The sequence below is a fragment of the Streptomyces sp. G45 genome, from assembly GCF_049542095.1.
Taxonomy (GTDB): Bacteria; Actinomycetota; Actinomycetes; order Streptomycetales; family Streptomycetaceae; genus Streptomyces.
Genome location: NZ_JBMUZU010000004.1, coordinates 1 through 51,353 on the forward strand (window position 1 = coordinate 1; position 51,353 = coordinate 51,353).

Below are 51,353 nucleotides of genomic sequence, written 5' to 3' on the forward strand. Positions count from 1 at the left end.
GAAGTCGATCGAGGCGCTGCGGGACTGGCGGGACCGGAACCCAGGGATGGTGCCTCCACGGCCTTTCATGGAGCCGAGCGATGAGGAGGTGCTCAAGGAGTACGTCCGCCTGGCCCGTGGGGTGACCACAGTCGGTGATGTGTGGCGGGGTGGGCTGGAGCGCGGAATCGCCGCAGCCGCTGAACTTCGCTCCAAGTATGCAAACTAGAAACCGGCTGGTCAGCGGCTTACATGAGTTGCGGGACCGGCCGTGTACGGCTACCTTCCCTTACAGGAGAGGCGGCGCGGGAGCGCCGTGACCAACCCTCGTGGAGGCGACGCATCGTGACGGAGCAGAAGCTGACGCAGGACCAGAAGCCAGCCAAGAAGGCGCCGAAGGACTACGGGCCGATCCAGTTCCCCGACCGGATCGGGTTCGCGCTGTGGCGGTTCGAGCGGGCGCTGAAGAAGGGGCTGATCCCTCCGGCCGACGTCGGCGGCTGCCGCTGGTCCGCGGCCGTCGTCGACGAGGTGGCCGCGCGGGCGGAGGAGATCCGGGCAGCCACCGGCACCCTGCCGGACATGGGTGCCGGCCGCGCCGCTGACGTCCTCAGCGAGCGGTTCGGCATCGAGGTCCACTCCGAGGTTCTGATCGAGCTGGACCGCGTCGGCCTGATCGAAAGCGTCGGCGAGTACAAGGGATACGACCTCTACGACGGCCAGGCCTTGGAGCACTTCAACGACCGCGCAGCTCTGGAGAGGGCGCAGCGAGACGGGAAACTCCTGACCCGCACTGATGCTGCCGCCCACTTGGGCATCCGGGCCTCGGACATCGAGCATCTGATCAACGCGAAGTGGCTGGAGCCCACCATCTGGGTGCGCAACAGTCGGCATCCGCGCCGGGCCGCGCCCACCGTGCCGCTCTTCCGCGTCGGCGACCTGGACCTGCTGGCCGTCCATCCGGCCATCGACTGGGACGAGGTCAAGGCCACGCCGAAAGGCCGGCCTTCTCCGCTCGCCAAGCTCACTCCGAGGGCGCCTGTCGACGCCGACGCGGTGGCGCGCTGACCCTCTCCCCGCGTCGTACGTCCGACGAACGGCCAGGAGCCTCACAGGCGAACTGTGAGGATCCTGGCCGTTCTGGCGTACGGGCTGGGTCAGTTGAGGACTGCAGCGGCGGCGTGGGCGGTCTGCTGGGGTGTCCAGGGCAGAGGTAGCCCGTCGCCTGCCTCGCGCGGCACCAGGTGCACGTGCAGATGGAAGACGGTCTGTGTCGCGAGGGCGCCGACGCTGGTGATGACGTTGAGGTCGCAGCCGAGTTCGGCGCCCAGCTCGGCGGCGCGGGCCATCGTCAGCGCGGTGATGGCCGGGTCGACGACGGCGTTGTCGACGTGGCGGCGTGGGATGACCAGGGTGTGCCCGGCGTTGACGCCGCCGCGGGGCTTGATGGCGAGCGCGTCGTTCCACTCGCGTACGACGGTGGCGGGCTCGGTGCCCGCGACGATCCGGCAGAACACGCACTTCTCGCCGATGGTCGGGTCGCGGTGGACGAGCGGGCGGGCGATGTGGCGGTGGACGACCGTGACGTCAGCTCCGCGGCCGCGCAGCCAGTTGGCGAGTTCTTCGGCCACGGCGACGGCGCGGTGGCGTCCGTACCAGCAGTGCACATCGAGGTGGACCGGCTCGTCGCGGCGCTTGGCCAGGGCGAGCGCGTCCCGGCCGGTGTCGCCGATGAGCTGGCCGGCGCCCGGGGTGGACAGCACGTGGTTGCGGACGTCCGGGTGGAGGCCGGTGTGCGGGACCAGGTCCTGGGTGATGGCGGTCGCGGCCGGGTCCCACAGTGTGCCGGAGACATCGAGCTTGAGCACCGGGCCGTCGTGGCGGGGCGGGTCGTTCCAGCGGGCGCCGTACGAGGTGATGACGACCTGGGGCGTTGCGGGCATGTGGACCTCCGGGAAGATCGCGGGCCCCGCCGTGGTGCGGGGCCCGCGGGGTGTGGTGTGCTGGGCGGAGTGTCCGGGGCTGATAGCTGCAGTCCCGGACACGTTCACTTCTGGGCGTCGGTGGCGAGGTGGTGGTGCTCCACCTCGGCCGGGATGCCGCGGGCGTTGAGGATCTCCGCCACGGCGTCGCCTACGACCACGGAGCGGGTGCGGCCGTCGTGGTCGCCGATCAGGACGCGCACGGTGAAGTTCTTCTTCGCGTTGAAGTCGAGCAGCGCTTTGGCCTGGCCTACGGTCTGCTCGAGCTTGGTGAAGGCCATGCGGGAGGCCATCACGTGCTCGATGACGTCCGCGTCCTTCCCGCCCCGGCCCTTGAGGTGGTCCTGCAGGTTGGGGTCGTCGAAGTCGACGCCGCGCAGGTCGACCAGGAGGCAGCCGATCGCGGTTTCGGGGACGCCGTGGTCGAAGCCGAACGTGTGGATGTGGATCCAGGGGAACTCGCTGTCGCTGTAGTCGCGCATGGTGCAGCTCTCCTTGTTCGTCGGGTGGTGCGGTGCTTTCACGATCCCTGCCGCCGCCGCGCGGCGACAGGGAGTTCGCGGTGTTGCCCGTTTCCTCTTTGCCGGGGGGCCGGTCTAGCTCTCCTCGAACCGGGCGGTGGCGCAGCCGGAGCACAGTGGCATCAGCTCGTGGTCGTCGCGGTCCGGGTCCAGGGCCTCGGTGAACGGGTCGGGCATGACCTTCACGTCGTCCTTGGCCTGACCGCACTCCTTGCAGACCAGGAGCGGAGTGAGCTTCTCCAGGGCGCGGTGGATGCGGTCGCCGGTGCTGTCCTGGGCGTAGGCCTGTGCCTCGTCCAGGAGCTCGACGGCGGACTCGCTGTCGGCGTGTCCGACCTCGGTGAGCGAGACGGTGATGGTGCCGATGACGTCGGCGACGGCCGCCAGGACGCCAGCCTCCGGCGCGCTCTGGTCGTACAGGGCGCGCAGCGCGGCGATGTGCGGGGCGACGTCCTCGGTGCGGGTCGCGGTGTCGCGGATCCGGTCCAGGCCGACGCGGACGATGGCGACGGCCGCGGCGAGCTCCTGGTCCAGGGTCATCTTCGGCGTGCTGCTCATGAGGTGGGTGTCCTTCCGGGGCTCGGTGTGTCAGACGGAGGCGATGATCAGGGCGGCGAAGAAGAGGAACAGGGCGTGAAATGCCTGGTCAAGGGCATAGGCGCCGGTGCCGATGTGCGCGGCGGGCTTGCCTTCGGCGGTGGTCGGGTGGTGCGGGTGTGCGCCGGTGCCGAGGTTGTAGAACTCGGTCTTGTTCGTGACCTTGGCGAGCCAGGCGAGCGTGGAGCGCCGGTCCGCCCACCAATGTGAGGCCGCGTCCAGAGCGAGGCCGATGGTCAGGCCGACGGCGGTGAGGTGCAGGTCCAGGACGAGCACGGCCAGGACCAGGAGCACGGCCTTGGTGAGGGTCAGGCCGATGACGTGCCGGGTGTCGGCGAGCCGTCCGACCCAGCCGGGCTTGCCCTTGGCGGCGCTCTGCGCACTGCTTTGCACCCAGTGGTCCCCGACGGTGTGGGCGACCCAGAGCGTGGCGAAGACGGCGGCGAACGTGGCGATCGTTTCGGTGTGCGAGACCATGAGGGTTCTCCTCTTCTCGTATGCGGGAGGTGGGAGGGGCCGGGGCGGCCGCTGTCCGGCAAGAGAGCCGGCCGCCCCAGAGCCCGGTCAGCCGAGGGGGATGATGTCCTCGCCGGAGGTCAGCAGCTCGCCCTCGTCGTCCCAGTTGATGACCCACTGACCGAGCGCGGTCTTCACCGCGGTGCCCTGCCGCTCGGGGTTGAGGCGGTGCTTGACGCGGTCGCCGGCGGTGAGGTTGCGGACCGCCTTCTCGTTGAGCTTGTCCTGCAGGTCGCGGGAGCTGAGGCGGTCGGCGATGAGCTTCTTGACCTCCGCGGGCGGGCCGGAGTGCATGCCGGTCTCGTCCACGTAGTCGCCGTGCTCCGCGTACTGCTTGGCGACCGAGGTGTAGCGGGACTTGGCGGTGGAGCGGGGCGCGTCCAGCGCGGCGGCCAGGGTGCCCCAGGAGGCCTTGTACTGGTCGCGCAGGAGCAGCAGGAGGAGCTCCAGGCGCCGGTCGGTGTGCTCCGCGAGCCAGTTCAGCCCGAGGGCCATGTGGTACGCGTCGTCGGCGTCGGTCGGGTTGCCGCCCTCGCCGGGCTTGGGGAACGTGCGCAGGAACGACTCGAGGTAGCCCTTGGCGACCCAGCCGTACAGGAAGCCCATCGGGTCGTCCTGCTCCTTGTTCCAGCGGATCGTGAGCTCCATCTGGCCGTCCTCGGTGGTGCTGAGCTTGTGCTCCACGGGTCTCCCCTTCCGATGTGCTGTACGTATCTCGTACACCAAGAACTGTACGAGATACGTACAGCAGTGGCTAGGGTCATCTTCGGCCAACTCCGGTCGGCATCCGGCCAGTTCGCTACCGGCCTGGACGGTTCCTGGCCGCACGGGCCTGCTCCCAGCCCACCTCCTGGGCCTGCTGCGCCGCCTCACGCTGCCCCCGGGATTCCGCGGACTTAGCGGCGCTCCGACGGGCTCGAGCGGCTTCCGCACGCAGCCGCTCCTTCTCCACCTGAGCCAACTCGAGCGGGCAGCGCGAGACGCTTGCGCTGACGTGACGTGATGGCGATGCTCGGAGCGAGGCGTCCGCCCAGCAGCCACCGCAGCAGACACGGCCGTATCCCGAGCAGCCCCGCCGCCGTCGAAATGCGCCCCGCGTGATGCTGGACAACGGCCTCAGCCTGCTCCGCAAGCGTCACCGGAAGGCCACGCTCGCACTCTCCTTGCAGCTCCTCATCGAGGAAGGCGTGGGACCAGCACACCACCGGGTTCTTCTTCATCTTCACCATGTCCGGCAGAGTCCCGGACACCCCCTGTGGACAGAGGCCAAGCACGCAGGCCTACGAGCACGGGAGCAGCCGGACCTCCTCCCGCGTCAACACCGCGCGGTCTTCGGCCGTTGTCCACAGGACGGGTGTGGAACGGTCTGCACATGACCCAGGGCACCAAGGGCACGCCGAAGCCCCGCACCACCAGCAAGCCGCTGAAGAAGACCGACCTGCCGATCCGCGTCCCGATGATCCACGGGGAGACGACCGCCTCGTACCTCGCGCGCACCGCGGCCGCCAACGGCATCGAGGCCGGCCGACTTCTCAAGGCGCTCCACCAGGGCCGACTGCCCGGCGGCACCTTCGCGGCCGTCCGCCCGCACCTCCAGGAGGCCCGGCTCAGCCCGAAGGCCGTCGCCCGCCTCGCGGCGCTCGTGGAACGCGACGAAGACCAGCTGCGCCGCGCGCTGCCCGGCCTGCACCCCGACCATCTGCTGAGCACCGCCGGAGCCCAGGTCCACATCACCAGCTGGCCGGACGCGGTTGGCGAGGGTCCGCTCAAGGCCTGTCCGCTGTGCCTGGAGGACGGCGCCTGGCTGGTCGCGGACGGCCACCGTTGGCGGCCGTGCACCTGCGGCCGCCGCTGGCAGTGCGGCGACGACCACGGCTACCTCATCGACACCACGCCGCTGCCAGAGATCGGCCGCGCGCTGCGCGACCACCGGGCCTTCGACCACAAACTCGGCCCGGCCGGGGACGCCCTGGTCGCCGACGCCCACCAGGTCACCCTGTGGTGGTGGGTCAGCCGCCAGGTCGCCCACGAGCAGTGGCGCGAGCGCGAGGACGCGCTCGGCTTCACCCGGCACCGCCGCAGAGCTGCGCCCGCTGTCGTCTACCCCGAGGCCGTCCGCCTGGCCGCCGCGATGAACGACTGGGAGACCCGCCGCACCACCAGCTCCAAGGTCTCCGCCCGCGACTGGCTTGCCACCGTCGCCGACCGCTTCAAGACGCCGGGCATCGTCGACGGCCGCGAAGGCGAGCCGCTCACCTACTGGCTGGGTCTCCACGCCCCGAAGGCCGGCCACCGCGCGCCGCGCGGCACGAAGAAACCGGAGCGCCGCTGGAGCCTCCTGCCCGACCTTCACCACCGCCCCGCCGAAGCCGGACCCCTGCGCTCCAACTCATGTCTGCGCTGGGTGTACGGACTGCCGCTCACCTCCGTCACCGAGCTCTGCCCGCACTGCGCCGGACACGCCCCGACCTGCCGCTGGGTGCCCTCCTCTGACTGCCCCGAGCGACCGACTGGCGATCAACACCCATAGAGAACCTGCCGAACGAACGGCGACATCGGTGACAACGGCGACAGCGCAGGTCAGCGGCCCGAATCAGACGATCAACGCGACTGGCGGCCCAAAGAACGGTGACAGTGCAGGTCAGGGACTCGCCCAAGGCCTGCGCTGCGTCCTGCCCGGAGCCGTCATATGCCCGCTGACCTGCACTGTCACCGTGTCACCGATCATGGAGACGAAACGGGGAAGCTCCGGCTCACCACTTGGAGCGGTGCGGGAGCTTCCGTGCTGCCCGGATCAGATCCTCGGTCTGGGGGTGTTCAGGAATGTGGGCATCCGACAGAGCGAGGATCACGGCCGGGGTGTTGCCGTAGTAGTGCGCACCCCAGCCGGTCGCCAATGTCAGTTCCAGGCCATGCTTGGCGGCCCGCGCGTGCGCTTCGCCGAGCCGGTCCAGTGGGACCTCGTACGGGTACCAGACCCACGCGATCATCCGGTCCTCGCGCCACCACGCATCGCTGTGGTCCACTCCGGCGTCCAGGGCTGTCGGCATGTCCTCGGCAAGGTCGCACTCGTCCCACTCGCCCTCGAAGTCCCGCTCGGACTTGCCGAAGTTCGGGTGGCACTTTGGCAGTTTCCCCGCGGTTTCCGGCGGGCCAGGTTGTCCTGGTGGATCAGGTGACACGGCTCTCGGTAGGTACGGCCGTGATACCGGCTCGTGGTGATCCCATGCTCATTGCGCAGGATCGCCACCATCGCGTCCCTGATGTCGTCGTACGACTCCCGGTCCACCTCAACGCCCTTGCTGTTCACCCAGGCCATGCCAACTCCTTCCGCACATCTGTGTTTGGGACGGTACGCCGAAGGGCGCCCGCTCAAGGTGGAGTCGGGCGCCCTTCGGCGTGATCCGGCCGTGCTACCGCTCGCCGTCCTGATCCTCTGCGCGCAGCGCGTCGATCTCCGCGCCGTAGCAAGCCGCCTCGATCTCCGCGACCTGCCGGGCCAGTTCCAGCGCCTCGCTCCGCCCGTGGGCGTACGCCACCTTCCGCCCGACGTCGCTGACGTACTTCCAGCCCTCGCCCGCCACCCAGGCCCGCAGCCCCGTCAGCGCCCCGTCGGTCACCGCCCACCGGTCGACGTCGATGCGCTCGCGGCACACCACGACCTCCGCGTAGCCGCCGGCCCCGTGGTCCGGGACCGGCACCCGGAACTCCGAGACCAGCGCCATCTGCTGGCGCAGCAGCTCCAGCTCGTCCACGCCGCTCATCACTGATGCCAGCCGATGAGACGGAACTCGGCTCCCTGCTCCTCCAGGAGCTCCTTGGACTGTGCCTGCTCGCTGACCTGGACCAGGCGCAGGATGTCGTCGCCGTCGTACTCGCCCCAGAGGAATCCCTCCTCATCGAGGTAGACGGCGTAGTGGTCGCGAGTGGGCCGTTCGGCGAGCGGCACGATGCCGGCCTCGACGGCGGCGCGCAGCCAGGTCGCGGCCTCTTCGACCATGAGCTTCTGCTCGTCCGGCTTGAGGCTGTTCCAGTTCGCGGTGGAGCCGTAGGACTCGTGCGCGATGCGCTGGCGGTTCTGGGCGATGACCAGGGCGCGGGGGTCGACGCGCTCGGGAAGGATGTTCATGGTCGGCCTTCTCTCGATCGTGGTGTGCGGTGGTAGTTGGGCGGACGGCGGCGGGCGGGAGGCTCACCCCTCCCCCGCGTCGTCGGGGAAGACGATCCCGCCGTCGTAGTCGGCGGGCCGCGGGACGACGTACAGGCGGACCCTGTCGTCGACGGGCTTGAGCGCCGCGGCGTGCAGGTGGCCGTCCGCGGTGCCCAGTGCGTCCGGGGCGAATGCGTCGGCAGGCAGATCGACCGAGCCGCCCAGGTGCATCAGCACTGCGACCAGCATCCCCAGCGTCATGTCGTGCGCTTCGAGCTGCGTCGGCGAGGCCTGCGAGGTGCCCTGGACGGTGCGCGGGCAGATCGACACCGGCGTCGGCTTCCCGCCGTCCGTCAGCTCCCAACTGCCGCCGGTCGGCGTCCAGACGAGCTCGCCGGGCCCGTCGTCGCCTTCGTCCAGGAGCTCGTACATCTCGCGCACGTACGCATCGGCCGCGAGGACCTGGGCGCGGGCGAGGTCGGCGTACAGCTCGCTGCCCTCCCACGTCGGGTTGTCCTCCCACGCGGGCTCGAAGACCACACTCACCGTGGCGCCGCTCATGCCTCATTCCCCTCGTCGAAGGGCATCGCGCGGCACAGCTCAGCGTGACTTTGAGCCCACGCGCGGGCGGCCGGCTCGCCGTCACCGTCATCGCCCTGGCCGCAGCCTGCGCAGCTGGACTCATGCCGGTTGGTCACCGTCACGACCGCCCCGCCGGCCGTCAGGTAGCGGGCGATCGTCCGGAGCCGCTCAGGGCATTCCTCGGGGTGTTCGCGGGCCCACTTGCCCCACCCCGTACTCGCGAAGTTCGGACTGGCCGACACCAGCTCCCAGCTGTCGCGCCACAGGTTGGCGCTGTCGCGGCATTCAGCCTGTCCACAGTCCCGGCACCGAGAGGTGAAGACCACATCCACGGTCGGGATCGTGCGGCCCAGCACGGTCTCGGGCGAGCCGTCGGTGATGGCCGCCATCAAGTCAACGGCCCCGGCCGTCGCGATCAGCGTCAGGTCCCGTCCGACGGGAGACTCAGCGGTGTTCATGCCGTCAGTTCCTTCCATTCCTGTTCGTCCTCGTCATCACAGGTGTCGTGATCGGCGTACGTGGTGGTGTCGTCCTCGAACTGGACCAGGCCCGACGCGCCGCAGCCGTGGCACTCCCACTCCGCGCTCCAGGTCACCTCGCCGTCCTGGTCGCATTCGTGCCCGGAGTACGCGGTGTCCTCGTCCTCCCACACGGCATCGCCGGAGGCGCCGCACTCTTCGTGCCGCCACTCCCCGCCCCATGCCACGTCCTGATTCACTGCGCGCCTTCCTTCTGGTTCAGCTCCTGGTGGGCCGCGAGCGCGCGGCGCACGGTCGGCCACAGCAGATCGTCACGACCCCACTCGGGATCAACGAGGGTGACCTGCCAGGCCATGACGACGTCCTGCACGGCGTCTGCACGGCAGCTGAGGAAGATCTGTCGCACCGCGCGGGGCTTGAGGAAGTGGCCGACGCCGGTGTTGATCCGCTCGCCCCAGCGCGTCACGTCGACGGCGCCGCCGTCCAGCATCGGCCGCCCGGCAGGCAGGTAGACGCGGGTGACGAGCCCGGCCTGCCGCGCCACCTCACCCAGTACACCGGCGAGGCCGGGGCCGGCGAACCCGGAGACGAAGGCCCGCTGATGCCACGGCTGGCCGTGCAGTTCGGCGAGTTCGCCGGGCTGGCTGCCCTCGGTGAGGAACCCGCCGCGGTTCGCCTCGCACAGCACCGGTGCGAGCGGACCGGTCTCCCGGTCCGGGCCGTCGTGGTGGCCGTTGGGGTGCGAGACCAGGGAGCCCTCCAGCCAGTCGGCCGTGAGCCGGGCCAGGTCCTCGAAGCTGCGGGCCGCGCCCCAGATATGGGCATCGGTGCGCCGCATCACGCCGACCCCTCCCCCGCGTCGACGTGCTGCTCCTGGTCCAGGAGCTCGCGGTACTCCTGGCGCACGTACGCCCGTGTCCCGCCCGCGATGTCCCACTCTGGCGAGCTCACGCCGATCGGGCCCTCGGTGTAGACGCCGCCGTGGTCCAGGTCGAACTTCAGGAACTCGAACGCGGCCCGAACTGCCTTGCCGCTCGCGTCGTTGACGTCGGCGTCGCTGTAGCGCCCGAGGTACCAGTCGACCTCCTGCTCGCGGGCCGCTCGGTCCAGCCAGGCCGCCTTCCGCAGAAGCACGATCCGGTGCTCGCTGCTGTCGACCGGCTGGCCGTTGCCGGTGAGCGCCTGCGTGGCGCGCTCCTTGACCCCGGCGGTGAGCAGCACCAGGGCGAGGTCCTCGTCGTCGAGCGCGGGCGCACCGGCGTAGGCGGTCGCGTAGTCGGGCGCGGCGAACGCCGGCGTCTCCCAGACCTCCCAGTCGAACGAGCACCGGCTGCAGGTGAAGCCGGAAACATCCCGGCGCCCGTCGGAGTACTCCAGGAACGACGCCCGCAGCTCGTACGAGCTGCACTCCGGGCAGCGCAGCGATGGATTGTCCAGCATCAGTTCCCCTCCCGGCCGGGGCCGGCCATCCGGCCCCGGCTCAGTCTTCCCACCGGCACCCTGCCGACGGGGGTCGATCTCGGATTCAGTCCTGCCGGTCGATGTCGGCGAAGGTGCGGTGGAAGCGGTAGCAGCTGCCGTCCGCCTCGAACACGCGATGGGCGTACTCCACGAACTCGTCCCCACGGGCATACAGGCCGCGCCGGGTGAAGACTGCCGCGAAGGTGCCGGTCTTGAAGACGGCGAGCGCCTCCTGGTCCCCGGCGGCGAAGGCCCGGTCGATGGACCGGCTGATCTGCCAGTGCCCGGCCAGCTCCACGAAGAAGTCCGTCAGCCAGTTCGGCAGCACCCGCATCAGCAGCAGCCGCATGTCAGCCTCCGTCCGTGCTGTGCGTCCAGCCGTGCCCGTTCGCGCACCGGAAGGTGTGGTTGGACAGCAACTGGAAGGGACCGCGGTCGTCCCAGGCGTGCGTGCCCTCCACCGGAGGCTCACCGCACCGCCAGCAAGGCTCCTTGCCGATCAGCTCGTACGGCTTCAGCGGCCGCGGCTCGGTCGACTGCGAAGGGCGCGGAGGCATCGGCCGGACCGGCTTCGGGTCCAGCAGCGCGGCCACGTGATCCACCGGCGCCGGAGGCAAGTACACCGTGTCCGGCGCGCCCCACCTCCTGATCCGCCCAGACCAGTCCGACATCCAGCCGCCGCACAGCGGAGCCGAGGCGGCCCACACTCCCACGCCGACCACCAGCGCCACGGCGGCCGCCATCACCAGCGGCAGGCCCATCACGCCGCACGCGACGATGGTGAACACAACCCCGGCCACCCACGCGACCACCACGTCCGCGTGGAACACAACGATCGCCAGGCCTAATGCGACCGGCCGCCGGACCGAGGCCAGCAGCGATCCCCTCTCCCGCGTCACCGCCATCACCTCACGATCATGTGCTCGGGGTGGCGACCACCCATGTGGGCCACGCACTCCGGGCAGTCCTCACGGGGACCGAGGTGCGCGTGCGCCTCCTTCGAGGCGTAGGCGTGGAACCAGCACTGCCTGCACTCGCCCTTGGGCGGGTTCAAGGCCTTCTCGCTCGCCATGGTCTTCCTTCCTGTCACAGATGGGATGTGCCGTACGTACGTGGTCAGGTCCGGTCCGCGTCGACGGTCCGGACGTCGTGGAAGCCCTCGCCGGGCAGCAGCCCGAGCGCGGCGCGCGTCTGCTCGTACTGCCAGCGCACGATGTCGCCGGGCACCCGTCGGCTGGCCGGCCTCCGGTCGTTGCGCGAGAGGCAGTGACCCAGGCCGGTCAGGAACACGACCGCGACCAACGGCCGGTCGAAAGCACGGGCCTTGGCCACCAGGCCGGCGCGCACGGAGGCCTCCACGTTGGTGCTATCGGCGATCACGGTGAGCCCGCGCTCCATCCGCGTCGCCACGAGAACGTCCTGCAACTGCACGGCCTGCGGCGTCACCGACTGCTCCCCCGCGTCGTCCGCCAGGCGCCCGCGCAGCTCGTCCAGGCTCACCACCCAGCTGGCAGGAAACGCGGCGGAGAAGCGGGACTTGCCCGAACCACCCGGGCCGATCAGGGCCACCAGGCTCCCCGGCGCGAACAGCTTCACCGCCTCCTGGCGCTCGTGCTCATCCGCGTCGCGCTGCGCGTCACGCTCATCGAGGTAGTGACTCCGCCCGGCGTGGCACCCGGGCAGGGCCTCGCAACCCCACCCGTATGTCGTCTGATCCGGGTACTTCACCGAGGCCCCGGCCGGGTCGGAGAACCGCCAGGTGATGTGCGGCTCCAGCATGGAGGTGACCATCGGAGCGCTCACCGCCCACGCGGGTAGTCGTGGCTGGGCGGCGGGTACTGCTGCGCCGGGTCGCCGGCCACTCCGAACAGGACGATGCTCTCGAACGAGTCGTCGTCCTGGAGGGCCATCTCACCCGCGTCGTTGTCGAAGGCCTGGTCCACGTGGTCCAGCAGGCGGCCCGTGCGGGCCTTGTCGGCCTCCGCGCGTCGGTTGCGACCGAACGCCATGGTCAGCACTTCCTCTCTGGCTCAGTAGGCGGTCGGAGTGAGGCGGATCCCGGCGCAACTGCCCAGCAGCACCGAGGCAACGAGCGCGAACACCCCGCCCACGATCAAGAAGACCGAGCGGAAGACGACCGCGAACGCGCTGCCGCCGAAGACCTTCGCCAGCACCCCGGCGACCAGGGCGTAGACGGCCCCGCCCACCGAGGCGGCGTCGTTCCCGGCCTTGGCGGCCGACCAGGCGGCCCACCCGCCGACCAGCGCGGCGATCACGGTGATGAAGGTCAGAGTCGGACGGTCGATGTCCATGAGATCCCCCAACGGGAAAGCAGTGCGGAGTCGATCAGTGGGAGGCCCGGCCGCGTGCCGGGCCCGGGAGCATCAGCGAGCGCGCGCCGGGCGCTGGCGGGACTTCGTCGCGCCCAGCAGCCGCTGCGCCATCCACTGGCACGAGCCGTACGCGATGAACCCGACGACCAGGAACGTCACCACCGGAAGCAGCGGCTGGCCCAGCGCCCACACCATGAGGAGGCTGAGCACACCGGCCACGGTGAGCGAGACGCGGTGGACGAACGTACGGACCTGACGCGGAACTGCTGCCATCGTGATCGCTCCCATGTAGTGCGGCCGTGTAGCCCTGGTTGTTGTCCGGGGTGATCGGTGCTGAGACGCTGTGCATAGCTACTGCAGAGCGGCTATCCGTTGCCCTGCTAAGAAGAAGCATAGAGCATTGCATAGACGATTGCATAGAGGTGCGCTAATGTCTGCTAAGAACGAGAGAGGGGACGACATGATCGAGGCGATCAACGCCCTGATGCGCCCTGTGCAGCAGGAAGACCTGCCGGCACCCGCCGATCGCGTGCGCATCAGGAAGGCAGCGGGCATCAGCCAGACCGACTTCGGCAAGGCCATCGGCGTTTCCCGGCTGAGCGTCAGCATGTGGGAGCTGGGCAAGACGGAGCCGACCGGCAAGAACAGAGCCAGCTACATGAAGGTCCTGCGGCACATCGTCGACACGCTTGGGATTCCCTGGTCTGAGAGCGAGACGCCGGAGGAGCAGAGCGATGCGTGAGGGGCAGACCGCCTTATACCGGCTGTACGACGACGGCGAGCAGCTGCTCTACGTCGGCATCGCTTTCGACCCGCGGACGAGATGGAAAGCTCACGCCAGGGAGAAGCCGTGGTGGCCGGAGGTCTGCATTCGCGAGATCGAATGGCTCCCTTCTCGAGAAGAAGCGGAGACGGCGGAGGCCCTCGCCATCGAGGAAGAAGGGCCCCGGTACAACGTGCTGGGCAACGTGGCCGTTCGGGAGTGGCCCCGGCGTCGGCGCCGCGGTGAGGGCTCCGGCCGGACGACGGAAGAACTGATCGCGATGGCTGAGGCCCTGCGAAAGCCGCCGCGAAAGAAGCAGGGGCAGCCTCCCCGGCAAAGGAAGCATGACGATCGACCGCCGCGGACGACTGAAGAGCTCATCGCGATGGCTGAGGCTCTGCGAAAGCCACCACGGGGAGCAGCGCGAAGCACCACATAGGAACACACGCTGAAGGGGGCGGGACCCGATCGGATCGGGTTCCGCCCCCCTTCGTGTTTCCCGTGGGAAACATGTCGATGTGTCGAGAGGTCAGGCTGCTCGTTGGGGAAGCCGAGTGCGGTGGCGACCTTGTTGTACTCCTGGGCGGGCATGCTGTTCGGCGCCAGGATCGGGACAGGGCATTCGTCCCTGTAGATCTTGGGGACTTCGCCGGACCAGTGGACCAGCGGCAGCAGGACGTCGGCGTAGGCCTCTTCGATCTCGCCCAGTGTCCGGCGGTGTTCCGCTGTTCCGAAGGAGGAGTTGGGGGCGCAGCAGACCAGGACGTGCCGCATCTCGGGCTGGATGCCCTTGACCGCGTACTTCCGCAGGTCCCTGATCTCCTGGAGCTTCTTCTCGAGGCGGACCAGGGCGCCGCCCTCCTTGAAGGTGCACAGGATCGGCGGGACGACCTCTCCGTCGACGTTCTTGTCGAGCGCGACGAACGCGGTGACAGTGGCGCGGCCGTAGGTGGCGGGGCAGTCGATGAGGACGGCGTCCCACTGGCCGTCCATGTCGGCCAGGCCGTCGCGGATCCAGTAGGAGTCGGCGTACTTGGGGTCGTTGAGGAGCCGCTCGGTTTCGTCGACGTCAGGGTCGTCGACGTTGCCGGGCACGATGTACACGTTCTCGATCGGGTCGTACGCCTCGTCCGGGTTGGCGGGGTCGATGTCGTCGGCCAGGTAGCGGGCCTGGACGACGGCGTCCTTGAGCTCGACTTCTTCCTTCATCACGTCGGTGATGCCCTTTGCCCGGGTCGGAATTTGCCGTACCCGAGGACCTGGCTGGAGTTGCACTGGGGGTCCAGGTCGATGACGAGGACCTTGTAGCCGCGGGCGCCGAGGATCGCGGCGAGGCTGGTGCAGGAGCTGGTCTTGGCCGTGCCGCCGGCCTTCAGGGCGAAGACCAGGACGCGGGTCTTCTCGAGGATCCGGGTACGGGCGAGTGCCGTGCTGGTTGTCATGGGATTCTCCGGAGGAAGGGGAGCGGCGGTCACTGCGCCTCGGAGGAGACCAGCCCGAGGAGCTCCTGCTCGTACTCGGTGGGCTCGTACGCGACGGCCTTGTTGGCGATGAGGAACTGCAGGTGGGCCCGATCGCGGTCGTCCCAGTTGGGGTCGTTCTCGGTGGCGTGAACCTCGTTCGCGGCCAGGGCGATGGCGAACGCTGCCCGGCGCTTGAGGTTAGCGTCGCTGCCCTCCGAGACCTCGGTGAAGTAGGTGGAGGGCCGCTGGCTCTTCGGTCCCTTGCCCAGCTCACGCAGCCAGGTGTGAGCGAGGGTGGCCGCGTTCTTCCACTCGATCGGGTTGAGGACGGCGTTGACCAACAGGGCGGACAGGTCCGGTGCGGTGGCGTACTTCTCCTGGGAGAGAAGCAGCTGGCAGGCGAGGCTGCGGCGCTCCGCCGACTCCGCGGCCGCCGCGAGCCGGTCCCGCTCCGCCTGGTCCTCGTCCCCGCCGGCGCCCGCGGCCTCACCTTCGGGGTCTTGCTGCTCCTGGTCGTCGCCGTCCCCTGTGCCCTGATGGGGGATCGACGCTGCCGGAGCTCCGGCCGTGGAGCCTTCTTCGTCGGACCGGTCCGAGGCATCCGTATCGTCCGCGTCGTGTTTCCCGCGGGAAACATCGCCGGAGTCGAGCTGGCCGCCCTCATCGCGCTCGGCTTCGCCAGGTGCCTCGGGCTTCGTGTTTCCCGCGGGAAACACGGTCGCCTGGACCTTGAGGCGGCTCTTCGCGGCCTCTGCGGTGATGCCCTCGTCCCGCATCCAGCCGAAGGCCCGCAGCTGGAGCTCGTGCGCGGCCTCGGTGTCGTTCTTCTTGTCCGCGTCCCGGATCGTCGACAGCGTGTAGCCATCGCCGTGCGACATCCTGCGCTCGTGGAGCTCGGTCTGGATCTCCTGGGGCAGATCCAGCAGGTTCAGGAACTTGCTGACCGTGCCGCGGTTGCCGTAGCCGGAGCGCTCCGCGATCTGCTCACCGGTCATCCCGCGCTTGCGCAGCAGATCGAGCTGGAGGGCTTGCTCGATGGGGGAGAGGTCGTCGCGGTCGTTGTTCTCGGAGATCAGGTTCTCTTCGACCGTGCGGTCCTTGGCCCACTGGTCGCGCAGGATCAACAGCATCGGCCTGCCCGCAGCGAGCGCCGCGGCATGCCGCCGGTGCCCCGGGCCCAGGATGTAGGTGCGCTCCGGGTGCTGGACCTGGTCGGCCCACTCCGGGTACTGCTCCATGAACAACTTGGTGTGCATGGCCGCACCGGGCGTGTGGACGCCCTGCCGCTTCACGCTGTCGATCATGTCGTCCATGTTCCGCAGCGCGAGGCGACGGTTCATGGGGTTGGGGCCAACGTCGGCCGGGTCGTGCTCGAAGAGCTCGCCGTCCTCCGGCTCCAGCGTGTGAATCCCCGTGGGGCCGGGCTCCGGGTTATCGACGCCGGCCTCGGTGCGCGCGTCGTTGAGCTTCCCGCCGCCCTTGTTCCGCTTGGGCCTACGGCGCGCTGGCGTCGACATGGAGGTCCTCCAAGGTGGTGCTGGTTCCGACTGCACCGAACCCTAGCGGTCACCAGACCCAGCCCAGGCGGCACCGGACCGAAACGGCACCCCTTCCCCGCGTCTGCTTGACATCCAGAACCCGGGGCTAAGGTCGGGCGGCGTGACGATCGCCCTCTTTGACCTCGACAACACGCTCATCAACCGCCAGTGGGCTCTGCAGGAGTGGGCGTCCCGCTTCTGCAGGGAACGCGGCCTGGACGGAGGAGCGCAACAGCACCTCATTGACGCGCTCAATGAGCGGGCCTACCCGCACACCTTCGAGCGGCTCCGTCAGGAGCTCGTCCTCGAGGAGCCGGCCGACCGGCTATGGGCCGGGTACGTCGACGGGATCGCTGCGGGCGTCACCGCGAACCCGGGCGTCACCGACGGCCTGGCGCAGCTCCGTGCTGCGGGCTGGAGCCTGGGCATCCTCACCAACGGCGCCGTGGACATCCAGCGTGCGAAGATCCGCTCCGCGGGGCTCGCGAACCTTGTCGACGCGGTCACGATCTCGGAGGAGATCGCGGCGTGGAAGCCGGAGCGTGAGGCCTTTGAGGTGGCCGTCGCACGCTGCGGCGGCGCCCCGTCCCGCGCCGTCTACTACATTGGCGACAACCCGGCCGGAGACATCGGCGGGGCAGACGCGGCCGGGCTGAGCACCATCTGGCTACGCGGTCGGCCCTGGCCCGACGGCACGCCCGCACCGCACCACACCGTCGACACCGCCGCCGACGCGATCGCCCTCCTCCTCCAGGGCGGCGCCCAATGAGCACGGTCGGGTTGCTGCACCCCGGAGCGATGGGCGCCGCCGTCGGTGGCCAGCTCGTGCGCGCCGGCCACCGCGTGCTCTGGAGTCCGCAGGGGCGGTCGGCGACGACCACGGAGCGTGCGGCCGCGGAGGGACTCACGTCGGTCGACGACCTCACGGCGCTCCTGGACGAGGCGGAGGTCGTGCTCAGCATCTGCCCGCCGACCGCGGCCGAAGACGTCGCCCGCAGCGCGGCCGCGTACGCCGGGACATGGCTGGAGGCGAATGCGATCACACCGCAGCGAACCCGCAGGATCGCCGACCTCCTCCCCGCGTCCACGGTCGTCGACGGCGGGATCGTCGGCTCCCCGCCGGTCGGCGGGAAGCGACCTACCCTCTACCTCTCCGGCCCGGCCGGGACCACGCTGCTGGAGGAGCTGTTCGCCGGGACGGACGTCGTGATTCACGTCCTGGGGGAGCGGATCGGGCAGGCGAGCGCGCTGAAGCTGTCGTACAGCGCGTACCAGAAGGCCAGCCGTGTCCTGGCCGCGGTCTCGTACGGCCTCGCCGCAGACCACGGCGTCGACCAGGAGCTGCTCGCCATCGCGGGCAAGCGACCCGGCTCGTACCTGACGGAGACCGGCTACATCCCGAAGACAGCGGCGAGAGCCTGGAGGTGGAGCCCGGAACTGACCGAGGCCGCCGACATGCTCCAGGAGGCCGGGCTGCCGGACGACATGCTGCGGGCCGCGGCCGCCGTCCTGGACCGCTGGGCAGGAGCGAAGAACGACCGCGACCTCTCGGTAGTCCAGGCCGTGGAGCTGCTGAAGAACCCTGCAGGCTGAGGTCTATCCCCCAGCACCCCCAATCCCCCAGCACCGAGGCGAAACGCTTCCACCTGGGCAAACAGGGGGTCTATCCCCAGCTCCCTGGGGATCTGGGGGTCAGCTTCGCTGCATCGCTTTGAGGTCCCGCAGGGTCAGTTCGTTCGTCCCCCGCTCTGCCGCGGGGCTTTCCGTCCAGGCGAGGATCCCCGGGGCCGCCTTCTCGTACGGGGTGCCGGCGACCGTGTTCTCCCCGTCGGTGGCAGCAATCTGGGAGAGGTAGGCGGCGAGAGCGTGCGGCCCGCCACCGCCGTAGCCGATGTTGTAGCCGGAGCCGTGCCGCTGCGGCAGAAGGGACAGAACCCCCTTCTCACTCCGGACCCAGAACACCCCGTAGTCGACCATGAACCTGCTGACCCTGTCGCCCGGAAGCAGAGCGAGCGGAGCGAACGTCTCGTACGTCCACTCGTCGGTGCCACCGTCACCCACATGCTTGAAATGGTCGCCTACGACAGGCAGCCCGAACACCGGGTCGTAGAAGGGACGCTGGCACACACAGCCCGACCCTCTGACAGCCGACGGGCTGTCCTTGTCCTCCTTCACGCACGGATCGAACAACGCCGGGATCTTGGTTGGCTCCACGAGCATGCAGTGCAGCGCGTTGGGCTTGCAGCGCTCCAGCCGGTCCAGCCACTCCCGGGCGTACGGAGACTCCTTACGGATGGTCACCTCGCCATTCCGTGACGCGGAAGCGATGCCCAGCCGCTGCTCGGTGTAGACGACGAAGTGCAAATACCCCTTCGTCGGGTCGGTCAAGTTCAGGTCGCCCTGCAGGTCGGTCAACTCGGCACTCCCTGATGGATGTTGGGCGCGAGGCCCCGGAACCCTCGACACTGCATCACCAGAACGCGCCAGGCCAGAGTGCCTCCGGCCAGACAGCAGAAGGCCGTGTTTCCCGCGGGAAACACGGCCGATCACCGGAGAGCTACGCCGGGCCCGCCCCAGGGTCCGAGGACAGCCGGATACGGTCGGCGGTCACGGCGGGGGAGTAGGCGCCGGTCTGCACGGTCATGTCCCACACCTGATCCGGGTGGGCGTCGACATCGTCCTGTGTCGCTTGCCACGCCTTGATCCGGGCCTCGGTGTCGGTATCGCCGCGCCCGACCGACCGCGCCTCGGTCTCCTCCTGGGTGCACCACAGCAGCACGGTCGTCCACCGCGCCGGGTACGCCTCCATCACCGCGCGCACCCCCTCGATCTGCCCCAGGTGCAGCACCGGCACGAGGCCGGCGGCGACCATCTCGTCCAGGCCGGGCCGGTCCACCACGTACGTGTTGCCGTACCTCGAGTTGGCGTAGATGACATCGCCGGCCTCTTCGAGCGCGGCCAGCTGCTCCGCGGTGCCCATCCGGTACCCCTCGGTCTTCCCACTGCCGACCTTGAAGCGCTGAAACAGCGCGTACCGGGAGTCGAGCTCGCTCAACGCCCGGGTGACGGTGTCCTTCCCGGCAGCGGGCGGGCCGTAAAGGATCACGGCGCGGGGGAGCGGGCTGGTCATGCGTACATCCTTCCGAGGGCGAGCTTGGCCTGGTCAGTAAGGGAGACGGCGTTCCCGAGGCGGTTGTCGACGACGAAGTGCGGCACCTTCGGGCGGAAGCCCTCGTCGACGCCGCGGATGTACTCGTCCCAGTTCGCGAGCTTCCAGGCGTCCCTGGCCGCGCTGCGGAAGGTGATGTACTCCTTCATCGACGCGTGATCGCAGCGCACCCAGATCACGGCCGTCTCCGCGCCGAAGGCCCGGCACTTGTTCGCCAGCCGCTGCATCCAGGCCGGGTCCGAGAACTCCTTGAGGAACGGCGCATCGAGCACCGTGGAGATCCCGGCGCGGATGTTGTCGTACGCCGACTCCATCAGGCACTGGTACTCCGCCTCCCGCGCCTTCTCCAGGTACAGCGGCGTGTGCCGGTCATGCGGGTCACCGCCGTGCGCGATCAGCAGCGCCTCCACGAGCGGCCGGGTCAACGAGTCCTTGTCGAGCCGCGGCCAGCCGGTCAAGTACGAGATGAACTCCGCGAGCTCGGACTTCCCGCTGCCCGCGTACCCGCCGACCAGCACCATGTGCGGCCGGTGCGGGTCACCACCGGTGTGCCGCCGACGCCAGGCATCCATGATCCGGTGCCGCAGACCGTGCTGGTCGACTTCCCCTCCCGCGTCGATCTGCAGCAGCGCCGACTCCACCGCCTGGACGTGCGCGCCGGTCACCATGTCCTGCTGCGGTGTGATCTTCGGGAGGTGGGACTCCTCCTCGTGCGGCAGCTTGTGCCGGAACCCCAGCTCCCAGGGCGTGGCCCCGTAGAGCGCGCAATACGCCCGCTGGTACCGCGGGTCCGGGTACGCCTTGCCCATCTCGTGGTTGAAGACGGTCTGGAAGTTGCCCTGCACCGACGGCTTGAGCTTCAGGACCTCCGAGATCTTCCGCAGCTCCTCACCGGCCTGTTCCAAGGTCAGCGAGTGAGCCTCGCGATGCTCCCGCAACTTCCTGGGCTCCCACCCAGGCCGTTCCTTCGGTGCCACGTCGTTCCCGCCGATCGTCTCCATGGCCCGGAGGCTAGATCCGCCTCGCGGGACGCCGGTATCACTGCCGAGTTGAAGAGGAAGTTGAAAACACCCCCTGAGCTGCACGAATACATTCCTGTGAACTGCACCATAGCGCCCAGGTGTGTCAACTCGGTCGGGGATTCGGAAGGAAGCAGAAAGCCCGGGTCCTGGACCCGGGCTTCTTGGGGAGGGGGCTCAGAAGTTGATCCCTCGGAGGTGGGCATTGGCCTCGCGGGCGTCGCTGGCGTACAGCGGGATCTCCACGACGGTCAGCCCCGCGGCCTCGAGCATCTCGAAACCCTGGCAGTCGTCGACGAACAGGCTCGGCTCGCGCCAGGCGATGACCACGCGGGCGAGACCCGACTCGAGGATGCGCTGCGTGCAGGTGGCCACCGGCTGGCGGCGTTGGCTGCACGGCTCCAACGAGCTGTAGATCGTGCCGCCGCGCAGCTTCTCGGGGTCGGTCACCTTGGCCAGGGCCGCGGCCTCCGCGTGGATGTGAGGATCACCGCCCTCGCGGGAGTAGCCGCAGGCGACCTCGTCTCCGTGGGAGTCGACGATGACCGCACCGACGCTGAAGGCGCCTTCGGCCGGCGGGCAGTGGTGCGCTAGCTCGACCGCCATGCGCATCCACATCTCGTCCGCGTCAGTCCATGGCTTCTCGGTCACTGGCTGCTCTCCTGCTTGGGCAGGTAGCGCAGCAGCACCACGTCGCCAATCGTCTTGGCCTCCGCCAGCGTCATCCGCCGCGTGGAGCCCCCGGGTAGGCGGCCGGGCTGAGGAACCGCGGAGCCTCGGCGTCGCCGACCACGAGAGGCGCGATGGCGAGGTGGATCTCGTCGGCGAGGCCCTGGGAGAGGAAGGCGGTGTGGATGCTGCCGCCGCCTTCGACCATGAGCTGCTTGATGCCGCGCTCGCCCAAGTCGTCCAGGAGCGCGGCGAAGTCGATGGAGGGTCCGAGCGAGACGACGTCAGCCAGGCCTTCGAGCCGGGCCCGGAGCTTCTCCTCTCCCGCGTCGGTGGTGTACGCGACCTTCTCGCCGCCGTGGTGCCAGAACTTCGCATCGGGATCGAGGTCGCCGCTGCCGGAGATGGTGACCTTCAGCGGGTACTCAGGAAGGCCACGGGCGATGCGGTCAGCGCGTCGCTGCTCGCTGTTCACCAGCAGCCGCGGATTGTCGGCGCGGATGGTGCCGGCGCCGATGAGGATCGCGTCGGACTCAGCGCGGACCTGGTCGACGCGGTCGAAGTCTTCGCTGTTGCTCAGAAGGAGCCGGTCGGGGCTCGCGTCGTCGATGTAGCCATCGACGGAGGTGGCAACACTCAGCAGAACGTACGGGCGGGGCAAGGTCATCTCCCTGGTCAAAGCAGCAATGGACAGCAGAGCGCGGCCGTCAGGCCTCATGGAGCACCGACGCGTTGAGCGCGTCCTGGAACTCACGCACGGACGGGACCGTACGCCACTGCTGCAGGTCGGTGTCGAGCTGCGCCAGCTCCGTCATGATCCGCGCCGATCCCGTCTCGTTGCCGATGGACAGCGCCTCGAGTCCGACGGTGGCGGCCTGCTCTGCTTCACGGCTCCCGGCGTACGCCAACGCCTCGCGGGCCAGGTACACCCCACGGTCACGGTGGTAGCCGGAGGGCAGCGCGTCAATCGCCGTACGGAACCCCTCGGCCGCCGCCTTGTGGTCCCCAAGAGCCGACAGGCTGCGCGCCCGATGGACGTCGATGTACGCGTCGTCCAGCCAGACACCCCAGCTGGACGAGGGGTCGGGGTCCATCTGATGCAGCAGCTCCTGGGCGTGGTCGTACGCCCGAAGCGTCCCCCGCCCGTCACCCCGCAGCGCGTACCCGTGCGCGGCGTACGTCGCCGCGACCGCCGCGAGCCGCGTGCCCGGACGGGCCGTCTCCTCCGCCGCCTCCGCGACGTCGATGGCCTCGATCGGGTCTTTCATGTCCCCGGCCAGCTGACTCTTGCGCGCCAGGATGTAGGCGGTCAGATCCGGATCACCGGCCCCGTGCGACCACTGAAGCGCACGGTCCGTCCAATACTGCGCCGCCCGGTGATCACCGGCGTCCTGGTGGAACCAGCCGCACAGCTCCGCGAACTGCGTCCGGATCTGAAGAAGCCGCCGACGATCAGCTCCGCCCACCTGCTCCCGCAGCGCGGTGATGGCGTTGATCTGCTCCTGCACCTTGGGGATCAACTGGTGCGGGCCGAACAGGTTGTCCGAGTCGATGAGCACCCGGCGGACCGCCTGCAGGTGCTCGATCGGGTTGCGGTCCGGCGCCACCACCCGCGGGGGCGTCGACGAACTGGCCTGTGCCAGCGGAGCGCCCACGATGCCCGCAGCCGCGGCACCCAGGCCTCCCAGAAACGCCCTTCGAGGTACAGACACGAAGATGATCCTTCCGTCAGAGGTCCGGCAGGGACAGAGATCCCCTCCGCATCCGACAGTGCATGTACGTCCGGATTGTCAGCCAGATCCACCGACCCGTTGGCCACATGGGACCCCGCTTTGGCCACATGAGTCCGGGACAAAACGTCCATGCCGGCGCCGCTCAGGATCATCTCGTGGAGCCGCACCAACGCCCCGCTGGCCCCCAGTGCGTCGTCGTACGCCCGGACCAACGCGGCAGACGGCGCCTGCTCCCCGCGCTCGACACGCCCCATGTAGCTGTAGTCGTACCTGATCAGGGCCTTCAACTTGGCCAAGGACAACTTGCGTTGGGTACGCCAGGCACGCATCTCCGCGCCCAGGTAGTGCTGCGGGCTCTTGTGCGGTGTCAGTTCATTCGGCCGCTGCCCCACGCCGTCCTCCCCGATGTGGCCCACGTGGCCAACCAACGGCGGCCACATGCTGCGCCTGTCGAACCGCCTTGCCTCACAGCTACAACCGGATCACAGGCAGTTCCCAGCCTATCGACCGCTGCTGACAGGCGGCACGGACCGAGCGGGAGGACCTCCGGATGCAGCGCCAACACCAGGCACCTACACGAGCTTTCAACTCGCTCCTTCACCGCGATGAAGACCGAGTTGAAGGAGAACCGCAGCGCATCGTGATACTGCCGCGCCCCGCTGAACGGTTGGCTTGTCTCACCGATCACCGCAGCTTGGAGGGGGCACCGATGAACGTTCTGCCGCTCGACACCGCTACCGAACTCGCCCGCCGCGTCACCCTGGTCCGCGACTCCATCCCCATGGACGACCTGGCGGCCGCGGTGAACGAGCTGGGGGAGTGCCGGCGCTTCGACGCCGAACGCTGGCTCATGGACACGACCGGCACCCGCTCCCTCGCCCGCGACCTCGTGCGCACCGAGCAGGAGCACAGCATCTGCGACGGCTGCCCCGTCCGGGACCGCTGCCTCTCCCTCGCGATCCTCACCGGCGACACCCGCGACACCATCCACGGCGGCCTGCTCCCCGTGCAGCAGCGCCGCGTCGCCGCGCTCCTCTCGTAGGAAGCGCCAGCCGCGCCTCTACCCCGACTCCCCTCCCGTGTCGAACCTGCCCGCCCGCTTCCCGCAGCAGCATGACCGCGTTGTAGCCGACCGACAGGTAACTTAGCAAAGCTCTTAGCAGAGAACTATGCATCCTCCTTGCAGTGAGCTAGCGTTAGGGGAAGCAGGGGGCTTTCACAGACCTTGCGGCTCAGCTATGCACACGCTCAGAGACTGGGAGACGAAATGACCAACTGGATCGGGGATCGCTTCCACGCGGACCCCTGGATCGTGGTGACGGCAGGGGGTGTCCTCGCGCTGGCCCTGCTGCTGATCGTCACCAAGCAGGTGCAGCGGCTGCTGGTAGAGCGGCGCGTGCTGCTGGAGGAGGCTGGGGAGCCGGAGCAGAAGCGCGGTGCCGCTGTTGTGATGCTGACGATCGCGGCGGTCCTCGCGACGGGCGTTTCGATGGACACGGCCTGGCGGTTCGTCGGCAGTTCCCTCGGGATCACCAACGAGGTCGAGCGGGCTTTCCTGTTCGGGGTCGGTGAGATCGCGCTGTTCTCCCTGGCGCTGGCGGCCCGTGCGAACCTCCGGGACGAGGAGAAGAACCGGACCGGTGCTCCGGGCATCGCGGTCAGGGCCGTCTCGGGCTTCCTGGCGGTGCCGGCCTTCGCGGAGTCCGACAGCCTGGCGGCTGCGCTGTTCCGTACGGTGATGGGCCCACTGGCCTCGGCGTTCCTGTGGCACCTGGCCATGGGGATCGAGCTGCGGCAGACCAACCCGAAGGCCCGTGACAACAGCATGTGGGCGCTGCTGACTGGCCAGCTGCGGGAGCGGACACTCGCCCGCCTCGGCCTGGTGGAGCGCGACCGTGACGCCGATCAGATCGCCCGAGACCGTGCGACGGTCAAGGCCGCGGCGCTCGCGGAGAAGTACGCGGCCCGGACCTCGGAGGACGGCAAGGACGGCCTGCGGGCCCGCCGCACGGCGCGGTCCCTGCAGAAGCAGTTGCGCAAGGCCGGTGTCGCGTCCAGCCCCGAGCAGAAGCAGCAGCTCCTAGCGCTGCGCGCGGTCTCCCAGCACACCCGCGGCCTGGTGAAGATCGAGCTGGAGTCGCCGTGGACCACGACGGTCCCGCAGGTCTCCGCCCCGGCCGCTGAGGCGCACCCCCTTCCCGCGTCGTCTGAACTCCCGGGGCTCCCGAAGGTCTCCCTGACGAAGGAGGCCGACCTGGACGAGGAGTGGAAGCAGATCATCGAGGCGACCGAGGCCACTGACGAGGACGGCCCGGACGACGACGGTCCGAAGGGCCCCGGCGGCGCCCCGATCCCGGAGCAGCCGGGCGGTGACGCAGAAGCCGTCGCCAACGCCACGGTCTGGGCGCAGGACACCGAAAGCGATGTCGACCGTGAGGGCGAGCCGGAGCCGGTGCTCAGCGAGGCGGACCAGGAGCACGCCCGGCATGTGGCCGCGCTGGAGCCGCTGAACAACGCCGACTCCATCCGGTACGCGGCACAGGAGACCGGCAGCGCAGTGGCCGGGCAGCTCGTGCGGTGGCTCGCGGAGCACGGCAAGCAGGGCGTGAACGAGGGTCATGCCTACCGGGTCGCAAAGAAGTTCTTCGAGGAGCAGCGCCGGAGCAACATCCGCCCGCTGCGCCCTACTCCGGGGGTCTGACGTGGAGGCCGGAGTGCAGTGGATGGCAGGGGCGAGTGTTCCCGCGCTGTCGCTCTCCGTGCCTGGCGCCGCGATGTCGAAGGGCTGCGGCAGGCCCCCTCAGCAGGAATCAAGCAGCGAAATACCTGATCAGTCCCGTAGTGGACGGGTGGACCGGTCGGCGGATGAAGAGCTTGGCGGCATTCCCCGCCGACCGGGTACGGCCCACCAGCTCAGTGGAGGAAACCGTGAGCGACATTCTGGCAGTGCCCGAGCAGGGGCCGGAGCAGGGCGAAATCGGACTCAGCAGCAGTGAAAGCAGTGTCCGGTTCGTGATCGAGGAGGGTCACGTACTGCTCGGCGGCACCACGGGCAGCGGCAAGAGCAGTGCGGCGGCGGCGATCCTCGCTGCGCTGCAGCCCGGTACGAGGGTCCGGGTGATCGACCCGAAGAGCCCGTGGGCGATGGAGTTCATCCGTGAGGCGGGTGAGCAGTGATGCCGGTCTGGATGGTGCTGGCCGGCGTCCTCGTCCTGGTCCTGCTCTTCGGGAACCGCGGTACGCGCGCTGAGCGGCGGCTCTTGCGCCGGATGTCCCGGGTGCAGATGCCGATGCAGCCAGCCGACGCGCCGGGCTGGATGCCCGGGACCTGGGCGCACGGCAAGAAGCGGCACTGGATGAGCCTCGTGCCGCGCTGGGCGATCGTCGTGTTCGTGCTCCTGGTGGGCGCGCTCGCGGTCGGCGTGTGGTGGCTGTGGACCAACTACCAGGGCTACTTCACCGCCGCTGGCCTGCTGCTTTGCGTGCTGTCGGTGTGGGTGTGGCGGCGCGGCCGGGTGGCCCGCCGTCACCGCGAGAAGGTCGTGAAGCCGTTCTTCGCGGCCACCCGGAAGATCCTCAGCGACATCCCGGACGATGCCTCGCACAGGGACTGGGTCACGATCCCGGTGCACCTGATGGGCACGCAGGAGATCCGCACCCTGCGCGACCGGCTCCCGGAGTCGCTCGTGGAGCGGGTGGAGTCCTGGGGCTGGGTCGCCCGCATGACGCTGACCTGGGAAAAGGCCATGAAGAAGCCGCGTGCGGCGATGGACTGGTTCCGCGCTCTGGGGCCGGTCGCCTGGTACACGGAGCGGCAGGCCCGCGCGGCGGAGAACGCCCAGCTCACGGTCAAGCTGCCTCCGGAGGCGGAGCTCGGTGAGGGCGAGCAGGCCCGGCTGAAGAGCCTGGTCTCCCGCCGTATCCCGGGGAGTGGGAGCCGAGCTGGGACCACATGGACTTCAAGGTGACGTTCAAGCGGCCCCCGAAGCCGCCGGCCAAGGTGCTCCTGGACGACGTCCGCGAAGAGCTGCTGGCGCTCGACGCCTCGAAGGCCCTGCTGGGCCTGGGCACCCGCGCTGAGAAGATCTGCATCGACTTCGACGCGGAGACCCCGCACGTCGGCCTGAGCATCGGCACTGGTGGCGGCAAGTCCTCCACGCTGCGCTCGATCATCGCCCAGATGGTCCGCAAGGGCGCTGAGCGCGTCATCATCATCGACCCGAAGCTGATTTCCCTGGACTGCTTCGAGGGCGTTCCTGGAATTGAGATCTACACGGACCTCGCCGAACAGTGGGAGGCCGTCGCAGAGTTCAAGCGGGAAATGGAGCGCCGCTACCAGATCAAGAAGTTCAACAAGGAAGTCGAGTTCCCGCGCTGGATTCTCGTCTGCGAGGAGCAGAACGACTTCGCCGAGGAGTCGTACCAGTACTGGAGCGAGGTCAAGGACAAGAAGGACCCGGCCAAGCCTCCGGTATTCGGCGACATTGCCCGGACCCTTTTCAAGGGCCGTCAGGCCAACATGAACGTGATTTCCGTCTACCAGCGTCTTACGGCGCGTGCGGCGGGCGGCACGGAATTGCGTGACCAGTACGGCGCAAAGATTCTCGCCCGGTTCTCTCCGCAGGCTTGGAATTCCCTGGTCGGGACGACTCCGAGGCCGAAGTCGAGCCGCCACAACGGCCGCGCCATCGTCGTCATCGGCGGCTCGGAGCGGCAGTGCCAGATGCTGTTCATGTCGGATGACGAGGCCCGCGAGTGGGCGCTCAACGGTCGCGAGCCGCTGGCTCCGCCGGTCTACGTTCCGATTGCGGAGCGTGAAGCTGAGGCTCTTCCGGACCCCGTGTCCATGGTCAAGGAGGAAGTGTCCACGCTTAGCGATCACCTGGGGAATGTCCATGGACAGTCCATGGACGAAACCGTACGTAACGGGGCAGACCAGACGGTGACGGAAAGTGATGTCCACGAGGGTTCGAACAACGTCGTCCCGCTGGTGAAGCCCCCCGGGAGCCCGAGGCGATCGTCGGCAACGCGGCGGCCGCGGAGTTCCTCGGCTACGACGGAGACAAGGGAGTCCAGGCCTTCATCAAGGCCCGCCAGCGCTACAAGAACAGCGAAGGCGAAGACATCCCCGGCACCTTCAAGGTCGGAAACAGCCCCGCCTGGTGGCCGAAGGACCTCAAGCGCTGGCACGCGAAACTCCCGCGCGCCGGAGTAAAGGAACTCACCAAGCAGGCAGCCGGAAAGTAGGCCCCTGATGGGGCGGCCCGGATAAATTCCAGGCCGGGCCGCCCCACCCGGATAGCAAAACCCCCGTTGAACACACCCGACGGGACAGCTCTATCTCAAAAATCAGCGAAAGCGGGGAAACGAAAAATGGTTACCGGCTCAATCGTCGTTGTTCTGACCCTCCTCGTTGCGGCCCTTGTCAAGTTCGGAGCCATGAAGCTCTGGCAGCCCGTAGTTGCCGGAGCATGGGGTTACTACCTTGCCTCTTCCTCTATCGGCCCCGCGATCGGCGCAGGCCTCACCAATTTCTTCGACTGGTTCGGCTCACTCAGCTTCTGACCCGGCCGCCGTCGCTGATCCCCGGTGCACCCGCCCGGGCATCGGCGTCCTCGACCGGACCCGTCCCGACAACCGCGATCAAGGAGCCCGACCGATGTTGTTCTCCAGCCTCCCGAGCCCGGCCCGTAAGGCGTTCCTCGCCCTGGGGGTCGTCGTCTTCGCCATCACGGTCCTCACGCCCGAGGAAGACGCGTCCCCGGACAAGCCGCGCCCGCTGGGCGTTGTGGTCACCAACACCGGCACCCAGGTCACCGTCCGCACCGGCGATGGCGAGCGGCACACCGTCGACACCACCCCGGTCGACGTCGCCCAGTGCACCGTCGGCCGCACCTTCCCGACCTGCGCCCACTGACCCGAACCCGGCACCAACCCGAGGAAGAAGCCCGATGCGCATCAACGACCGCGACGCCATCAACCACACCGAACTGGCCCGGATCCTCGGCACCGCGCTCTTCGCGGCCCTGCGCCGCGGCCACCTGACGCCCGCGCAGAAGCGAAAGATCGACCGGATCGTCGCCCAGGCGGAAGAGCGCGAGGCCGCCCGCGGGGCCTGAGCCGGAGAAGAAGTCTGCGCCGACTGTCACACCGAGCCCGGCGAACCGGCCTGTAGCAGATGAACCGAACGGAGAACCCGCGATGACCGACCACAACAACACCCCCGACCGGGGCATCGACGAACCGCGCCAGATCGACAGCCCGGCCGCTACCACCACGCGTCTCGCCCAGGACCTGCCCCGCCCGTCCTCCGTGCTGCGCGACCTGGCCGACGCCGCAGGGGAGTGGCTGTCCGACCGAGCCGACGATGTACGCCACGCCGTCGCCGGAGGCTGGAGCGAGACCGACCGCTGGATCAAGGCGACCCTCGGCGGCGTGGCGCTCGTGGGCGTCGCGGCCGTTGGCGGCACCCTGCTCGCCTTCACGGTCCAGGGCATCGCGGGTGCGGTGGACGCCGCGGCTGGCGCCGTCCCGGGCGGCTCCGCCCGCCGCACCGGCTTGCTCGCCTCGATCACCTCGCCGGTCTGGGCGTACCTGCGCTCCCACACCCAAGGCCTGGCCGTCGACGCCCGCACCGCGTACGCGGCCTGGCTGCTTGTCGTCCTCGGCAGCGGCGTTCTGTCGTGCGTCACCAAGAGCTTCGGCGCCCGCTTCGCCTGGGGCCTGGCGGGCGCGGCCACCGGCTGGATGGTCTGGCATGGCGCCCCGGAGGCCGGCCGCGAGGTCGCCGCCGGCCTCACCGCCATCGCCTGGGCGCTGCTGTCGATCGTGGCGCTGCGCGGTTTCCGCGTCGGCATCACCAACACCGTCAGCAACAACGTCGCGCCCGAGACCAAGCCCCAGGTCAACGTCCCCGCGCCGGTCGTCAAGCGTGTGGAGATCAACGGCCGCGCCCTCAAGTCCCTCGACTGACCAGTGCAGTTCGCAACCCACCTCAAGGAGAAGGAACAGATGACCACGACTGTGACCGAGCAGAAAGCCCAGGAGACCGCGTCGCTTCCGCTGATGCGGCTGCGCGAGGCGTACCAGCGCCACTTCAGCCCGCAAGCCGAACGAGAGCAGGAGATCCGGGGCGTGGCCGCCGCGGCCAGGGACTTCATCAGCTACCTCCCCCAGGAACTGTGCGAGGCCCTCTCCGGCCTGGAGTGGAACGGTTCGCCGTCGCTCAAGGAGAACCGCCTCCACCAGAGTGCTGCTGCGCACCTGGGTTCCGGCGTGTGGCTGTACTTCGGCCTCACCTCCAACGGCGAGTCCCGGGAGCTGCGGCTACTGGCGCCGTGCGAGTGCGGCGACGGCTACCACGACCGCGAGGTCACCCGGTGGGAGGACCTGGTCGCCACCGCGGGGCTACTCGACGCCCTGGACGGGCCGCCGATGCCGTGCCCCGAGGACGGCTCCTGCCGCAGCCGCTGACCGCCCAACTCCCCATCGACACCCCCGCGAAGGAGAGATCCGAATGAACATCGAGCAGCTGCTCACCGGCATGACGTACAGCGACCAGTACGACCTGATCCGGCACCTGGACGCGCAGACCGACCGCGCGTTCACGCTCATGGAGACCGCCTCGATCCAGGCCACCCGCCAGCTGCAGGAGACGGCCGACTACCAGGCGCCGATCCTCACCGGCCGCGGCCAGATCGCCGACGTCGCGGTGGTGCTCGAGGCGATGGTCACCGCCGCGCAGGCCAACGGCCAGACCGACCTCGCCCAGCTCCTAGGCGCGGCCGCGGAGACCGCCGACGACTTGCTGATCTACCTGGCCCGTGCCGCGCACGGCACCCTGCCCGCCACCACCGACCAGGACGACGACGCGGGCGAGGACGAGGGCCAGGAGGACGGCGACCAGGACCAGGCCGGCGAACCCGTCGCGGCCTGAGCGAGAAGAAGGAGAACCCGGAGATGAAGTACCGAGTCGACATTCCGATCCAGAACAAGGCCACCGGCGCGAAGGGCTGGCAGTGCGTGGTGGTCGACGCGACGGTCACGCGCGAGGCCCGTTCGCTCGCGCTCCTGGAGGCCGGCGGGATGGCCGCCACCCGGCACCGCCGTGACGCGGTCCTTGTCCTCAACGACCCCACCCGGCCGATCAACGTCATCGACGTGTCGCTCGGCTGACTTCGCCCCGGGGCGGCCGTCTGCACCGGCTAAGGCGACCGGCCGCCCCGGGCCCCCAGCAATCCAGAAGAGAACTGGAGACCCCCATCATGACCGCAACCCTGATCGAGATCGAGACCAGCTCCCGTCTTCTCGCCACCGAGGTGGAGGAGTGGCTGAAGTCGATCACCGAAGCGGCCCCGGCCGCCGACCCCTCTCCCGCGTCGACGGACACCTCCCCGTTCGACATCAAGGCCCTCGCCGCGGCCGGCCTCGCGGAGATCGAGCGCACCGACCGCGCCAGCCAGACGGCCCGCACCCTGGCCCGTCCGAGCCTGCTGGAGCGCCTCGCCCGCACCCACCGCCGCCCGGCCGCCCGCGCCAGCCTCCACATCCGCCGCGCCGCCGCCGTCATGGCGACCGCCGGATGGTCGCGCACCCACCTCACCGACGCCGCCGGACGGCACTGCATCCTCGGCGCGCTCCAGGCCGTCGACGCCGACGCCGACACCGTGCTGCGCTCCCACACCCACATCCGCGCCGCGATGACCACCGGCCTGCCGACCCGCTCGGACGACTGGGAGCAGGACCTGGCCACCCGGTGCCGCCGCGCCGGCGCCGACGTGAGCACGGTGCGCCGCCAGATCGACATCGCCACGCACAACGACCTGTTCGCCGCCTCCCTCGGCGCCGTCCTGGAGCTGATGGAGACCGCCGCCGCCCTCGCCGAAAAGGCCGGCGACTGAGGTGTCCGCTTCCCCGCAGAACATCACCGCGACCCGCTCGAACCGAGACGAGAAGAGGACCACCATGGCCGTCCCGTACATCCCCGACCCGCACAACAACCAGCTGCTCCCGCTGGGCGTCGACCCGTCCAACAGCCGCCCGATCACCCTCGACCTCGACCTGTACCCGCACCTGCTCATCGCGGGCGGCACCGGCAGCGGTGTCTCGTCGGCGCTGCGCCTGATCACCGCCCACACCGTGGCGGTCGGCGGCACGGTCGACGTCATCGACCCCCGGCGCGTCAGCCTTGCCGAGTTCGAGGACGTGCCCGGCGTCCGCATCACCAAGGACCCCGCCGCATTCGCCGCGCAGATCGAGGCCTTCCACGCGGAAATGCAGCGCCGCTTCGAGCAGTCCGCGAGCGGCCCGCGCCGCATCCTGGCCGTCGACGACCTGACGGCCTCGCTCGCGTGGCTCCGCCGCTCCGAGGGCCCCGCCCTGCGGAACACGGTGCGACTGCTGGGTGAGGTCGCGTTCGCCGGCCGCGCCGCCGGGATGCACCTGGCCCTGGGCCGGGTCGACCGCGGCACGCTCCGCCGCATGGGCGACGCGGCCCTCCAGGACGCCGTCACGGTGCTGCTCCTGGGCCGAACCACCCGGATGACCGCGCAGCACCTGGGCGTCGACCCGCAGCTGCGCCGCACGTACCCCGGTGCCGCGGTGCTGAAGACCCCGGGCACGACCGGCCGCCAGATCGCGCTCTCCTTCCTCACCCCCGAGCAGGCCCGCACCGTCGCCAGCCGGGCGCCGATCGCCGACTGACCGCGATCTCTGTCCACAGGCGAACTAGCTGATCATTCAGCGCCCGGGGCCTTCCCGGCCCCGGGCGCCCGAGACGAGAGGCACGACGAAATGGCCCGCAGCACCGGCAAGAACCGCACCCGCCTCCCCAACTGGATGCGCCGTGCCCCGCGCCGCCCCGCGGCCGCCTCCGGCACGCTGCCCGCGCCCGCCTTCCCCGGCCAGGCCCGCCTGCACCCCTCTCCCGCGTCGCCGCTCGCCCCGCAGGGCTGGAGCGTGCTGCTCGGGCTCGACACCGTCAGCGGCCAGCCGGCCCACCTCGACTTCGCCCGCGACGCGCACCTGCTGCTGGAGGGCGCGACGTTCACCTGGCCGGTCGGGGGTGTCATCGAGGCACTGACCCGGCGGATCTTCGACCACGAAGCGGCGCTCACCGCGATCATCCCCGGCTTCATGGACCCTCCGCTGTCCGCCCACCCGGACCTCACCTGCGTCACGCACGCCCACGCGGCCGCCGCGATCGAGGGCTTTCACGCGAGCATGCAGACCGCGCGCACCCCGCGCCGCCCGGCCGACCACCGCTTCCTGCTGATCGATGGCCTCAACTGGCTGCGCGCCAAGGCCCGGGAGAACACCCGCCTGGCGACGGCCGTGGACGAGCTGCTGCTCCAGGTCCTCGTCAGCGGGCACCGCACCGGTCACCACGTGATCGCCAACGACTGGACGCCGCGGCTCGCGCACTTTCCCGGCCGCGCCCAGCTGCGCGCTGCGTTCCCCGCGCTTCTGCAGCAGCCCGACGCCGCCACCCACGAAGACCGCGCCGTGCTGCTCGCCTCCACCGGCGAGCACCGCCTGCGGTTCTTCCCGCTGACCTCACCACGCGCACGAACTGACCCCGCACACAAGCGGGGCGCGCCCTCCTCGCCAGCAAGCACGAAGGGCACGCCCCAACCACTCCCGAAGGAGCAGATCGAGATGACCACACCGACCACCCGCACGGCAAGTCCGGCCCCGGTCCTGGACCGCGTGGCCCTCGACAAGCTGATCGCCGACCTGCGCACCAAGCAGACCGGCCCCGAACTCGCGGAGCAGCGCCACCAGTTCCTCGACAGCGATACCGCCCTCGACTACACGCGGCGCACCGCGACCGGTGGTGAGCGGTGATGGCCGGCCCGATACCCGCCCTCGTGGTCGCCGCCCTGGTCCTGGCCTGGGCGCTGCACGCCGGATGGCTCCACCGGCAGCTGCGCGCGGAGCGCCGCGACCCGCTCACCGGCCTCACCGACCGCCGCACCTGGATGCGCGTCACGGACCGGATGATCCGGCGCGGCCGCGCGAACACCGTGCTGCTGCTGGACCTGGACGACTTCAAGCCCGTCAACGACACCTTCGGCCACCAGGCGGGCGACGCCGTCCTGGTCGCCACCGCCGCCCGGCTCACCGAGGCCTGCGGCCCGCACGCGGCCATCACCCGGCTCGGGGAGACGAGTTCGCGCTCGCCCTCGACACCGCCGACGCGCCGTCGTTCGTCGCCGACCTCGCCCGTGAGCTCGCCCGTCCGGTCCCGTGGCCGGGCGGGCCGCTGCGCGTGACGGCCTCCATCGGCACGGTGCGCACCGCCGACCTCGAGCAGCCGTCGGCCTCTGCCGCCCTGGGCGCTGCCGACGACGGGATGTACGCAGTCAAGGGCCACGGACGCCGCGGCCGCCGTCTGCAGAAGACGGGAGCGGCGGCATGAGCGACGACCAGTTCCGCGCCTGGCGGTGGGACCGCGAGGACAAGGCCGCCAACGCCCAGGCCCTCGTCCTCTACACGGCCGGCCACACCATCCGCTGCGACCACCACGGCCTCCTGGTCGACGGCCGCCGCCTGGACACCGCCGCGATCTACCTGCCCGTCGACGCGAAGGACGCCGACCGGCTCGACCTCGGGGCGCCCCGGTGCTCCTGGACGTCGACGACGACGGTGTCCTCGTCTACCGCGGCCGCGCCCTCGCCCGCCTGATGCCCGGCGAGCTCGAGCTCCTCGAGGACGCCGGCACCCCGGCCGGAAGGGGCGCCGCATGATGGCCGTCGAGATCCTGGAGACGAACGCCCTGCGGGGGCTGACCATCAGGCAGCCCTGGGCGGACGCCGTGGCGTACCTCGGCAAGACCATCGAGAACCGCACCTGGCGCACGACGTACACCGGCCCGCTCCTCATCCACGCCGGGCTGGGCGTCGATAAGGAGGCCGCCAAGCAGGCGCCGGCCGGACTCCCCGGCGTACGGGGTGCGGTCATCGCGACCGCCCGCCTGACCGGCTGCCACCGCTGCGACGGCGAGTGCAGCCGGTGGGCCGAACCGGGCGTGTGGCACTGGGAGTTGACCGACGTCCAGGCGCTCACCGAGCCGGTCCGTGTCACCGGCGCTCGCCGCTTGTGGGTCCCCGACGACCAGCTGCGTGCCCGGGTCAAGGCCGCCACGTCCTCGCTCCCGCGTCGTTCCAACTGCGAGGGGAGCGCCGCCCCATGACGTGACCTCAGCGAACTGACCCTTCCACCAGGCGGGCCCGGTCAGCACCAACAGGCCGGGCCCGCACCGCTCGTATCGATGTGACAAATGTTGTTTGGGGTGGCGTGTTGTGATCCAGAAGCCCGCTCAGTGGTGTAGCTTGATGTCTGATCATTTTTCTCATGAACGATGGGGAGAGACTGATGAGCTCAACTCACCGCGGGCCGGATCAGCGGCAGGGGGTGACCGCAGCCGAGATCGCGCGCATGTCCGGAGCCGTCACACGCCCGACCGCCGCCTCGATCGCTGCGAGAGCGGGCGTACCCGGGCATCACGTCCGGCGCGGGATCTCCCCGGACAACGCGCGCAGGATGGCGAACGCGTTGTCGGTGGGTCTGCTGTCCGAGCGTTCCGCGCGGGCGCTCGCGGAGGACCCGCAGAAGTTCTTGAACGCCACGTACGAGCTGCAGGAGCTAGTGCGCGAGATCATGCGCGCCAGGGACGAGGACTCCGGGGTGATAGCGGTGGCCTGACCCCAGGTACGACAGAGGCCCGGCTTCCCCGCCAAGAGAATTCCGGGCCCGCATCGCGGCACTCACGTGCCATCTCGCTACATCGCTTCCTGTTCCCCGCCGGGGTTATCAGTCCCGGACGACGGCCTTATCAACCGTTGTGGGTCCAGGGAGCGACCCAATCGCTTGTTGGAAGGGTACCCATGGCTTCGGCCATCCACTACTTGCACCGTTCTTATGTCCTGAATGTCACCCCGTCCGTGTGGATCTCCGGCGGTGGTGCTCAGTGACGGCGCTCACTCTCGTCCCCCGTCCGGCCGCAGCCGACCGTTCCTCTTTCGAGCGCGCGTTCGCCGCGCTCGAAGAGGCCGGCTGCAAGCCGCGTGCCCGGGGCGAGTCGGGACTGGACGCCTGCTGCCCGTCCCACGACGACACCGACGCAAGCCTCTCGGGCGACTGGAAGCCCGCCAACGGTACGCGCTCCGGCGCGATGTTCCTGAAGTGCCACGCCGCGTCCGGCTGCACCTTCGACACCATCCTCGACGCCCTCGGGCTGACCCGGGCCGACATGTTCGACGGCCTCTCCCCGGAGTTCGCCGAACGCCGCGGCACCACCACCCCTTCCCCGCGTCGCCCCGCCAAGCCGGTGAAGACCACCCCGGCCAGGCCGCGGCGCGCGACCGGTGAGAAGAAGCCCAAGGCCGACCACGACCACGACTTCGCGCACGAACGCACCCACACCTACGCCGACGCCCAGGGCACGATCGTCGCCCGCATCCACCGCAAGCGCTGCAAGGTCGACGGCTGCCGCGAGAAGACGTTCCGCACCGCCTACCCCAACGGCAAGCCCGACGACGGCGTCCCGCTGTACGGCACCCCCGAGCTCGCCGCCGCCATCGAGGCCGGGCGCACCATCCACATCTGCGAGGGCGAGGGCGACCAGGAGGCGCTGACCGCCGCCGGAGAGATTGCGGTCTCCGCGCCGTTCGGCGCCGACTCCGGCACCGGCGACAAGTGGCTGGCGATGCACACCGAGCAGCTGCGCGGCGCCCGCTCCATCGTCATCTGGGCCGACCGCGACCCGGCCGGGCTGATGCACGCCGGATACATCGCCAACCAGCTGCTCGCCGCCGGAGTCGTGCACGCGGAGCCGACCCCGGACGGCTACGGCGTCACCATCGACCTGCGCATCGTCTATCCAGCCGTCACTACGGCGAAGGCCGACGCCAGCGACCACTTCGCTGCCGGGCACACGGTCGACGACGTCGTCACCGTCCCCACCGCCGACCTCGCCTCCACCGGCCTGGAAGGCCTGGCCACCACCGACCCGGCCGCCGCCAAGGAGCAGGGCGCCGACGACCAGGACGACGCCGACGACGCCCTGGAGGACCGCGACGACAACGGCGAGCCCGGCGCCACCCCGCCCGGCCACCCAGTGGAAGGCTCCACCGGCTGGCGCTACGACACCACCGTCGGCCGCCGCGGCGCGATGTGGCGCGCCTCCGGACGCGGCGAGAACCGCACCTTCGAGCGCGAGCTCAACTGGGCGCCCGTCACCGAAGAGCGCCTGGTGGTGATGAACGAGGACGGCACCGCCGGGTCCAAGCACTTCACCATCCGAGTAGGCGAGGACGTCCACACCGTCGCGGTGATGGACCTGCGCACCGGCGAGGCCTGGGACTCCTTCCCCGACGCCGTCGGCACCGGCTCCAAGCCGGTCAAGGAGGCCCTCCTCAACTGCGTGGAGACCCAGGCCCAGAAGCTGCCCCGCACCCCCGTGGTGACCCGCACCGGCTGGCACACCCTCCCCGACCTCGGCCTCACCTACGTCTACGCCGACGGCCGCACCTACCCCGAGGGCCGCTTCGTACGGCTCATCGGCGCACCCGAGCAGCTGCGCCGCGCCGCCGAACCCCTGGACCGCACCGCTGACGACCGCGAATGCCGCCAGGCGCTCGGTGAGATCGCCGTACACGGCTGGGCAGGCTTCATGGGCCTGGCCGTCGGCGCCCGCTCGCTCGCCTACACCCTGCGCCCGGTGCCGGCCTCCTTCCTCTTCGACGCCGAACCCAACTCGGGTAAGACCGCCGCGGCCAACACCGGCCGCAGCCTGCTCTTCACCTCGCGCCCCAAGCCCTGGCCGCCCGTGGTGACCAAGGGCTTCAACAGCACGGTCACCGACATCGAGTGCGCCGTCGACTTCGAGGGCGACACCCCGCTGCTCCTGGACGACGTCGCCCTCACCCGCGCCTCGTCCGCCGTGGAAGTGCGGGACATGGAGAAGAAGCTCGAGTTCGTCCTGCGCGCGGCGGGCAACATGACCGACATCCGCGGCCGCCGCAACCGCGACCTGACGGCCAAGCCCGGCAACCGGGTGCGCGCCGTCCCGGTCATCGCCGCCCAGATGCTGCCGGTCTCCATGCAGGAGTCCCTCTACCGCCGCTCGGTCGTCGCCTACCTCTCCCGCGAGGGCGGCGAACTCGACTGGCGCTGGTACCGCGACGGCGGCGGCGACAGCCTCGCCGTCCCGCTGCGCACCATCGGCGAGCGGATCATCCGCTTCCTCCACGGCCTGGAGGACGCCGACGCCTACCTCACCGACCTCGAAGCCAGGGCCCTCAAGCAGTTCGCCCCGTACGCGGAGGCCGAACTCCCCGAGGCCAGCGGCACCATGGACGGCGTCATCACCGCGGCCGCCCAGATGCTCGCCGGGTTCGGCCTCCTCGCCGCCGTCACCGGCCTGGAGATGGAACCGCTCATCGACGTCGTCGCCGCGCCGCTCGCGAAGTCGCTCGCCCGGCAGGCCGCCAAGATGGACGACCAGCACGTCGCCCAGGACGACCTGAGCACCGCCGTGGTGGAGGTCGTACGCCAGGCCCTGTCCACCGGCCGCGCGCACGTCCGCGACGACAAGGGCACCATCAGCCCGGCCATCCCGGGCGAAGTCGAGCAGGCCCAGGGCGTCACCGCCAACAAGGACGGCTCCGGCACCTGGGAGGGCAAGGGCCCCGCCTTCTACTGGCTCCCGGAGAAGGGCCCCGCCTTCGCCGTACGCACCCCGAACTCCACACCCTCCTCAAGGCCAGCTCCGACCCGCGCGTCCAGGGCCTCAGCCAGCGCACGCTGCCCGACGCCCTCCTGCAGGCCGGGCTGACCTTCCGCAACGACCGGCAGAAGGACCGCGTCGCCGTCCACCAGATCCGGGTGGGCGAGGACCGGCCCCGCCTGCTGCTGATGAAGGCCCACCTCGTGTGGGACCTCGACACGCCCCCGGAGACCGGCGGCACCGACGGCGGTCCCGGAGGTGGAGACGGCGGCACCCCGCCCTCCACCGGCCCCGGCGACAGCGAGGGCACGAGCTCTCCCGGAAACTCCCTCGCGAACTATGCCGAAAAGAACGGTGACAACGGTGACAACGGTGACAGTGCAGGTCAGAGCCCTGCCGCCGCTCTCTTCGAGGTCATCGCCGCCAAGAACGGTGACAGTGCAGGTCAGAGCCGGTTTTCCATCCCCGGGCAGACCGCCGCGCCGAACGGTGACAACGCGCTGACCAGCACTGTCACCGTTGTCACCGTTCCCACCCCCGCCAACGGGGACAGGAACGGTGACACGCTCGCCGCCGCGCCGAACGGTGACAACGCGCTGACCAGCACTGTCACCGTTCCCGGCAGCACCGCCCCCGCCCAGCTCTCCACCGGTGACAACGCTCTGACCAGCACTGTCACCGTTCCGCCCGCCAACGGACCGGAGGAAGACATGGCACTCAGCACCGAACCGGTGACGCTGTCCTTCGGACTGCCGTCCCTCGACACCGCCGCGCCCCGCCTCACCGGCGGCACCACCACCGTCATCGCGGGCGCACCCGGCGCCGGCGCGAGCCTCCTGGCCCTCGCCATGGCCCGTACGACGGTCCTCACCCACCAGCGGCCCGTCCTGTACGCGGCGTCCGGCCCGACCCGCGACGACGTGATCGGCCGCATGGTCGCCGCGCAGGCCGGCCTCGATTACCAGCAGCTGCGCGCCGGGACGCTGCCGCTCGACCAGCAGACCGCAGCCCAGCAGACCGCCGCCGGCCTCGGCTGGCCGCTCCTCGTCGACTCCAGCGCGAACCTGACCGCCCAGGACATCAGCGACCTCGCCGCCGACATCAACAGCGACGGCCTGGCCCTCGTGGTCGTCGACCGCCTCCAGCACGAGCACGCCGACCACCTCCCGCTGTCCGGCGACGCCCTGCCCGACGCGGCCCGCGCCCTGTCGGCCACGGCCGAACGCCTGGGCGTCCCGGTGCTCCTGGTCGTCGACACCGACGACCCCGCCGTGCTCGACACCCTGGCCGCCGACCTCACCCTCACCGTGACCCGTGACGGCCAGGACGTCGCCGTCGCCATCAAGCAGCGCGACGGCGAACCGGCGAGCGTGCAGTTGCACGCCGACCTCGCCTGCGCCCGCCTCACCGAGCGCCCCGAGCCCGCGCCGACCCCCTCCCCGCGTCCTGCTCCCGAGTCGACCGAACCCGCGAGGCCGACAGACACGAAGACCGAGACGACCGAGACGACGGAGGCGCCGGCCACCGACGCCACGTACCCCAACGGCCCGCTCGCCGTCCTCGACGTCACCGGCGACGGCCAGGTGCTCGCCCACCTCGTCGACGGCCGGACTACGGAGGCGCCGGCCACCGACGCCACGTACCCCAACGGCCCGCTCGCCGTCCTCGACGTCACCGGCGACGGCCAGGTGCTCGCCCACCTCGTCGACGGCCGGACTATGGACTGCCCGGCCCGCAGCATCACCACCCTCGTGAAGTGGGCGCTGAACGCCGGACTCGGAGCGAAGCGGCTCCACAAGTGGGGCACCGACGGTGACCCGATGGTCATCCTCACCGCGGCCGCCACCAAGAAGTTCGGCCTGCCTGACACTCTCGAAGACGTCCGCCATCAGCGCCTCCCCGACAACCACAAGGTCGTCAAGGCCATCGCGAAGTCCGGCTTCGAGCTCACCAAGCGCGGCTTCAGCCCCTGGACCCGCATCTACAAGCCGATCGACAAGGAGAAGGGCGGCGACCGAGCCTGCGTCCAGATCGGCATCGTCCCCTGGGACGCCCTCGGCGCGAAGTCCGGCTGGTACATCGATGAGGACACCCCGGCCGCCGACATCGCCCGCACCCTCGGCATCTACACCCAGCGCGTCATCTCGCCGCGCGGCACGATGGGCAGCAGCGGCCTGGAGCTGATGCTCCAGCTGCGCCCGGCCACGAAGCCGGTGTGGAGCGAGGAAGAGCAGAAGTGGGTCCCCGGCAAGATCGAGGAGCACCTGCACCGCACGGTGAAGGCAGTGCCCTGCGAGGCGAACGGGAACCACCCGGTCGTCTTCGAGACGTGGCCCAACGGCGAGCGCCCGGCCGAAGAGTTCATGAGGGAAGAGGCCTGGAGCTGGCACCGCGACGCCACCGCCGAAGAAGCCGCCACCTTCGCGTACGTCATCGGCATCGACACCAACACCAGCTTCCTGTCCTCCTCCTCCCGCCTCCTGGTCGGCGGCAACGCCGACCCCGTGCACCACGTCGCCCCGGCCTTCAACCCGAAGATCCCCGGAGCATGGAAGGTCGACTTCTCCCGTGCCCACCTCGACATCGAGGTGCCCGACGGCAAGCCGAACCCGCTTGACCCGCGTCTGCCCAGCCCCTTCACCAACACCGGTGAGCCGCCCGCCGGCCCCCGCTGGTACACCACCCAGACCTGCGACTACGCACGCAAGATGGGCATCAAGGTGGAGCCCATTGAGGCCTGGCTGCGCGAGCCCCTCGGCTCTGGCTGGCTCGACCCGTGGAACGAGCGCCTCGCCACCGCCTACAAGACGACCATGGCCAACCTCGGCCTCGGCCTCACCGAGGACATGCCTATGGAGGACTTCCTCGCCGCCATGGAGCGCCTCGCCGCGGGCGAGGGCGACCCGATCGAGCGCACTGTCCTCAAGGCGATCAAGCAGACCGTGAAGTCGGGCGTCGGCAAGCTCGCCCAGACCCCCAGCTACATCCCCGGCTACCGGCCCGGCGAGCCTTGGTCGGAGATGACGAAGTTCTGGTGGCGCCCCGACATCCGGGCCGCTGTCATCTCCACCGCCCGCATCGTCCAGCACCGCAAGATCGTCAAGACGCTGGCGCTCACCGGCCGGGCCCCGCTCGCCACGTACTCCGACTGCGTCGTCTACCCGGCGCACACCACCAACCCGCTCGAAGTCATCCGGTCCGACGCCGCGCCCACCGTCATCAAGGGCGCCTTCAACTTCGGTGTACGCCCCGGCTACGCCAAGTTGGAAGGCATCCGCGATTTCGACTGGTACCGCCAGATGCAGGCCGACGGCCTCAACGCAGCCAAGAAGATCGCGCCCCGCGACGGCGAGCGCGTCGACGAAGGGGAGTGAGGTAACCGATGCCCGAAGACAACAACCACCGCGAGCGCATCCTCGACGGCATGCGCAAGGCCGTCCACGACAAGCTCACCCCCAAGCAGCGCGACCTGCCCAAGACCACCAAGGGCAAGGCCAGCGCGCTGCTGAGGGACGAGATGAAGCGCAGCACCGAGACCGACCCCAAGAAGCGAGAGGCCGCCGCGAAGAAGAGCCTCGCCGCCCGCCTCGGAGTCAAGGTCGACTCCGTGTACCGCTATCTCTCCGGCAAGCGGAAGAACCCGCCGAAGGCGATCGCCGAAAAGCTCGACAAGGAAGTCCGTGACAGGGCTAAGCCCGGGCTGAAGAAGAAGGTCGTCAAGGAAGCACGGGGAAAGTCCATCCGAATCCAGAGCCGCGCCAAATTCGGATACGGAACTCCCTCACAGCCCGGAGTTACAACGACCCCGGATGACCGCTGGCGCAATATCGCAGCAACACTCCCCGCCTCCTACGCCACCCCCCTTTGGGATGCCCTGGAACACGGAGATGACGCAAGGGCTCAGGAGATCCTGCAGGCCTACATCCAGAACGAATACATCAATGAGGGCGGCACGCACGGGAACGTCGACGTGAAACTCGCCGACCTGGATTACATGGACTTCACCATCGACTAGCACCACCCACTCCAGCGGCGGCCCCTCGGGAACACTCCCCGAAGGCCGCCGCTGCGTCACGAACACCGTGGTGACTGTGCTCCGTAGATGGCCAAAGATTTCAGCGTAGTTGGCCAAGCGTGGCGAGGTGAGCGGTTCGGCTCTGTACCACCTGAAGGCTGTGCTTGGCCGTTGCCGTGACGGTACGTGCGGGACTGTGCTGGCCTCATGGGTGGCAGCGGTGGCGTTCGTACGGGGGCAGAGACCAGGATCTGGTCGGCGTCGTGCACCGTGGGCGAGCTGTTCCTGCCGCTCGACCGTCGATCTCCACAGAACGGCACCCGGCGAGCAGGTCGCACCCTAGGTCGCGCCCTGAGTCCCATCCTGGGTCGCGCCCTGAGTCGCGCCCTAAGTCCCGCCCTGGGTCGCATCGGACACCAACACGCGACCCCACGAATTCCCAGCTCAACACAGGGATCGAGAGCGCCGCAGTACGCCGACTACTTCCCTCCAGAGATGTCTGGGCGAAGCCGGACCCGTGCCGACGCCCGCCGCGGCCTCACTCAGCTCACATCACCGCAGCCGCGGACCCCGCGAAGGCCGACCCCAAAGGTCGTCCCGGGGAGGGCGCCCTACGAGGCGCCTTACGAGGCGCTCTACGAGGTGCCCTACGAGGCGCCGCACGAGACGCCCTACGAGGCGCCTCATCCCCCGGCCGCCAAGGCGCAAAGCCGCAGATCACAGCCTCGGTCAAGGGGATGCATCCACGCCGACTACTTCTCTACAGAGGGGTCTGGAGAAGTTCAGACCCGTATCCGGCGTCTGCTGCGGCCTCCACAAAACCTCTCTCCCGCGACCGCAGCGACGCTGCACACACCCGGCTGAGAGGCCGGGAAGGGGCAGCGCCCCGCACCGGCCCGGCGCTACCGTGGAGGCGACGCCACACGACGCCCAGGAGCCCGCCATGAGCGACCACGAGCAGCAGCCGGCCGCCGACCGCCAGCCGGTCACCCCCGAAGGAGCCGACGCGCTCCGGGCCTACGCCGCCCGTACACGCACCAGCGCCAACGAGCTCGCCGCCTTCCTCGAGGACGTCGCCACCAACGGCCTCCCCTCCCCGGAGCACACCACCCCCTGGGAAGAAGTCCGAGATCGCCGCCTCGCCGAACTCGCCGCGCAGCGCGGACACGTCGCCTGATGGGCAAGCACTCCGGCCGCCGCGCCCGGATCGGCTTCACCGACAGCGCCATCACCCAGATCAACAAGCTCAACGAGACGGAGATCCACGCCCTCGACCGCGCCCTCGCCGCGCTCTCCGTGGACCCGACGATGGGCGAGCCGATCCCCGGCTCCAACCCCGAACTCTGGCGCTACGACGACGACGTCGAAGACGTCACCGTGATCTTCTACGTGACGGCTTTGCGCAGCGTCATCGTGGTCGCGTACGTCGAAGCCTGAACACCCAAGAGAAGGCCCTCAGCAGCCGCACAACGGCCGCTGAGGGCCTTTCTGCGCCCACCGCCGTGCCGGTCCCCGCAGCCGCTGACAAGGACCGCCAGCGCCGCTGAGCGCCATAGGGAGACGCGACGCGGACCAACGTCCGCGCCAGGCACCGCACTTGACGACAAAAATACGCAAAACAGTTGTGCAAGGGGCAGAGCCACCCCTTGCACAACCCCGCTACCGCCCTCCGTCAGACCGCGGACAAGGGGTGCTGTGATAGAGAGGCCGGCCGCTGCTCCACACCGTCGACCGCGCCCCTCGCCGACGCGCTCCCGCACGCCCTGGCGGACCGCCGGCACCCGCGGGGCCTGAGCCCACGACCGCCCACGGCTGTCACGCGAGGTGTCACGTCGGGTGTCACGCCCCCTGTCACGCCGGAGTGTCACGCACCCTCTGACCTGCGCCAATACCCCAAAACCCCCACCCCAGAGCCCAACGTGACACCCTCGCGTGACACCCGCGGCCAGCACCCCCGAGGGACCGGTGATCTCGACGGGTACATGTACCGGTGTGAGCAGACTCCAGTGGCCACGCATCGTGGACCGCGCCGCCGACATCGTCACCGGCTACAACGCGGTCGGCGGCTGCACCCTCCGCCAGGCCTACTACCGGCTCGTCTCCGAAGGGCTCATCCCCCACACCGCACCGACATACCGGCGACTGTCCTCCCGCCTCGCCCAGGCCCGCCGGGAGGAGCGATTCCCCGACCTCATCGACCCGCTGCGAGAGGTCCACGTCCCGCCAGCCTGGCCGGACGCCAGCACGTTCCTCCGAGCCGCGCCCGACTGGTTCGCCCTGGACCGGACCGCCGGCCAGACCTCAGCCCTGTACGTCGCCTGCGAGAAGGACACCCTTCGGGCTCAACTCACCGGCTGGCTGGAACGTCCAGGCATCCCCGTACTCGTCGTCCGCGGCTTCGGTAGCCAGAGCTACGTACAGGTCGTACGCGAGCGCACCGCCCGCGACCCCCGCCCGGCCGTGCTGCTCTACGTCGTTCTCCTGGGCTTCCTCGACTGTGGTGTGACGATGCACTAGCTGTGTGACCTGGGGTTTTCTCTAGCATCTCTGGGGCTGTCGCGAATGTTGCGACACGTTGCACGAGAGATCGGAGGAGACCCTTGCGGGCCTTTCCTGTACAACTCCCATCTGGTGTCCGCTACTGGACCGTGGTGGACGACGACCTGGCCGTGGTCCCGGAGGCGGACGCGTTCCTGCGCCACGTGCGGTTCGGCAAGGACCAGGCTGAGCTGACGACCCGTACGTACGCGGGGCACATCGCGCTCTATCTGCGGTGGTGCATACGGACGGGCCGTGACTGGCGGGTGGCGGCCGAGGAGTTCGGGCTGTTCGTCGTCTGGCTGAAGTTCGGCTCGAAGGCGGTCACGGGCATCGAGCGTCCGGTGGGCAGCGGGCTGGTGTACCCGGGGCCGGGCGCCGAGGCAGTACGCGAGCCGGCCCGGATCCAGAATGTCCTGACCGGGGTGCGGCAGTTCCTGCTGCACGGCATCACGGCGAAGGTGGTGGCCTCGTCGGTGATGGCCCAGCTGTACGAGGTGGCGGAGAACTGGGACTTGCCGGAGCAAGCCCGTGGTGAGGAGGTGACCGGCTACCGGATGCGGCCCAGGCACCGAGTGCAGGTCCCGCGCAAGAAGGGTGAGCGGGCCACCGACGAGGAGATCGTCGCCCTGTTCCTGGCCTGCCACAACGCGCGGGACCGGTTCATCGTGCTGCTGCTGGGCCGGGCCGGGCTGCGCCCGGGAGGTGCGGCCGGCCTGCGGCGCGAGGACATGCATTTCATGCCCGACTCGACGCCGCTGGGCTGCCCGAAGAAGGGCTCCCACCTGCACACGCTGCGCCGGGACAATCCGAATGGGGCCTGGGCGAAGCGGCAGCCGACCGCGGCGCCGGGCCGCTGGAAGCCCGTCGACCACCTGGTGGTTCTCGCCCACGACCAGTACGTGATGGAACGGATGGCGCTGCCGCACGGGCCGGACAGCGACTTCGTGTTGGTGAACCTGTTCGCCGAACCGCTGGGTGCCCCGATGACCACGGATGGCATCACCGAGCTGCTCGGGCGGCTGTCGAAGCGCGCCGGGCTGAGCAGGAACGTCACGCCGCGGATGCTGCGGCGGGCGGCGGGCAGCAACCTCGCGGACGCGGGCGGCGGCCAGGACGAGATCGCCGCGTTCTTGGACCACTCCCGGCTGTCCAGCGCGGAGCCGTACCTGACGCCGGCCCCGGACCGGCTGAGAGACGCGGTGGAGTCGGTGCCATCGCCGCGGGAGCTCACCGGCGGTGCCCGGTGAAGACCTTGCTCACGCCGACCGTCACCGCTCCTGCCCCGGGGCCGGAGGCTTCCGATGCCGAGCTGACGGCCTTCCTGTGGTCACTGATCAGCAAGGACTTCCTGACCGAGGCCGGCTGGAACGCCGAGCGCTGCGTACTGGACCCGCCGATCGGCCATCCCACTCTGGGCGGGCGACGGTGCCCGGTGCCCGGCTGCATCTCACCGGTGAAGGGCCTCAAGCTCTGCAGCACCTGCAACACCCGGTTTCGCGCCTCTTCATTTTCCTATGAGGAGTTCGTCCAGGTTCCGCGCACGGCGCCGTACATGCATCTGCCGGTGGGCGACTGCCGCGTCGCCGGCTGCGAGCGGCCGTGGACCGACTCGGGTACGCGGCCGGTATGCCGGTCGCACTGGTGGCAGCTGCAAAAACACGGCGGCACGCTTGAGGAGTTCCTCGCCGACCCCTCCATCAAGGGCCTGCCCGGCCTGGGGGACTGCGCGGTCCTCGCCTGCAACCGACGGGCGGTCAGCGCCGGCGAGACCCGGTTGTGCCATGCGCACGAAAAGCGGATCTGGACGCTGCGCAAGGATCCTGGATTCGACGAGGAGACGTGGCTGCGGACCGCGCCGTCGGGCGCTTTCGCCGCCGAGGTCAGCTTCCGGGGACTGCCCGCACTCGTCGTCGCCCAGCTGCTGTTCGGACTCCAGCACCGCTGCCACAGAGGCGCCCGCACCGAGATCGGCAACTTCCGGGCCCTGATCGACCGGACCATCCGTCCCTCCGGCGCCACACGGCTGGAGGACGTCCCAGACCCCGCCGCGAACAGCGAGGCCCTGATCCTGCTGAACCGGACCCGCATCTACGCGATCCGGGCCGTGAAGACCCCCGAGGGCGAGTACGCCAAGGACGAGTGGGACCTGGTCGCCTTCGGGCACCGCGGCTCGCTGGTCTTCACCGCGATTCACCAGCCCTGGCTGCGCGAGACGGCGAAGCGCTGGGCCCGTGACTACCTGTCCAAGGTCCGCTCCAAGAGTGCTTCCTCGCACGCGCAACAGCACCTTCACGGCCTGGCCAAGCTCTCGGACACCCTGCGAGCCCGGCCCGACCGCGGCATGGACAAGGCCGCGCTGGCCCGCGCTGACATCGAGAACTTCCTGAACAGGATGTCGTTTCTCGAAGCCAACGGCCAGATGAGCGCGCTCACGCGCATCGCCTACATCAGCAAGGCCCGCAACGTGCTCCGGGAGGGACGGGCCATGGGCCTGACCCGCCCGGACGGGCCGTTGGCGGGACTGCCGGACGACTTCGTCATCACCCGCCACGATGTCCCCAAGCCGCCGGAGCCCTCGGAGGAAGGCCAGGATCTCCCGGCCGAGGTGATGCGCCAGCTCGGCGCTCACCTGGACTCCTTCGAGGCGATGACCTGCTACGAGATACGGCTGAGCGTCGAGCTGTTGATGGACACGGGCCGCCGGCCCGAAGAGATCTGCCGTCTGGATCTGAACTGCCTCACCCGCGACGGCCAGAAGAAGCCGGTACTGCTCTACAACAACTGGAAGGAGCAGCGGATCGGCCGCCAGTTGCCCATCCACGAGCCGACCGCCGAGCTGATCATCGCGCAGCAGAAACGCGTGCGCGAACGCTTCCCCGACCGGCCACCGTCCCAGCTGGTCCTGCTGCCCGCGCTGAACCTGAACCTCCGCGGGGACCGCTCGATCGACGCGAACCACCTCAGCGGCATGCACCGCGAGTGGGTCGAGACCCTGCCCGACTTCCTCCTCGACGACGGCACCGTCTTCGACAAGGAGAAGATCTTCCCCTACGCCTACCGGCACTCCTTCGCCCAGCGCCACGCGGACGCCGGCGTCCCCATCGACGTCCTGGCCGAGCTCATGGACCACGACAGCTACGAGACCACGAGGTCGTACTACCGGGTCAAGGAAGTACGCCTGCGGGAGGCGGTTGAGCGCGTCACTCAGCTGCAGTTCGACCGACACGGCGCCCGCATCTGGGGCGCGGTCACCAGCGTGCTCGACGCCGAACGCGCCCGCCGGGCCATCGGCGCGGTCGTCGTCCCCTTCGGCACCTGCTCCGAGCCCACCAACGTGGCGGCCGGCGGCGGAGCCTGCCCGCTCCGCTTCCGCTGCGTGGGCTGTGATCACTTCTCCACCGACATCTCCTACCTTCCCGACCTCCGCACCTACCTTGACGACCTGCTTCGGCAGCGGGAGAAGCTGAGGTCGATGTCTGAGGCCGACGACTGGGCCCGCGCCGAGGCCACCCCGTCCGACGCGGAGATCACCCGCATCCGGCGTCTGATCCAGCGCGTCACCGACGACGTCGACACGCTCACCGAGGCCGAACGTGCCGAAATCCAGAAGGCATCCCAGATCGTCCGCCAGATGCGGCAGAACTTCCTCGGCATGCCCCGCATCCGTCAGCCCCTGCCCGATCTGCGAGTGGAGCGACCGGCATGACCGCACCTGAACCGACGGTCCAGGCGATGATCGAGGGCCGCCGGGCCGACACCGGACGGCGTCGTCAGCGCGTGCTCGCCGCCTTGGCCGACGCCGCGAAGACCGGCACCGAGGTCAGCGTCACGGCGATCGCCCGCCGCGCCGGCGTCGACCGCACCTTCCTCTACCGCCACCGCGACCTGCTCGGCCAGATCCACGCCCAGGCCGCCGAGCCGGCCGCACTCGTCGGCGGCCGAGGCCCGGCCGTCAGCCGGGCCTCCCTCCAAGCCGACCTGGCCGCGGCTGATGCCCGCACCGCCCGCCTCGCCACCCAGGTCAGACGCCTCGAAGCTCGACTCAGCGAGGCCCTGGGCGACCAGGTCTGGCGTGAGTCCGGCATCGGCGGTCCCGAGGACACCGAGCAGCTCAAGGCGCGGATCACCACCCTCGAACAGCAGGTCGTCGACCTGGAACTCAAGCTCCAGGATCGCGACGACGACCTCGCCGCCGCCCGCGGCGCCAACCGTGAGCTCATGGCCCAGATCAACCGCGATCCGGCACGCAGAGAGGAGTGAAAGCGCAGGTCAAGCACCCACTTCGCGCCTCTTGAACCAAAAGGACGCCTAGGCGCACTCTGGAAGGGAGCAAGGAGGTCCTGGGCATGCCCGACAAGCGTCCTCGCGGACCGCAGCCGAACTGGCGGCCCAAACGCGAGACACAGCGAGTGCTCGCCGCCGTCGACGCTGTCCTGGACCTCTACGCCGACTACCTGCCGGTCACCCTCCGGCAGATCTTCTACGTCCTCACCGGTGAAGGCGTGCTCGCCAAGACGCTTCGTGACTACAAGCGGCTGGGCGAGTACGTCGGCATGGCCCGCCGCTCCGGCCGGATCCCGTGGTCTGCCATCCGGGACGACAAACAGGTCGCCGCTGAGGCACCGCCGTCCTTCACCGGCCCCGGGCACTTCTGGCGGACCGTGGACGCGATCGCCCGCGACTACCGGGTCGACCGCCAAGACGGCCAGCTCGTCCGGCTTGAGCTGTGGTCGGAGACCGAAGGAATGGTCCCCCAACTCGCCCGCGTCGGAGAGGAGTTCGGCATCTCTTGCTACTCCGGAGGAGGCTTCGACGGCCTCGCCGGCAAGCACGATGCCGCCGAGCGGGCCATCGCCGGAGGCAAGAAGACGTGCATTCTTCACATAGGCGACTACGACGCGAGCGGTGAATGGATCCTCACCGCGCTCGCCGAGGACGTCACCGCGTTCGCCGCGGCGGCCGGCGCCGAAGTCGAGTTCGTACGCGTCGCGGTCACCCCCGAGCAGGTCGAGACCTACCACCTACCGACTGCCCCACCGAGCGTCACCGACCGCCGCTCGTTCTCCGGCTCCACCACCACCCAGGCCGAGGCGCTGACGCCTGACGTCCTGGCCGCGATCGTCCGCGAGGCGATCGTGGCCCGCCGCGACATGGACGTCCTCCGGCAGGCGATCGAACGGGAGCCAGCGGAACGGCAGGCCATCATCGACCGCCTGAACGGCCCGGGGTGACTCAGCTTCCGTGCACTACACGTGTTGCACTGGATATGATCACCCAGACCGCTTCTGAGCTGCTAGAACCCCAATCGCACGCTCGCGGAGCCCCGGAGAATCGCCGGAGACTTCGACGCCTCGGGCGCCGACATCGAACGCGACTGGGTGACCCGGACCTCCTGCTGGAGCCACGTAGAGCGGGTCCTGCTCACGCACGACCAAGTGCGCGAGCACGAGCTGCCCGCAGCCGCCGGGAAGGCCGGCGACCCACGGTGGGCCGGGTTCGCACGCCGATACGGACTTGATCCCAACCACCCAGTGCAATGGGAAGTCGAAGCACTCGAACCAACCGAGCTTCAGCGCCTGGTCCTCGACGCAGCCGCGCCCTATATCGATCAGGCCGTACTCAGCGAGCGCATCGCGGAGGAAGAACGGCAACGAGAACAACTCAGATCATTCACTGAGAGATGGCCCCAAGCCACTCCTGATGAATGACTCACACACACCAGCCAACGCCTTAGCGGCAATTCGAGATACACTGACCCGAGGGCCAGAAACGCATTACCAAAAACGCGACAGATAACAACTGTTGACGCCCAATCAAAGCGGTGCAACAATCGCATTGTTGGCCAGGATCGCGGAGCGATCAGGCAATCCGGGAAAGTCGCAGAAAACAAGCGACCAGCAGAATTCAATTCCGCGAAGCGGGATTGAAAACCGGAAAAGAAAATCGCGAAAGCCGGAATTCCGAGCGAGCGGCCCGACCCCTTCCCCGCGTCGCTGCTTTGTTTGAACCCCAGCTGACCGGCTCGTTTCTAGTTTGCATCGTAGATCAGCCCAGCGGGCCGCAGCGCGGCCCGCCGTCTCTGGTGGGCGCGGAGCGCCCGCCTACCCGTGGTC

At 69.6% G+C, this 51,353-nt stretch carries 62 protein-coding genes and 2 pseudogenes; 35 read left to right on the forward strand and 29 right to left on the reverse strand.

What is annotated here, in order from left to right:
- A pseudogene (locus ACOBQU_RS40425) lies at positions 1-208 on the forward strand (hypothetical protein); the annotation flags it as partial.
- 116 nt (positions 209-324) lie between these two features.
- Entirely contained in the window at positions 325-1,047 is a 723-nt protein-coding gene (locus ACOBQU_RS40430; RefSeq protein ID WP_423635629.1) for a hypothetical protein, read from the forward strand.
- An 89-nt stretch (positions 1,048-1,136) separates the two neighbouring features.
- On the opposite strand, the gene ACOBQU_RS40435 is transcribed toward ACOBQU_RS40430, so the two are convergent.
- From ACOBQU_RS40435 to ACOBQU_RS40455, 5 genes are all read right to left on the reverse strand, one after another.
- Positions 1,137-1,922 (reverse strand): HIT family protein, encoded by a 786-nt coding sequence (locus tag ACOBQU_RS40435; RefSeq protein ID WP_423635631.1) that lies wholly within the window; start codon positions 1,920-1,922, stop codon positions 1,137-1,139.
- Positions 1,923-2,026: 104 nt separating this feature from the next.
- Complete coding sequence (locus tag ACOBQU_RS40440; protein ID WP_423635633.1) at positions 2,027-2,443, reverse strand: RapZ C-terminal domain-containing protein; 417 nt, start codon at positions 2,441-2,443, stop codon at positions 2,027-2,029.
- A gap of 114 nt (positions 2,444-2,557) precedes the next feature.
- Complete coding sequence (locus tag ACOBQU_RS40445; RefSeq protein ID WP_423635635.1) at positions 2,558-3,040, reverse strand: hypothetical protein; 483 nt, start codon at positions 3,038-3,040, stop codon at positions 2,558-2,560.
- Between the two features lie 30 nt (positions 3,041-3,070).
- Positions 3,071-3,556, reverse strand: coding sequence for a transcriptional regulator (locus tag ACOBQU_RS40450; RefSeq protein WP_423635637.1), 486 nt, complete (start codon positions 3,554-3,556; stop codon positions 3,071-3,073).
- 87 nt (positions 3,557-3,643) lie between these two features.
- Positions 3,644-4,279, reverse strand: a complete 636-nt coding sequence (locus ACOBQU_RS40455; RefSeq protein WP_423635639.1) for a hypothetical protein — start codon at positions 4,277-4,279, stop codon at positions 3,644-3,646.
- Positions 4,280-4,967: 688 nt separating this feature from the next.
- Between ACOBQU_RS40455 and ACOBQU_RS40460 the strand changes: the two genes are divergently transcribed.
- Complete coding sequence (locus ACOBQU_RS40460) at positions 4,968-6,125, forward strand: TniQ family protein (protein WP_423635641.1); 1,158 nt, start codon at positions 4,968-4,970, stop codon at positions 6,123-6,125.
- Between the two features lie 223 nt (positions 6,126-6,348).
- Here the strand turns inward: ACOBQU_RS40460 and ACOBQU_RS40465 are convergent, their stop codons facing one another.
- The 15 genes from ACOBQU_RS40465 to ACOBQU_RS40535 all read right to left on the reverse strand — a co-directional run bounded on the left by ACOBQU_RS40465 (position 6,349) and on the right by ACOBQU_RS40535 (position 12,873).
- Positions 6,349-6,777: a hypothetical protein gene (locus ACOBQU_RS40465; RefSeq protein WP_423635643.1), complete on the reverse strand. Its 429-nt coding sequence runs from the start codon at positions 6,775-6,777 to the stop codon at positions 6,349-6,351.
- A 231-nt stretch (positions 6,778-7,008) separates the two neighbouring features.
- On the reverse strand, positions 7,009-7,359 hold the full coding sequence (locus ACOBQU_RS40470; protein WP_423635645.1) for a hypothetical protein: 351 nt from the start codon (positions 7,357-7,359) through the stop codon (positions 7,009-7,011).
- Positions 7,359-7,724, reverse strand: a complete 366-nt coding sequence (locus tag ACOBQU_RS40475; RefSeq protein ID WP_423635647.1) for a hypothetical protein — start codon at positions 7,722-7,724, stop codon at positions 7,359-7,361. Before ACOBQU_RS40475 ends, ACOBQU_RS40470 begins: the two co-directional genes overlap by 1 nt.
- A gap of 63 nt (positions 7,725-7,787) precedes the next feature.
- Entirely contained in the window at positions 7,788-8,306 is a 519-nt protein-coding gene (locus ACOBQU_RS40480; protein ID WP_423635649.1) for a hypothetical protein, read from the reverse strand.
- The gene (locus ACOBQU_RS40485) at positions 8,303-8,785 is read right to left on the reverse strand and encodes a hypothetical protein (protein ID WP_423635651.1); all 483 of its coding nucleotides are present in this window, start codon (positions 8,783-8,785) and stop codon (positions 8,303-8,305) included. The genes ACOBQU_RS40480 and ACOBQU_RS40485 overlap by 4 nt, the downstream gene beginning before the upstream one ends.
- Positions 8,782-9,045, reverse strand: coding sequence for a hypothetical protein (locus ACOBQU_RS40490; RefSeq protein WP_423635653.1), 264 nt, complete (start codon positions 9,043-9,045; stop codon positions 8,782-8,784). The genes ACOBQU_RS40485 and ACOBQU_RS40490 overlap by 4 nt, the downstream gene beginning before the upstream one ends.
- Entirely contained in the window at positions 9,042-9,644 is a 603-nt protein-coding gene (locus ACOBQU_RS40495; protein WP_423635655.1) for a DUF6919 domain-containing protein, read from the reverse strand. Before ACOBQU_RS40495 ends, ACOBQU_RS40490 begins: the two co-directional genes overlap by 4 nt.
- A complete protein-coding gene (locus ACOBQU_RS40500) occupies positions 9,644-10,246 on the reverse strand; it encodes a hypothetical protein (protein ID WP_423635657.1) in 603 nt (200 codons plus the stop codon). Before ACOBQU_RS40500 ends, ACOBQU_RS40495 begins: the two co-directional genes overlap by 1 nt.
- Positions 10,247-10,331: 85 nt before the next feature.
- Positions 10,332-10,616: a hypothetical protein gene (locus tag ACOBQU_RS40505; protein WP_423635659.1), complete on the reverse strand. Its 285-nt coding sequence runs from the start codon at positions 10,614-10,616 to the stop codon at positions 10,332-10,334.
- Position 10,617: 1 nt separating this feature from the next.
- Positions 10,618-11,166 (reverse strand): hypothetical protein, encoded by a 549-nt coding sequence (locus tag ACOBQU_RS40510; protein ID WP_423635661.1) that lies wholly within the window; start codon positions 11,164-11,166, stop codon positions 10,618-10,620.
- 5 nt (positions 11,167-11,171) lie between these two features.
- A complete protein-coding gene (locus ACOBQU_RS40515; protein WP_423635663.1) occupies positions 11,172-11,339 on the reverse strand; it encodes a pRL2-8 in 168 nt (55 codons plus the stop codon).
- Positions 11,340-11,383: 44 nt separating this feature from the next.
- Positions 11,384-12,046, reverse strand: a complete 663-nt coding sequence (locus ACOBQU_RS40520) for an AAA family ATPase (RefSeq protein WP_423635665.1) — start codon at positions 12,044-12,046, stop codon at positions 11,384-11,386.
- A gap of 20 nt (positions 12,047-12,066) precedes the next feature.
- Positions 12,067-12,276 carry a hypothetical protein gene (locus ACOBQU_RS40525; protein ID WP_423635667.1) on the reverse strand — a complete coding sequence of 70 codons (210 nt, stop codon included), beginning with the start codon at positions 12,274-12,276 and terminating at the stop codon, positions 12,067-12,069.
- 21 nt (positions 12,277-12,297) lie between these two features.
- Positions 12,298-12,579, reverse strand: a complete 282-nt coding sequence (locus tag ACOBQU_RS40530; protein ID WP_423635669.1) for a hypothetical protein — start codon at positions 12,577-12,579, stop codon at positions 12,298-12,300.
- Between the two features lie 72 nt (positions 12,580-12,651).
- On the reverse strand, positions 12,652-12,873 hold the full coding sequence (locus ACOBQU_RS40535; RefSeq protein WP_423635671.1) for a hypothetical protein: 222 nt from the start codon (positions 12,871-12,873) through the stop codon (positions 12,652-12,654).
- Positions 12,874-13,060: 187 nt separating this feature from the next.
- On the opposite strand from ACOBQU_RS40535, the gene ACOBQU_RS40540 reads away from it, so the two are divergent.
- On the forward strand, positions 13,061-13,342 hold the full coding sequence (locus ACOBQU_RS40540) for a helix-turn-helix transcriptional regulator (protein WP_423635673.1): 282 nt from the start codon (positions 13,061-13,063) through the stop codon (positions 13,340-13,342).
- Between the two features lie 90 nt (positions 13,343-13,432).
- Here ACOBQU_RS40540 and ACOBQU_RS40545 read toward each other — a convergent pair whose 3' ends face one another.
- The 3 genes from ACOBQU_RS40545 to ACOBQU_RS40555 are packed head-to-tail and all read right to left on the reverse strand — an operon-like array spanning position 13,433 to position 16,343.
- Positions 13,433-14,572, reverse strand: coding sequence for a ParA family protein (locus ACOBQU_RS40545; protein ID WP_423635675.1), 1,140 nt, complete (start codon positions 14,570-14,572; stop codon positions 13,433-13,435).
- Positions 14,572-14,805 (reverse strand): ParA family protein, encoded by a 234-nt coding sequence (locus ACOBQU_RS40550; RefSeq protein ID WP_423635677.1) that lies wholly within the window; start codon positions 14,803-14,805, stop codon positions 14,572-14,574. The genes ACOBQU_RS40545 and ACOBQU_RS40550 overlap by 1 nt, the downstream gene beginning before the upstream one ends.
- 29 nt (positions 14,806-14,834) lie before the next feature.
- A complete protein-coding gene (locus ACOBQU_RS40555; protein ID WP_423635679.1) occupies positions 14,835-16,343 on the reverse strand; it encodes a ParB/RepB/Spo0J family partition protein in 1,509 nt (502 codons plus the stop codon).
- A 142-nt stretch (positions 16,344-16,485) separates the two neighbouring features.
- Here ACOBQU_RS40555 and ACOBQU_RS40560 point away from each other — a divergent pair, with 142 nt between their 5' ends.
- Together ACOBQU_RS40560 and ACOBQU_RS40565 are read left to right on the forward strand one after the other, a co-directional pair.
- The gene (locus ACOBQU_RS40560) at positions 16,486-17,133 is read left to right on the forward strand and encodes an HAD family hydrolase (protein ID WP_423635681.1); all 648 of its coding nucleotides are present in this window, start codon (positions 16,486-16,488) and stop codon (positions 17,131-17,133) included.
- Positions 17,130-17,957 carry a DUF1932 domain-containing protein gene (locus tag ACOBQU_RS40565; protein WP_423635683.1) on the forward strand — a complete coding sequence of 276 codons (828 nt, stop codon included), beginning with the start codon at positions 17,130-17,132 and terminating at the stop codon, positions 17,955-17,957. Before ACOBQU_RS40560 ends, ACOBQU_RS40565 begins: the two co-directional genes overlap by 4 nt.
- A gap of 99 nt (positions 17,958-18,056) precedes the next feature.
- On the opposite strand, the gene ACOBQU_RS40570 is transcribed toward ACOBQU_RS40565, so the two are convergent.
- The 6 genes and pseudogenes from ACOBQU_RS40570 to ACOBQU_RS40595 form a co-directional block, all read right to left on the reverse strand.
- The gene (locus ACOBQU_RS40570; RefSeq protein WP_423635685.1) at positions 18,057-18,779 is read right to left on the reverse strand and encodes a hypothetical protein; all 723 of its coding nucleotides are present in this window, start codon (positions 18,777-18,779) and stop codon (positions 18,057-18,059) included.
- Positions 18,780-18,921: 142 nt separating this feature from the next.
- Positions 18,922-19,494, reverse strand: a complete 573-nt coding sequence (locus tag ACOBQU_RS40575) for a guanylate kinase (RefSeq protein ID WP_423635687.1) — start codon at positions 19,492-19,494, stop codon at positions 18,922-18,924.
- Positions 19,491-20,534 (reverse strand): AAA family ATPase, encoded by a 1,044-nt coding sequence (locus ACOBQU_RS40580; protein ID WP_423635689.1) that lies wholly within the window; start codon positions 20,532-20,534, stop codon positions 19,491-19,493. Before ACOBQU_RS40580 ends, ACOBQU_RS40575 begins: the two co-directional genes overlap by 4 nt.
- Positions 20,535-20,729: 195 nt before the next feature.
- A pseudogene (locus ACOBQU_RS40585) lies at positions 20,730-21,882 on the reverse strand (dihydrofolate reductase family protein).
- Positions 21,883-21,928: 46 nt separating this feature from the next.
- Positions 21,929-22,831 (reverse strand): DNA-binding protein, encoded by a 903-nt coding sequence (locus tag ACOBQU_RS40590; RefSeq protein WP_423635691.1) that lies wholly within the window; start codon positions 22,829-22,831, stop codon positions 21,929-21,931.
- Complete coding sequence (locus ACOBQU_RS40595; RefSeq protein WP_423635693.1) at positions 22,738-23,394, reverse strand: helix-turn-helix domain-containing protein; 657 nt, start codon at positions 23,392-23,394, stop codon at positions 22,738-22,740. The genes ACOBQU_RS40590 and ACOBQU_RS40595 overlap by 94 nt, the downstream gene beginning before the upstream one ends.
- Positions 23,395-23,663: 269 nt before the next feature.
- Between ACOBQU_RS40595 and ACOBQU_RS40600 the strand changes: the two genes are divergently transcribed.
- The 29 genes from ACOBQU_RS40600 to ACOBQU_RS40740 all read left to right on the forward strand — a co-directional run bounded on the left by ACOBQU_RS40600 (position 23,664) and on the right by ACOBQU_RS40740 (position 50,471).
- Complete coding sequence (locus ACOBQU_RS40600; RefSeq protein WP_423635695.1) at positions 23,664-23,996, forward strand: WhiB family transcriptional regulator; 333 nt, start codon at positions 23,664-23,666, stop codon at positions 23,994-23,996.
- Positions 23,997-24,221: 225 nt separating this feature from the next.
- Positions 24,222-25,655: a hypothetical protein gene (locus ACOBQU_RS40605; protein ID WP_423635697.1), complete on the forward strand. Its 1,434-nt coding sequence runs from the start codon at positions 24,222-24,224 to the stop codon at positions 25,653-25,655.
- A 227-nt stretch (positions 25,656-25,882) separates the two neighbouring features.
- Complete coding sequence (locus ACOBQU_RS40610) at positions 25,883-26,131, forward strand: type IV secretion system DNA-binding domain-containing protein (RefSeq protein WP_423635699.1); 249 nt, start codon at positions 25,883-25,885, stop codon at positions 26,129-26,131.
- Positions 26,132-26,142: 11 nt separating this feature from the next.
- Positions 26,143-26,922 (forward strand): hypothetical protein, encoded by a 780-nt coding sequence (locus tag ACOBQU_RS40615; RefSeq protein ID WP_423635701.1) that lies wholly within the window; start codon positions 26,143-26,145, stop codon positions 26,920-26,922.
- Complete coding sequence (locus ACOBQU_RS40620) at positions 26,907-28,169, forward strand: FtsK/SpoIIIE domain-containing protein (RefSeq protein WP_423635703.1); 1,263 nt, start codon at positions 26,907-26,909, stop codon at positions 28,167-28,169. The genes ACOBQU_RS40615 and ACOBQU_RS40620 overlap by 16 nt, the downstream gene beginning before the upstream one ends.
- Before the next feature lie 98 nt (positions 28,170-28,267).
- The gene (locus tag ACOBQU_RS40625) at positions 28,268-28,519 is read left to right on the forward strand and encodes a hypothetical protein (RefSeq protein WP_423635705.1); all 252 of its coding nucleotides are present in this window, start codon (positions 28,268-28,270) and stop codon (positions 28,517-28,519) included.
- Between the two features lie 94 nt (positions 28,520-28,613).
- On the forward strand, positions 28,614-28,871 hold the full coding sequence (locus ACOBQU_RS40630; RefSeq protein WP_423635707.1) for a hypothetical protein: 258 nt from the start codon (positions 28,614-28,616) through the stop codon (positions 28,869-28,871).
- A gap of 34 nt (positions 28,872-28,905) precedes the next feature.
- Positions 28,906-29,073 carry a hypothetical protein gene (locus ACOBQU_RS40635; protein ID WP_423635709.1) on the forward strand — a complete coding sequence of 56 codons (168 nt, stop codon included), beginning with the start codon at positions 28,906-28,908 and terminating at the stop codon, positions 29,071-29,073.
- A gap of 82 nt (positions 29,074-29,155) precedes the next feature.
- Positions 29,156-29,926, forward strand: coding sequence for a hypothetical protein (locus tag ACOBQU_RS40640; protein WP_423635711.1), 771 nt, complete (start codon positions 29,156-29,158; stop codon positions 29,924-29,926).
- Positions 29,927-29,965: 39 nt separating this feature from the next.
- Positions 29,966-30,427 carry a hypothetical protein gene (locus ACOBQU_RS40645; protein ID WP_423635713.1) on the forward strand — a complete coding sequence of 154 codons (462 nt, stop codon included), beginning with the start codon at positions 29,966-29,968 and terminating at the stop codon, positions 30,425-30,427.
- A 43-nt stretch (positions 30,428-30,470) separates the two neighbouring features.
- A complete protein-coding gene (locus ACOBQU_RS40650; RefSeq protein WP_423635715.1) occupies positions 30,471-30,890 on the forward strand; it encodes a hypothetical protein in 420 nt (139 codons plus the stop codon).
- A gap of 23 nt (positions 30,891-30,913) precedes the next feature.
- Positions 30,914-31,129, forward strand: coding sequence for a hypothetical protein (locus tag ACOBQU_RS40655; protein WP_423635717.1), 216 nt, complete (start codon positions 30,914-30,916; stop codon positions 31,127-31,129).
- 89 nt (positions 31,130-31,218) lie between these two features.
- A complete protein-coding gene (locus ACOBQU_RS40660; protein WP_423635719.1) occupies positions 31,219-31,854 on the forward strand; it encodes a DUF6197 family protein in 636 nt (211 codons plus the stop codon).
- A gap of 64 nt (positions 31,855-31,918) precedes the next feature.
- Complete coding sequence (locus ACOBQU_RS40665; protein ID WP_423635721.1) at positions 31,919-32,656, forward strand: FtsK/SpoIIIE domain-containing protein; 738 nt, start codon at positions 31,919-31,921, stop codon at positions 32,654-32,656.
- Positions 32,657-32,746: 90 nt separating this feature from the next.
- Positions 32,747-33,799 carry a hypothetical protein gene (locus ACOBQU_RS40670; protein ID WP_423635723.1) on the forward strand — a complete coding sequence of 351 codons (1,053 nt, stop codon included), beginning with the start codon at positions 32,747-32,749 and terminating at the stop codon, positions 33,797-33,799.
- Complete coding sequence (locus tag ACOBQU_RS40675; RefSeq protein WP_423635725.1) at positions 33,799-34,227, forward strand: GGDEF domain-containing protein; 429 nt, start codon at positions 33,799-33,801, stop codon at positions 34,225-34,227. Before ACOBQU_RS40670 ends, ACOBQU_RS40675 begins: the two co-directional genes overlap by 1 nt.
- A gap of 142 nt (positions 34,228-34,369) precedes the next feature.
- Complete coding sequence (locus ACOBQU_RS40680; protein WP_423635727.1) at positions 34,370-34,639, forward strand: hypothetical protein; 270 nt, start codon at positions 34,370-34,372, stop codon at positions 34,637-34,639.
- 58 nt (positions 34,640-34,697) lie between these two features.
- Complete coding sequence (locus tag ACOBQU_RS40685; protein WP_423635729.1) at positions 34,698-35,147, forward strand: hypothetical protein; 450 nt, start codon at positions 34,698-34,700, stop codon at positions 35,145-35,147.
- A gap of 350 nt (positions 35,148-35,497) precedes the next feature.
- Positions 35,498-35,659, forward strand: coding sequence for a hypothetical protein (locus tag ACOBQU_RS40690; protein WP_423635731.1), 162 nt, complete (start codon positions 35,498-35,500; stop codon positions 35,657-35,659).
- Positions 35,660-35,924: 265 nt separating this feature from the next.
- Positions 35,925-38,792 (forward strand): hypothetical protein, encoded by a 2,868-nt coding sequence (locus ACOBQU_RS40695; RefSeq protein ID WP_423635733.1) that lies wholly within the window; start codon positions 35,925-35,927, stop codon positions 38,790-38,792.
- A 50-nt stretch (positions 38,793-38,842) separates the two neighbouring features.
- Positions 38,843-42,058: a telomere-associated protein Tap gene (gene tap, locus ACOBQU_RS40700; protein WP_423635735.1), complete on the forward strand. Its 3,216-nt coding sequence runs from the start codon at positions 38,843-38,845 to the stop codon at positions 42,056-42,058.
- Between the two features lie 8 nt (positions 42,059-42,066).
- Positions 42,067-42,699: a telomere-protecting terminal protein Tpg gene (tpg, locus tag ACOBQU_RS40705; protein WP_423635737.1), complete on the forward strand. Its 633-nt coding sequence runs from the start codon at positions 42,067-42,069 to the stop codon at positions 42,697-42,699.
- A 943-nt stretch (positions 42,700-43,642) separates the two neighbouring features.
- The gene (locus tag ACOBQU_RS40710; RefSeq protein WP_423635739.1) at positions 43,643-43,876 is read left to right on the forward strand and encodes a hypothetical protein; all 234 of its coding nucleotides are present in this window, start codon (positions 43,643-43,645) and stop codon (positions 43,874-43,876) included.
- Complete coding sequence (locus ACOBQU_RS40715) at positions 43,876-44,136, forward strand: hypothetical protein (RefSeq protein WP_423635741.1); 261 nt, start codon at positions 43,876-43,878, stop codon at positions 44,134-44,136. The genes ACOBQU_RS40710 and ACOBQU_RS40715 overlap by 1 nt, the downstream gene beginning before the upstream one ends.
- A gap of 555 nt (positions 44,137-44,691) precedes the next feature.
- Positions 44,692-45,216, forward strand: a complete 525-nt coding sequence (locus tag ACOBQU_RS40720) for a hypothetical protein (protein WP_423635743.1) — start codon at positions 44,692-44,694, stop codon at positions 45,214-45,216.
- 131 nt (positions 45,217-45,347) lie between these two features.
- Complete coding sequence (locus ACOBQU_RS40725; RefSeq protein ID WP_423635745.1) at positions 45,348-46,487, forward strand: tyrosine-type recombinase/integrase; 1,140 nt, start codon at positions 45,348-45,350, stop codon at positions 46,485-46,487.
- Positions 46,484-48,946: a tyrosine-type recombinase/integrase gene (locus tag ACOBQU_RS40730; protein WP_423635747.1), complete on the forward strand. Its 2,463-nt coding sequence runs from the start codon at positions 46,484-46,486 to the stop codon at positions 48,944-48,946. The genes ACOBQU_RS40725 and ACOBQU_RS40730 overlap by 4 nt, the downstream gene beginning before the upstream one ends.
- Positions 48,943-49,500, forward strand: a complete 558-nt coding sequence (locus tag ACOBQU_RS40735) for a DUF6262 family protein (RefSeq protein ID WP_423635749.1) — start codon at positions 48,943-48,945, stop codon at positions 49,498-49,500. Before ACOBQU_RS40730 ends, ACOBQU_RS40735 begins: the two co-directional genes overlap by 4 nt.
- An 86-nt stretch (positions 49,501-49,586) precedes the next feature.
- Positions 49,587-50,471 (forward strand): hypothetical protein, encoded by an 885-nt coding sequence (locus ACOBQU_RS40740; RefSeq protein ID WP_423635751.1) that lies wholly within the window; start codon positions 49,587-49,589, stop codon positions 50,469-50,471.
- The last annotated feature ends 882 nt before the right edge of the window (positions 50,472-51,353 follow it).

What these genes read in the sequence shown, in the direction of transcription:
- ACOBQU_RS40435 (WP_423635631.1), bottom strand. Translation starts at nt 1,922, where the DNA reads ATGCCCGCAACGCCCCAGGTCGTCATCACCTCGTACGGCGCCCGCTGG.
- ACOBQU_RS40440 (WP_423635633.1), bottom strand. Translation starts at nt 2,443, where the DNA reads ATGCGCGACTACAGCGACAGCGAGTTCCCCTGGATCCACATCCACACG.
- ACOBQU_RS40445 (WP_423635635.1), bottom strand. Translation starts at nt 3,040, where the DNA reads ATGAGCAGCACGCCGAAGATGACCCTGGACCAGGAGCTCGCCGCGGCC.
- ACOBQU_RS40450 (WP_423635637.1), bottom strand. Translation starts at nt 3,556, where the DNA reads ATGGTCTCGCACACCGAAACGATCGCCACGTTCGCCGCCGTCTTCGCC.
- ACOBQU_RS40460 (WP_423635641.1), top strand. Translation starts at nt 4,968, where the DNA reads ATGACCCAGGGCACCAAGGGCACGCCGAAGCCCCGCACCACCAGCAAG.
- ACOBQU_RS40470 (WP_423635645.1), bottom strand. Translation starts at nt 7,359, where the DNA reads ATGAGCGGCGTGGACGAGCTGGAGCTGCTGCGCCAGCAGATGGCGCTG.
- ACOBQU_RS40475 (WP_423635647.1), bottom strand. Translation starts at nt 7,724, where the DNA reads ATGAACATCCTTCCCGAGCGCGTCGACCCCCGCGCCCTGGTCATCGCC.
- ACOBQU_RS40480 (WP_423635649.1), bottom strand. Translation starts at nt 8,306, where the DNA reads ATGAGCGGCGCCACGGTGAGTGTGGTCTTCGAGCCCGCGTGGGAGGAC.
- ACOBQU_RS40485 (WP_423635651.1), bottom strand. Translation starts at nt 8,785, where the DNA reads ATGAACACCGCTGAGTCTCCCGTCGGACGGGACCTGACGCTGATCGCG.
- ACOBQU_RS40495 (WP_423635655.1), bottom strand. Translation starts at nt 9,644, where the DNA reads ATGCGGCGCACCGATGCCCATATCTGGGGCGCGGCCCGCAGCTTCGAG.
- ACOBQU_RS40500 (WP_423635657.1), bottom strand. Translation starts at nt 10,246, where the DNA reads ATGCTGGACAATCCATCGCTGCGCTGCCCGGAGTGCAGCTCGTACGAG.
- ACOBQU_RS40505 (WP_423635659.1), bottom strand. Translation starts at nt 10,616, where the DNA reads ATGCGGCTGCTGCTGATGCGGGTGCTGCCGAACTGGCTGACGGACTTC.
- ACOBQU_RS40515 (WP_423635663.1), bottom strand. Translation starts at nt 11,339, where the DNA reads ATGGCGAGCGAGAAGGCCTTGAACCCGCCCAAGGGCGAGTGCAGGCAG.
- ACOBQU_RS40520 (WP_423635665.1), bottom strand. Translation starts at nt 12,046, where the DNA reads ATGCTGGAGCCGCACATCACCTGGCGGTTCTCCGACCCGGCCGGGGCC.
- ACOBQU_RS40525 (WP_423635667.1), bottom strand. Translation starts at nt 12,276, where the DNA reads ATGGCGTTCGGTCGCAACCGACGCGCGGAGGCCGACAAGGCCCGCACG.
- ACOBQU_RS40530 (WP_423635669.1), bottom strand. Translation starts at nt 12,579, where the DNA reads ATGGACATCGACCGTCCGACTCTGACCTTCATCACCGTGATCGCCGCG.
- ACOBQU_RS40535 (WP_423635671.1), bottom strand. Translation starts at nt 12,873, where the DNA reads ATGGCAGCAGTTCCGCGTCAGGTCCGTACGTTCGTCCACCGCGTCTCG.
- ACOBQU_RS40540 (WP_423635673.1), top strand. Translation starts at nt 13,061, where the DNA reads ATGATCGAGGCGATCAACGCCCTGATGCGCCCTGTGCAGCAGGAAGAC.
- ACOBQU_RS40545 (WP_423635675.1), bottom strand. Translation starts at nt 14,572, where the DNA reads ATGAAGGAAGAAGTCGAGCTCAAGGACGCCGTCGTCCAGGCCCGCTAC.
- ACOBQU_RS40550 (WP_423635677.1), bottom strand. Translation starts at nt 14,805, where the DNA reads ATGACAACCAGCACGGCACTCGCCCGTACCCGGATCCTCGAGAAGACC.
- ACOBQU_RS40555 (WP_423635679.1), bottom strand. Translation starts at nt 16,343, where the DNA reads ATGTCGACGCCAGCGCGCCGTAGGCCCAAGCGGAACAAGGGCGGCGGG.
- ACOBQU_RS40565 (WP_423635683.1), top strand. Translation starts at nt 17,130, where the DNA reads ATGAGCACGGTCGGGTTGCTGCACCCCGGAGCGATGGGCGCCGCCGTC.
- ACOBQU_RS40575 (WP_423635687.1), bottom strand. Translation starts at nt 19,494, where the DNA reads ATGACCAGCCCGCTCCCCCGCGCCGTGATCCTTTACGGCCCGCCCGCT.
- ACOBQU_RS40580 (WP_423635689.1), bottom strand. Translation starts at nt 20,534, where the DNA reads ATGGAGACGATCGGCGGGAACGACGTGGCACCGAAGGAACGGCCTGGG.
- ACOBQU_RS40595 (WP_423635693.1), bottom strand. Translation starts at nt 23,394, where the DNA reads ATGTGGCCGCCGTTGGTTGGCCACGTGGGCCACATCGGGGAGGACGGC.
- ACOBQU_RS40600 (WP_423635695.1), top strand. Translation starts at nt 23,664, where the DNA reads ATGAACGTTCTGCCGCTCGACACCGCTACCGAACTCGCCCGCCGCGTC.
- ACOBQU_RS40605 (WP_423635697.1), top strand. Translation starts at nt 24,222, where the DNA reads ATGACCAACTGGATCGGGGATCGCTTCCACGCGGACCCCTGGATCGTG.
- ACOBQU_RS40615 (WP_423635701.1), top strand. Translation starts at nt 26,143, where the DNA reads ATGGTGCTGGCCGGCGTCCTCGTCCTGGTCCTGCTCTTCGGGAACCGC.
- ACOBQU_RS40620 (WP_423635703.1), top strand. Translation starts at nt 26,907, where the DNA reads ATGGACTTCAAGGTGACGTTCAAGCGGCCCCCGAAGCCGCCGGCCAAG.
- ACOBQU_RS40630 (WP_423635707.1), top strand. Translation starts at nt 28,614, where the DNA reads ATGTTGTTCTCCAGCCTCCCGAGCCCGGCCCGTAAGGCGTTCCTCGCC.
- ACOBQU_RS40635 (WP_423635709.1), top strand. Translation starts at nt 28,906, where the DNA reads ATGCGCATCAACGACCGCGACGCCATCAACCACACCGAACTGGCCCGG.
- ACOBQU_RS40640 (WP_423635711.1), top strand. Translation starts at nt 29,156, where the DNA reads ATGACCGACCACAACAACACCCCCGACCGGGGCATCGACGAACCGCGC.
- ACOBQU_RS40645 (WP_423635713.1), top strand. Translation starts at nt 29,966, where the DNA reads ATGACCACGACTGTGACCGAGCAGAAAGCCCAGGAGACCGCGTCGCTT.
- ACOBQU_RS40650 (WP_423635715.1), top strand. Translation starts at nt 30,471, where the DNA reads ATGAACATCGAGCAGCTGCTCACCGGCATGACGTACAGCGACCAGTAC.
- ACOBQU_RS40655 (WP_423635717.1), top strand. Translation starts at nt 30,914, where the DNA reads ATGAAGTACCGAGTCGACATTCCGATCCAGAACAAGGCCACCGGCGCG.
- ACOBQU_RS40660 (WP_423635719.1), top strand. Translation starts at nt 31,219, where the DNA reads ATGACCGCAACCCTGATCGAGATCGAGACCAGCTCCCGTCTTCTCGCC.
- ACOBQU_RS40665 (WP_423635721.1), top strand. Translation starts at nt 31,919, where the DNA reads ATGGCCGTCCCGTACATCCCCGACCCGCACAACAACCAGCTGCTCCCG.
- ACOBQU_RS40670 (WP_423635723.1), top strand. Translation starts at nt 32,747, where the DNA reads ATGGCCCGCAGCACCGGCAAGAACCGCACCCGCCTCCCCAACTGGATG.
- ACOBQU_RS40675 (WP_423635725.1), top strand. Translation starts at nt 33,799, where the DNA reads ATGGCCGGCCCGATACCCGCCCTCGTGGTCGCCGCCCTGGTCCTGGCC.
- ACOBQU_RS40680 (WP_423635727.1), top strand. Translation starts at nt 34,370, where the DNA reads ATGAGCGACGACCAGTTCCGCGCCTGGCGGTGGGACCGCGAGGACAAG.
- ACOBQU_RS40685 (WP_423635729.1), top strand. Translation starts at nt 34,698, where the DNA reads ATGATGGCCGTCGAGATCCTGGAGACGAACGCCCTGCGGGGGCTGACC.
- ACOBQU_RS40690 (WP_423635731.1), top strand. Translation starts at nt 35,498, where the DNA reads ATGGCGAACGCGTTGTCGGTGGGTCTGCTGTCCGAGCGTTCCGCGCGG.
- tpg (WP_423635737.1), top strand. Translation starts at nt 42,067, where the DNA reads ATGCCCGAAGACAACAACCACCGCGAGCGCATCCTCGACGGCATGCGC.
- ACOBQU_RS40710 (WP_423635739.1), top strand. Translation starts at nt 43,643, where the DNA reads ATGAGCGACCACGAGCAGCAGCCGGCCGCCGACCGCCAGCCGGTCACC.
- ACOBQU_RS40715 (WP_423635741.1), top strand. Translation starts at nt 43,876, where the DNA reads ATGGGCAAGCACTCCGGCCGCCGCGCCCGGATCGGCTTCACCGACAGC.
- ACOBQU_RS40735 (WP_423635749.1), top strand. Translation starts at nt 48,943, where the DNA reads ATGACCGCACCTGAACCGACGGTCCAGGCGATGATCGAGGGCCGCCGG.
- ACOBQU_RS40740 (WP_423635751.1), top strand. Translation starts at nt 49,587, where the DNA reads ATGCCCGACAAGCGTCCTCGCGGACCGCAGCCGAACTGGCGGCCCAAA.